Source organism: Haloferax sp. AB510 (genome assembly GCF_024136985.1).
In the GTDB taxonomy this organism is placed as follows: Archaea; Halobacteriota; Halobacteria; order Halobacteriales; family Haloferacaceae; genus Haloferax.
In genome coordinates this window covers 1-52,990 of record NZ_JAMYJY010000012.1, presented here as the reverse complement: position 1 = coordinate 52,990, position 52,990 = coordinate 1, and the positions used below count along the sequence as shown (strand labels likewise).

General features: G+C 67.4%; 38 protein-coding genes, 1 tRNA gene and 3 pseudogenes. 25 read left to right on the top strand and 17 right to left on the bottom strand.

The window, feature by feature from the left end; genetic code table 11:
- The 3 genes from NKF06_RS04115 to NKF06_RS04105 form a co-directional block, all read left to right on the top strand.
- Positions 1–593: class I SAM-dependent methyltransferase (locus NKF06_RS04115; RefSeq protein ID WP_253244603.1), on the top strand; the 593-nt coding region annotated here is incomplete at its 5' end.
- An 87-nt stretch (positions 594–680) separates the two neighbouring features.
- Complete coding sequence (locus NKF06_RS04110; RefSeq protein WP_058568011.1) at positions 681–1,562, top strand: DMT family transporter; 882 nt, start codon at positions 681–683, stop codon at positions 1,560–1,562.
- A 139-nt stretch (positions 1,563–1,701) separates the two neighbouring features.
- Positions 1,702–3,801, top strand: coding sequence for a response regulator (locus tag NKF06_RS04105; protein ID WP_253244602.1), 2,100 nt, complete (start codon positions 1,702–1,704; stop codon positions 3,799–3,801).
- Positions 3,802–3,830: 29 nt separating this feature from the next.
- Here the strand turns inward: NKF06_RS04105 and NKF06_RS04100 are convergent, their stop codons facing one another.
- Together NKF06_RS04100 and NKF06_RS04095 are read right to left on the bottom strand one after the other, a co-directional pair.
- A complete protein-coding gene (locus NKF06_RS04100; protein ID WP_253244601.1) occupies positions 3,831–4,316 on the bottom strand; it encodes an SRPBCC family protein in 486 nt (161 codons plus the stop codon).
- A 117-nt stretch (positions 4,317–4,433) separates the two neighbouring features.
- Positions 4,434–8,969 carry a glycoside hydrolase family 15 protein gene (locus NKF06_RS04095; protein ID WP_253244600.1) on the bottom strand — a complete coding sequence of 1,512 codons (4,536 nt, stop codon included), beginning with the start codon at positions 8,967–8,969 and terminating at the stop codon, positions 4,434–4,436.
- 201 nt (positions 8,970–9,170) lie between these two features.
- Between NKF06_RS04095 and malA the strand changes: the two are divergent.
- Together malA and NKF06_RS04085 are read left to right on the top strand one after the other, a co-directional pair.
- Positions 9,171–11,176: pseudogene (gene malA / locus NKF06_RS04090) on the top strand (alpha-amylase MalA).
- A gap of 562 nt (positions 11,177–11,738) precedes the next feature.
- Entirely contained in the window at positions 11,739–13,037 is a 1,299-nt protein-coding gene (locus NKF06_RS04085) for an MFS transporter (protein ID WP_253244604.1), read from the top strand.
- Positions 13,038–13,101: 64 nt separating this feature from the next.
- On the opposite strand, the pseudogene NKF06_RS04080 reads toward NKF06_RS04085, so the two are convergent.
- The 6 genes and pseudogenes from NKF06_RS04080 to NKF06_RS04055 all read right to left on the bottom strand — a co-directional run bounded on the left by NKF06_RS04080 (position 13,102) and on the right by NKF06_RS04055 (position 23,161).
- Positions 13,102–15,451 (bottom strand): annotated as a pseudogene (locus tag NKF06_RS04080) (glycosyltransferase family 39 protein).
- 2 nt (positions 15,452–15,453) lie between these two features.
- Entirely contained in the window at positions 15,454–16,626 is a 1,173-nt protein-coding gene (locus NKF06_RS04075; RefSeq protein WP_058827757.1) for an ABC transporter ATP-binding protein, read from the bottom strand.
- Complete coding sequence (locus NKF06_RS04070; RefSeq protein WP_253244599.1) at positions 16,616–18,211, bottom strand: iron ABC transporter permease; 1,596 nt, start codon at positions 18,209–18,211, stop codon at positions 16,616–16,618. The genes NKF06_RS04075 and NKF06_RS04070 overlap by 11 nt, the downstream gene beginning before the upstream one ends.
- Positions 18,212–18,223: 12 nt before the next feature.
- Entirely contained in the window at positions 18,224–19,387 is a 1,164-nt protein-coding gene (locus tag NKF06_RS04065; protein WP_253244598.1) for an iron ABC transporter substrate-binding protein, read from the bottom strand.
- Positions 19,388–19,524: 137 nt separating this feature from the next.
- Positions 19,525–20,682 (bottom strand): alpha-1 4-glucan-protein synthase, encoded by a 1,158-nt coding sequence (locus NKF06_RS04060; RefSeq protein ID WP_058827760.1) that lies wholly within the window; start codon positions 20,680–20,682, stop codon positions 19,525–19,527.
- A gap of 133 nt (positions 20,683–20,815) precedes the next feature.
- Positions 20,816–23,161 carry a DEAD/DEAH box helicase gene (locus tag NKF06_RS04055; RefSeq protein ID WP_253244597.1) on the bottom strand — a complete coding sequence of 782 codons (2,346 nt, stop codon included), beginning with the start codon at positions 23,159–23,161 and terminating at the stop codon, positions 20,816–20,818.
- A gap of 106 nt (positions 23,162–23,267) precedes the next feature.
- On the opposite strand from NKF06_RS04055, the gene NKF06_RS04050 reads away from it, so the two are divergent.
- The 4 genes from NKF06_RS04050 to NKF06_RS04035 all read left to right on the top strand — a co-directional run bounded on the left by NKF06_RS04050 (position 23,268) and on the right by NKF06_RS04035 (position 26,461).
- Positions 23,268–23,699, top strand: coding sequence for a DUF393 domain-containing protein (locus tag NKF06_RS04050; RefSeq protein ID WP_253244596.1), 432 nt, complete (start codon positions 23,268–23,270; stop codon positions 23,697–23,699).
- Between the two features lie 22 nt (positions 23,700–23,721).
- On the top strand, positions 23,722–24,243 hold the full coding sequence (locus tag NKF06_RS04045) for a GIY-YIG nuclease family protein (RefSeq protein WP_253244595.1): 522 nt from the start codon (positions 23,722–23,724) through the stop codon (positions 24,241–24,243).
- Positions 24,244–24,477: 234 nt separating this feature from the next.
- Complete coding sequence (locus tag NKF06_RS04040) at positions 24,478–25,266, top strand: helix-turn-helix domain-containing protein (protein ID WP_253244594.1); 789 nt, start codon at positions 24,478–24,480, stop codon at positions 25,264–25,266.
- 70 nt (positions 25,267–25,336) lie between these two features.
- Complete coding sequence (locus NKF06_RS04035) at positions 25,337–26,461, top strand: pyridoxal phosphate-dependent aminotransferase (RefSeq protein ID WP_253244593.1); 1,125 nt, start codon at positions 25,337–25,339, stop codon at positions 26,459–26,461.
- 45 nt (positions 26,462–26,506) lie between these two features.
- Here NKF06_RS04035 and NKF06_RS04030 read toward each other — a convergent pair whose 3' ends face one another.
- The 3 genes from NKF06_RS04030 to NKF06_RS04020 all read right to left on the bottom strand — a co-directional run bounded on the left by NKF06_RS04030 (position 26,507) and on the right by NKF06_RS04020 (position 32,448).
- Positions 26,507–27,295 (bottom strand): CBS domain-containing protein, encoded by a 789-nt coding sequence (locus tag NKF06_RS04030; RefSeq protein WP_309142104.1) that lies wholly within the window; start codon positions 27,293–27,295, stop codon positions 26,507–26,509.
- A 159-nt stretch (positions 27,296–27,454) separates the two neighbouring features.
- Positions 27,455–30,535, bottom strand: a complete 3,081-nt coding sequence (locus NKF06_RS04025) for an FAD-binding and (Fe-S)-binding domain-containing protein (RefSeq protein WP_253244591.1) — start codon at positions 30,533–30,535, stop codon at positions 27,455–27,457.
- Positions 30,536–30,735: 200 nt separating this feature from the next.
- Positions 30,736–32,448, bottom strand: coding sequence for an L-lactate permease (locus tag NKF06_RS04020; RefSeq protein WP_253244590.1), 1,713 nt, complete (start codon positions 32,446–32,448; stop codon positions 30,736–30,738).
- Between the two features lie 371 nt (positions 32,449–32,819).
- On the opposite strand from NKF06_RS04020, the gene NKF06_RS04015 reads away from it, so the two are divergent.
- The 5 genes from NKF06_RS04015 to NKF06_RS03995 all read left to right on the top strand — a co-directional run bounded on the left by NKF06_RS04015 (position 32,820) and on the right by NKF06_RS03995 (position 38,642).
- Positions 32,820–33,461 (top strand): HTH domain-containing protein, encoded by a 642-nt coding sequence (locus tag NKF06_RS04015; protein WP_253244589.1) that lies wholly within the window; start codon positions 32,820–32,822, stop codon positions 33,459–33,461.
- A gap of 122 nt (positions 33,462–33,583) precedes the next feature.
- Entirely contained in the window at positions 33,584–35,401 is a 1,818-nt protein-coding gene (locus NKF06_RS04010) for an Nramp family divalent metal transporter (RefSeq protein WP_253244588.1), read from the top strand.
- A 78-nt stretch (positions 35,402–35,479) separates the two neighbouring features.
- Positions 35,480–35,983 (top strand): LUD domain-containing protein, encoded by a 504-nt coding sequence (locus tag NKF06_RS04005; protein ID WP_253244587.1) that lies wholly within the window; start codon positions 35,480–35,482, stop codon positions 35,981–35,983.
- Positions 35,976–38,177: an LUD domain-containing protein gene (locus tag NKF06_RS04000; RefSeq protein WP_253244586.1), complete on the top strand. Its 2,202-nt coding sequence runs from the start codon at positions 35,976–35,978 to the stop codon at positions 38,175–38,177. Before NKF06_RS04005 ends, NKF06_RS04000 begins: the two co-directional genes overlap by 8 nt.
- 171 nt (positions 38,178–38,348) lie before the next feature.
- Positions 38,349–38,642 carry a PRC-barrel domain-containing protein gene (locus NKF06_RS03995; RefSeq protein WP_007274456.1) on the top strand — a complete coding sequence of 98 codons (294 nt, stop codon included), beginning with the start codon at positions 38,349–38,351 and terminating at the stop codon, positions 38,640–38,642.
- 4 nt (positions 38,643–38,646) lie between these two features.
- On the opposite strand, the gene NKF06_RS03990 is transcribed toward NKF06_RS03995, so the two are convergent.
- A complete protein-coding gene (locus NKF06_RS03990) occupies positions 38,647–40,104 on the bottom strand; it encodes a DHH family phosphoesterase (protein ID WP_042664775.1) in 1,458 nt (485 codons plus the stop codon).
- Positions 40,105–40,236: 132 nt separating this feature from the next.
- On the opposite strand from NKF06_RS03990, the gene NKF06_RS03985 reads away from it, so the two are divergent.
- Both NKF06_RS03985 and NKF06_RS03980 read left to right on the top strand, forming a co-directional pair.
- Positions 40,237–40,310, top strand: a tRNA-Lys gene (locus NKF06_RS03985).
- Between the two features lie 118 nt (positions 40,311–40,428).
- Entirely contained in the window at positions 40,429–40,659 is a 231-nt protein-coding gene (locus tag NKF06_RS03980) for a hypothetical protein (RefSeq protein WP_058827773.1), read from the top strand.
- A gap of 2 nt (positions 40,660–40,661) precedes the next feature.
- Here the strand turns inward: NKF06_RS03980 and NKF06_RS03975 are convergent, their stop codons facing one another.
- On the bottom strand, positions 40,662–40,913 hold the full coding sequence (locus tag NKF06_RS03975) for a hypothetical protein (RefSeq protein WP_042664781.1): 252 nt from the start codon (positions 40,911–40,913) through the stop codon (positions 40,662–40,664).
- Between the two features lie 119 nt (positions 40,914–41,032).
- Between NKF06_RS03975 and NKF06_RS03970 the strand changes: the two genes are divergently transcribed.
- The 4 genes from NKF06_RS03970 (at position 41,033) to NKF06_RS03955 (ending at position 44,892) form a co-directional block, all read left to right on the top strand.
- Positions 41,033–42,340, top strand: coding sequence for an MFS transporter (locus NKF06_RS03970; RefSeq protein ID WP_253244585.1), 1,308 nt, complete (start codon positions 41,033–41,035; stop codon positions 42,338–42,340).
- A 38-nt stretch (positions 42,341–42,378) separates the two neighbouring features.
- On the top strand, positions 42,379–42,876 hold the full coding sequence (locus NKF06_RS03965; RefSeq protein ID WP_253244584.1) for a pyridoxamine 5'-phosphate oxidase family protein: 498 nt from the start codon (positions 42,379–42,381) through the stop codon (positions 42,874–42,876).
- Positions 42,877–43,066: 190 nt separating this feature from the next.
- Positions 43,067–43,339 (top strand): hypothetical protein, encoded by a 273-nt coding sequence (locus NKF06_RS03960; RefSeq protein WP_157575465.1) that lies wholly within the window; start codon positions 43,067–43,069, stop codon positions 43,337–43,339.
- Between the two features lie 116 nt (positions 43,340–43,455).
- Positions 43,456–44,892 (top strand): alpha/beta hydrolase family protein, encoded by a 1,437-nt coding sequence (locus NKF06_RS03955; RefSeq protein WP_253244583.1) that lies wholly within the window; start codon positions 43,456–43,458, stop codon positions 44,890–44,892.
- Positions 44,893–44,907: 15 nt separating this feature from the next.
- On the opposite strand, the gene thrS is transcribed toward NKF06_RS03955, so the two are convergent.
- Positions 44,908–46,839, bottom strand: coding sequence for a threonine--tRNA ligase (gene thrS, locus NKF06_RS03950; RefSeq protein ID WP_058827778.1), 1,932 nt, complete (start codon positions 46,837–46,839; stop codon positions 44,908–44,910).
- Positions 46,840–47,044: 205 nt separating this feature from the next.
- Here thrS and malQ point away from each other — a divergent pair, with 205 nt between their 5' ends.
- The 4 genes and pseudogenes from malQ (at position 47,045) to NKF06_RS03930 (ending at position 51,075) form a co-directional block, all read left to right on the top strand.
- Positions 47,045–48,535 carry a 4-alpha-glucanotransferase gene (malQ, locus tag NKF06_RS03945; RefSeq protein WP_253244582.1) on the top strand — a complete coding sequence of 497 codons (1,491 nt, stop codon included), beginning with the start codon at positions 47,045–47,047 and terminating at the stop codon, positions 48,533–48,535.
- Positions 48,536–48,601: 66 nt separating this feature from the next.
- Positions 48,602–49,546 (top strand): mechanosensitive ion channel domain-containing protein, encoded by a 945-nt coding sequence (locus NKF06_RS03940; protein ID WP_058827780.1) that lies wholly within the window; start codon positions 48,602–48,604, stop codon positions 49,544–49,546.
- A 113-nt stretch (positions 49,547–49,659) separates the two neighbouring features.
- Positions 49,660–50,574 (top strand): DNA glycosylase, encoded by a 915-nt coding sequence (locus tag NKF06_RS03935; protein WP_253244581.1) that lies wholly within the window; start codon positions 49,660–49,662, stop codon positions 50,572–50,574.
- Between the two features lie 62 nt (positions 50,575–50,636).
- A pseudogene (locus NKF06_RS03930) lies at positions 50,637–51,075 on the top strand (DUF555 domain-containing protein).
- Between the two features lie 210 nt (positions 51,076–51,285).
- Here the strand turns inward: NKF06_RS03930 and NKF06_RS03925 are convergent.
- On the bottom strand, positions 51,286–51,522 hold the full coding sequence (locus NKF06_RS03925) for a UPF0058 family protein (protein WP_008093660.1): 237 nt from the start codon (positions 51,520–51,522) through the stop codon (positions 51,286–51,288).
- Positions 51,523–51,789: 267 nt separating this feature from the next.
- Here NKF06_RS03925 and NKF06_RS03920 point away from each other — a divergent pair, with 267 nt between their 5' ends.
- Entirely contained in the window at positions 51,790–52,197 is a 408-nt protein-coding gene (locus tag NKF06_RS03920; RefSeq protein ID WP_058827783.1) for a translation initiation factor IF-2 subunit beta, read from the top strand.
- Positions 52,198–52,255: 58 nt separating this feature from the next.
- On the opposite strand, the gene NKF06_RS03915 is transcribed toward NKF06_RS03920, so the two are convergent.
- A complete protein-coding gene (locus tag NKF06_RS03915) occupies positions 52,256–52,435 on the bottom strand; it encodes a hypothetical protein (protein WP_004976607.1) in 180 nt (59 codons plus the stop codon).
- A 98-nt stretch (positions 52,436–52,533) separates the two neighbouring features.
- Positions 52,534–52,990, bottom strand: a 457-nt coding sequence (locus tag NKF06_RS03910; RefSeq protein ID WP_253244580.1) for a transcription initiation factor IIB family protein, incomplete at its 5' end; no start/stop codon positions are given.

The window sequence follows — 52,990 nt, the reverse complement described above, 5'->3', positions numbered from 1 at the left end:
CCGCGGGCGCGATAGCCGATGCCGGCGTCTCCTCGGTCATCGCGGCCGACGCCGCCCCCGAGATGGTCGCCACCGCGGTCCGCGAGTACCCCGTCGCGGGCGTCGTCGCCGACGCGGAGCGCCTTCCCTTCGCTGCCGACTCCTTCGACGCGGCCGCCTGCCGCATCGCCGCGCACCACTTCCCCGACCCCGAGTCGTTCGTCGCGGAAGTCGCCCGCGTCCTCGAACCCGGCGGCGTCTTCGCCTTCGAGGACAACGTCGCGCCCGAGGACGCCAGCCTCGCCGAGTTCCTCAACGGCGTCGAGGTGCTCCGTGACCCGACCCACGTCGAACTCCACCCGGTTTCGCGGTGGCGCGAGTGGTTCGAGGCCGCGGGCCTGTCGGTCGAAGCGGTCGAGACCGCAGCGATACGCCTCGAGTTCGACCCGTGGACCGAGCGGACGAACGTCTCACCGGAGGACCGTGCTGAACTCGAACGTCGCTTCCGCGAGGCGCCCGACGAGGCGAAATCCCTGTTCGACGTGGTGTTCGACGGCGACTCGGTCGTCTCGTTCGCCAACCCGAAGGCGCTGATTCGAGCACGGAAAGAGTAGCCCGACCGGGAGAAGTCCCGTTCCCGGCGAAGACCGTGACCCGCCGAGACCCACAAACGGTAAGCGGACCCCCCACGACGTGGGGGTGTGTCAACGCCCGACTCCGACGCCCCAATCTCGCCGCTCGCGGGCCTCGGCATCGCAGTCCTCGCGGTCAGCACGAGCGCCATCCTCGTCCGCTGGAGCGCCGCGCCGAGCCTCGTGAAGGCCTTCTACCGCGTCCTGTTCACCGTGGCCCTCCTCGCGCCGGTCGCGCTCGTCCGCCACCGCGACGCGCTGGCGACTATCTCGGGGCGCGACCTCCTCGCGGCCGGTGGTGCGGGCGTCGCGCTCGCGGCCCACTTCGCGTCGTGGTTCGAGAGCCTCAACCACACGACGGTCGCCGCGAGCGTCACGCTCGTGCAGTCTCAACCGCTGTTCGTCGCCGTCGGCGCGTGGGCCGTCCTCGACGAGCGCGTGAGTCGCCGCACCGCAATCGGCATCGGCGTCGCGCTCGCGGGAATGGTGCTCATGTCCGTCTCCGACTTCCTCACCGCCAGCGGCGCGCCGCGCCCGCTTCTCGGAAACGGGCTGGCGGTCGTCGGAGCCGTGACGGCGGCCGCCTACGTCCTCACGGGCCGGAGCGTCCGTAGTAGGGTTTCGCTCGTCCCCTACGTGGTCGTCGTCTACTCGGTCTGCGCCGCCGCGCTCCTCGTCGTTGCGGTCGGTCGCGGCGACCCGCTCACGGGCTATCCGCCCCGCGAGTGGCTCCTGTTTCTCGGGATGGCGGTCGGCCCGGGCGTCTTCGGTCACACCGTCATCAACTGGGCGCTCGCCCACCTCGAATCGAGCGTCGTCTCCGTCTCCCTTCTCGGCGAACCCGTCGGGAGCACGATTCTCGCCCTCTTTCTCCTCGGTGAGATTCCCACGCTCCCGACTGTCCTCGGCGGGGCCGTCGTCCTCGGCGGTATCTACGTCAGCGCGTCCTGACCTCTCCCGCCTCGAGAGGGCGGCACTGCCTTCGAATGACCGCCCGCAGACGCGGCTGTTCGTCTCCTGTCCCCGAGTTCGTTATCGGATCTGATAACCGCGTCACAACGCTCATTACGGTGAGCGGTCGCTACTCCGTATGGACGACGGGTCGGGGGCAGACGTACGTGTCCTCCACGTCGACGACGAACCCAGTCTGACGGACCTCGTGTCGATTTACCTCGAACGCGAGGCCGGCGACGTCGACCTCTCGGTCTCGACGTCGAACTCGGGGGCCGACGCCCTCGAACGACTCCGGCAGGAACAGGTCGATTGCGTCGTGTCGGACTACGACATGCCCGATATCGACGGACTGGAGTTCCTCCGCGCGGTCCGTTCCGAACACCCCGACCTCCCTTTCATCCTCTTTACCGGCAAAGGCTCCGAGGAGGTCGCCCGCGACGCCTTCCGCGTCGGCGCGACCGACTACATGCAGAAAGACACTGGCACGGACCAGTACACGGTCCTCGCCAACCGCGTCGTCAACGCCGTCTCGCAGTACCGCGCGAAGGCGGCCTCCGAGCGGTACGGCACCGCCATCGAGGTGCTCGACAGCGGCGTCTACTCGCTCGATTCGTCCGGTCGCTTTACCTCCGCCGACGGCGTCTTCTGCGAGCTCACCGGCTACGACCGGGAAGCAATTATCGGCCGTGAGTTCGCCGACCTCGCCGCCGAATCCGACGACGAGATTCGCGCCGCCTTCGAGCGAGTCGTCGCCCCTGACGCCCCCGACACGGAACGATTCGAGACGGTGCTTTCGCCCGGTCCCGCGTATCCGCACGACGACGACCTCCTGTGCGAGGGTCATCTCGCGCTCCGTCCCACCGAGGACGACGAACCCGCCGTCATCGGAACGCTACAGGACGTGACCGAGCGCCGCCGCCGCCGGAACCGTCTGCGCTACGAGACGCGCCTGAAAGACGCCGTCTTGGACACATCCACGTCGTTGATGAGCGCCGAGACCGACGAAATCGGCACGAAAATCGAGTGGACGCTCCAGTCCGTCGGTGAGGTGGCCGACCTCGACCGCTGTTCGGTCTACCTCTACGACGACGAGACGAACGTCGCCGCGCGGATGCACGACTGGCGCGGCGGCGACCCGCGTGAGCATCCCGCACGCGTCGCCCTCGAAGACGCTCGCTGGCTGGTCGAACGACTCCATCGCTTCGAAAACGTCCGCCTCCACCGAGTCTCGGACCTCCCGCCCGAGGCGTCGGACACGAAGCACGTACTCACCGACGCTGAGACCGGTGGGTTCGTCGCCGTCCCGATGGTCTCGAAGTGGGCGCTCGTCGGCTTCGTCGTCTTCGACGTGGTCGAGACGAGTCGCTCGTGGACCGACACCGAGGTGGACCTCCTGCGCTCGGTCGCGAACAACGTCACGCACACGCTGGCCCGCCAGCGACGCGAGCGCGAACTCCAGCGGCAGAACGACCGTCTCGAGGAGTTCGCGTCGGTCGTCTCCCACGACCTCAGGAACCCCCTCAACGTCGCCAAGGGGTTCGTCGAACTCGCTCGCGAGGAAGAGGATGTGACCTACCTTGACCGCGCGCTCGACGGCGTCACCCGGATGGACACGCTCCTCAACGACGTGCTCAAACTGGCCAGACAGGGCCGAAAGGTCGGCGAGACGCACTCGGTCGCCATCGAGAACGTCGCCGAGCGGGCGTGGAAGGCGGTCGATACCGGCGACGACGCGGTCCTCGTCGTCGAGGACGGCCTCGGGTCCACGCAGGCCGACCAAGGCCGACTCCAGCAGGCGTTCGAGAACCTGTTTCGGAACGCTGTGGAACACGGTGGTCCCTGCCGCGACGGCGGCGACGACGCCTCCGCAGACGGCGCGTCGAGAAAAGCTGTGGACACACCCGCCGGCGACACCGCGTCGTCCGGGTCGTCCACGACGAGCGCGGGCGACGAACTGACCGTTCGCGTCGGTCCCACCGAGACCGGCTTCTACGTCGCCGACGACGGTCCCGGCATCCCGGCCGACGAGCGCGACACCGTCTTCGAACACGGCCACTCCACGTCCGAGTCCGGCACGGGCTTCGGGCTCTCTATCGTCGAGAGCATCGTCGAGGCGCACGGGTGGGACATCGTGGCCACCACGCCCGAACCCGACCTCGGCGGCGCGCGGTTCGAGTTCGACATTGGCGGCGTCCGCTCCGAGGTCGAACCGCGGTTCTCGCTCAGCGATGACTGAACCGTCGGCGCTCTGATCCGACTGCTGTTCTACTGTTCTTCCAACAGTCGCTTCGTCTCGGCGTGGCGCGCGCGGAACATCCCCTCGAAGCCGACGCCGCCGAAGACGCCCGCGAGGTCGCCGAGCGGGCCGAACGGCAACTCGTACTCCACGCGGTCTTCGAGAATCGTCTCGTCACCGTCGGCGACGAAGCGGTGGGTGTGGACCCACCGCGAGAAGGGGCCGCCGACCATGTCGTCTCGGAACCACGCCGTCCCTTCGCCCGACTCGCGGTCGAGGATGCGTGAGGTCCACCGCTGGCGCGGGCCGACGCCGAACGGTCGCATCGACATCTCGATTTCCGCTCCGGCGACGAGTTCGTCGGGGTCTTCTTCGTCGTCGGGGCCGCGGACCGACTCGATTTCGAGGTGCATCCACGCCGGGGTGAGCGCCTCCAGTCCGGACACCTCGGAGTGGAACTCCCAGACGCGCTCGAGCGGGGCGGCGATTCGGGTTCGACGCTGGTAGACCGGCATACCCGACCGTTAGGCCGGAGACGGAAAAGCGATGCTGGCGGATGGGTCGAACGAAGGGACGAAGAAATCAATCGCCGACCGCGAGTCGAGGTCGGCGGCCGGTCGCCTCGCGCCGCCTCAGAGCGTGAAGCGCGAGACGGTCGTGCCGGCTTTCGTCAGGTCCTCGTGGGTCGCCGCGGCGACGGTCACCTGGTTCTCGCCGTACTCGATGGCGACTTCGACCTCGAACGCCTCGTCGTCGGGCTCGACGAGTCGGGTCTCGCCGGGCGTCTTGACCGCGACGACGGCGGCGTCTGTCTGCCCGGAGACGACGAGTTTGTCGCCTTTGAAGCGCGTGCTCACGCGGAGCGACGGCCCGCTCGGGCGCTCGGACTCGACGTATCGCTCGCGGAGGAACGCGGGCGTCTCGACGGGTTCGCCGGCCTCGACGCCGTGGGCGAGGCGAATGAACTGGGCCATCGACCACGCCAGCGGCGTCGCGCTGCCGGTGCCCTCGCCGAACTCCCAGTTGAAGTCGGTCGCGTGTTCGCGGTCCCAGACCTGCTCTGCGAGCATGCGGCCGGAGTTGGCGAAGGCGGCCATCGTCCGCAGCAGGTTGTCCGGCGCGAGGTCGCCCTCTTCGGTTCCCGCGAGCAGTTCGTACTCACCGCGCTCGCCGGTGAAGATGGGCCAGAGTCGGCCCTTCCCCTTGGCGTCGACAGACCACGGCGCGCCCTCTTCGTCGCGCTCGCGCTCGCCGTAGCCGTCGCCGTTGTACCGGTAGAACGCCGGTCCGTGGGGCGTGTCGACGCGGATGGTCTCGTCGACTTCCTTCACGGAGTTCCGGATTATCTCGTCGTCGGCGGGCTTGATGCCGAGGCGGGTGAGTTCGAGGAACCCGGCGTCGATTATCTCGCGCTCGTCGAGCGTCGGCCCGTTGTTCGCGAGCGTCCGCAGGTGGCCGGCGTCGGGCTCGCCGTCGCGGGTGATGCGGACGTAGTACGGCGTGTGCGTGTTGCGGTCGGTGCCGGTTCGGGTCGCGGTCCAGTCGTCGACGCGCTCGGTCCAGTCGTCGGCCAGCGCCAGCCAGACGAGCGCGTCTTCGGTGTGGCCCTCGTCGAGCGCGATTGACGCCGCACAGCCGAGTCCGGCGATTTCGGCCGCGATGGACGACGGCGAGTAACCGGCTTCCTCCTCCCAGCGCTCCTGTGCGGTCGGCGGCCCGTTCCGCGCGACGTAGTCCGCGGAGTACTTGACGTTCTCGTAGTCGTAGGCCACGTCGTCGAAGGTGACGCCGCGTTCTTTGAGCATGTACGCCATCACCTGCGGGAACGAGATGTTGTCCATCTGCTCGCCGCCCCAGCGGGTCCGCCCGTTGAGGTAGGTGTTCTGCGGGATGAAGCCGCGGTCGTCCTGCTGGTAGGTGTAGATGTACTCCAGCGCGTCGATGGCCGTCTCGACGTCGCCGACGGCCTCGAAGACGGTGAAGACCTGATAGAGGTCACGCGACCAGACGAAGTTGTAGCCGTACCCCTTCGCCTCCTCGGCGGGGACGGCCTCGCCCCACGGCACCGACGGCGAGGCGAGCCCCGCGCCGAGGTAGGTCTTGTCTTCGACCGCCCGCAGGCTCATGAGCGCGGTCTTGTACTGCGCGGCGAGTTCGCCGTCGTCGGCGACCGAGCCGGGGAGCTCCTTGTCGGCGAGGAAGTCGGCCCACGAATCGGTGTAGGCCGCCCGAGCCGTCTCGTAGCCGTGGGTGAGCGCGCCGGCCGCCTCGCCCAGCGCGGCGGCGGTGTCGGCGTGTTCGGCGAAGCCGAGCGCCAGCGTCTCCGCGAGTTTGTCGCCCGTGCCGATGCGTCCGACGAGTACGAGCGTCTCGTCGTCGATGCGCTCTTGGGCGCTCGGGAGCTCGCCCTTCGAGAAGAAGTCCGCGAGATACCGCGAGCCCGCGACGCCGACGGTGGCCCACTCGAACCGGCCGGCGGCGGCGAGCGCGATGGCGACGCTGTACTCCCTGCCGTCCTGGTCGATGAGGAGTGGCTCGTGGCCCTCGCCGGCGTCGAACGCGCCCGCGTCGCGGGCGACGAGGTGGTAGCTCCCGAGTTGGCCGAGGCGGATACCGCGGTCTTTCGTCCCGGTGTTCGCGAGCGCCGTGTCGGCGATGGTGTACAGTTCGTACTCGTCGCCGTCGATGGACTCGAACTGCACGTCCGCGAGCATCGCGTCGTGTTCGGGGTCGATGATGTACTCGACGGTGAGTTCCCACTCGTGGCCGCGGCCGTCGCCCGTCTCGGTGACGACGTGGCGGAAGACGAGCGCGTCGTCCTCGACGATTTCGGCCCGGCGTTCGACCGTGTCGGCGTGGTCGTCCCGCCGTGTCTCGTTGTGGGTGCGCGCCGTGTACTCGTCGTCGGGGTCGGCGTCGACGACGAGGAAGTCGAGCGTCCGGAGGTTCATCAGGTCGACCCGCGGGAAGCGGACCTCGGTCAGCGCGCCCTCGGTCAAGGTGAACCAGACGCGCGAGGGGTCCTCGGTGTAGTGGTCGGCAACGGTTCCGATGCCGTACTTCTCGCCGGTCGTCCACCGCGGTCGGTTCTCCGGGCCGGTCGGTGCGGGCTTCGGCGCGGGGAGCGCGTCGATGTCGGCGAGGATGGCCGTCGTCTCCATCCGAATGGCGTGGGGCCATCCGAGCGGCGTCGCGCTGTCGAAGCGCCCGTCGTCGAACACCTGCTCGGCGAGGTAGCCCGCCTCAGTCGTGAGGGGGCCGTCGGGTTGGAGCAGTTCGTAGAGGTTCGTCGCGCGCTCGACGAACCGGCGGCCGTCCTTGCCGATGCGGTCACAGAGGACGCCGAACTTCGCGGCGGCGTTCGCGCCCCACGCGGTCGAGACGGACCAGACCTTCTCGCCGTCCTGTCCGTCGGCGCGCCAGTAGTCGTCCTCGAACCGGACCAACCCAGCCACGTCGCCGCGGGGGTTCCGGTAGAGCCCCTTCAGCGTCGCGGCCATGTGCTTGACGAGCCGGTTGCCGGTCTTCGAATCGATCTCCTCGATGTCGGCGTAGGCGTCGACGGCGTCGACGAGGGCGAACGTGGCCGAATCGAGGCGGTCGTCGAGGTCGCCGCTTCTGTCGATGCGGAGGGCGTAGATTTCACGCTCTTCGGACCACAGTTCGTCGAGTCCCTCGTACACCGCGGTCGCCTGCTCGGCGGCGTGCTCCCGGAGGTCGTCGTTCACGGGCGCGGTGGCGACCGTGGCGTACGCTTGGAGGAACGTCGCGGCCGTGTGCGTGAATCGACCGCTCATGTTCTCCCACGCGTTCTGACAGGGTTTCGGTAGGCCGTCGGCTTCGAGGCTGCTGTCGAGCCCCGAGACGCCGGCGGCGATGGTCGAGCGGATGCGACCGACGAGTTCGTCGTCGAGGTCGTCGCGGCGCTCGGTGAGGAGCGACGCGAGCGCGGCGACGACGCTCGCCGTCTGGTCGGCCTGATACTCCTCGTCGCCGGAGCCTTCGACGCGGCCGTGGGCCCAGCCGGGGGCGACGGTCCCATCGACGGCCCAGACGCGGTGGGGCCACGTGCCGTCTGCGAGCTGCGTCTTGCAGTAGAACTCGGCGCTCGTGGCGAGGCGGTCGCCGAGGTCGAGGCCGAAGGCGCCGTCGGCGTGTGCGAGCGCCTGCGTAACCTCGGCGTCGTCGCGGAACCAGGTGTAGCCGTAGCCGCCGGAGTGGGCGTAGAACGGGTCGAACTCGGGGCCGGCGATGCGCGCGCCGCTGGGCGCGGTCAGAAGCGACAGCGCCCGGAGGTCGGCGCGGACGATTCGCTCGCGCGGCGTCCCGTCGGGGACGAACACCTCGGCCTGTTCGCGGGCGGCCTCCCGGAGCGCGTCGGCGGTCGCGTGCTGGACCGAACAGTGTCGGAGGTCGGCAAGGGCGTCGGTCCGCGCCATCTCGTTGTGGTCCGAAAGCTGGGTGACGAGGGTGGTCCGCGCGGCGCGGCCCTCCTGTTCGAGCGGGGCGCTGACGACTACGTCGCCCGAGAGGTGGGTGTCCTCGTAGCGGTCGAGGACGGCCTCCCGCGGGAAGTCGAAGCTGTCGTCGGAGAGAATCTCGTCGAAGCGTTCGGGAATCTGTCCGCGAACGTCGGTGAGCCCGGTCGACGCGGTGACGTAGTCGTGTTCGTTTCGGTGGAACACCTCGACCGCCTGGGTGTCGTTCGGCCCGCCGGCCTCGTGGATGAGGCGGCCGACCCGCGTCTCTCGGCCCTCGGGGGCGAAGGTGAGAAAGGCGGTCAGGTGGGCGTCGGTGGGAATCGCGCCGCGAAGCTCGACGTGCGTCACGTGAGCGCGACCGAGCGTCAGGTCGTACTGGTGGACGGTGTACTCCCCGGCGTCGTACTCGGTCTCGACGAGGCTCGTCTCCCGGTAGTAGTGTTGTCGCACGGACTCCAACTCGTCGAACCAGTGCGTCTCACCGTCCGCCTCGATGCCGAACCGAGAACGGTCGATACCGTAGAGGCCCGAAAGCGAAGCAGAGTAGTCCCGGAGAGACCCATCGAGGCCGACGTAGACGAGTCGGTCTCCGTGACCGGAGAACGCGCCGTCCGAGGTCCGACACTCCTCTGGGAAGCGTCCGCCCCGGTCGCGTTTGTATTCGTTTAAGGCGGTCCGAAGTCGCATAGAGGTAGACGAGGGTCTCGAACCATAAGTATTGGCCGCCCATCTCCCATCATTTATGCCTGCAAACCGACGAATTCGACCGACGCCGAGGCGAATCGGTAGAACCCGTCTCCCACCGGTATGTCGGTCACTCCAGGGGTAAACTCAAAGTCACCCGGCACGTTGGTTGTGAGTATGCAACACCCAGGACCGCCGCAGTTCATGGCTGTCGGCGAGTCAGTACAACTCGCGCCTCGAGACCCCGACCCCGACGCCGACTACTCGTGGCGGGTTCGGAGCGCGCCGGTCGCCAGTAGCCTCGAATTCGACGAAGACACCGCAATCGTGCAGTTCACGCCCGATGCGGCCGGACGCTACGTCGTCGAACTCGACACGCCCGACGCGACGCACACGCTCACGGTCCGCGTCTTCCCCGGCTCCTACCTGCCCGCCGGCTCCGTCAGGAGCGGCGCGAGCGGGATGAGCGGAATGAGCGGTTACAGCGGACAGAGCGGCTCCGCGCGCCCGGCGGGGTTCAGTGGCGGCGCGTCCGGCTCCGGAAGCGGTGCCGGCGACGCCCAGCGGGGACAGGGAGGGCGTCCTCGAATCAGGCTCGACGCGACCGTCGAAGACGGCGTCGTCGTCGTCCGCGCCGACCCGCAACCGAACCCCGACAGCGACACCGACCGCGACGACCTCGTGGTCGAATTCGTCGTCGACGACCGCGACGAGGTCGACGACGCGGCCGTCGAGACCGACGGCTGGGAGCTTCGCGTTCCGCTTTCGGCGGTCGGCGACCGGCTCCGCGTCCACGCGGTCGCGCTTGACGAGACGTACAGCGTGCCCGACACTGTGACCGTCGAACGCGAGGCCGTCGCCGACGGCGGGTTCGCCGAGGCGGAGACGGACGCGGTACAGACCGACGTGACGGGCCACGCCGACGGCTCGGGCGCGCGGGGGGCGTCCATCTCCCGGCCAAACGACCCGCCGAAGTGGGCACAGGAGGTGACGCTCTACGAGATTTACGTCCGCGGCTACGCCTCGGACGACGAGGACGCCGACAACACCTTCGAGGCGCTCGAAAAGCGTCTCGACTACCTCGAATCGCTCGGCGTCGACTGCCTGTGGCTCACGCCCGTCCTCCAGAACGACCACGCGCCCCACGGCTACAACATCGTGGACTTCTACGACATCGCGGAGGACTCGGCACCCGCGAGGACTACGAGCAGTTCGTCGAGGCCGCCCACGACCACGGCATGAAGGTGCTTTTCGACCTCGTGCTCAATCACTCCGCCCGCGCCCACCCGTTCTTCGAGGACGCCTACAAGAACCCCGACTCCGAGTACTACGACTGGTACGAATGGCAGGAAAGCGGCGAGCCGGGCACCTACTTCGACTGGGAGTACATCGCTAACTTCGACTACCGGAACCTCGAAGTCCGTCGCTACCTGCTCGATGCGGTGGACATGTGGGCCGAGGTGGTCGACGGCTTTCGCTGCGACATGGCGTGGGCCGTCCCCGACACGTTCTGGCAGGAGATTCGCGACCGCGTGAAGGCGAAAGACCCCGAGTTCCTGCTGCTGGACGAGACCATCCCGTACATCGCCGACTTCCACGAGGGCATGTTCGACATGCACTTCGACACGACGCTGTACTTCACGCTCCGGCAGGTCGGCCGCGGCGACGAGCCCGCCGAACGAATCCTCGACGCCATCGAACAGCGCACGCAGGTCGGCTTCCCCGACCACGCGGCGTTCATGCTCTACCTCGAAAACCACGACGAGACGCGCTACATCGTCGAGTGCGGCGAGGACGAGGCGCTGGCCGCTGCGGGCGCGCTGTTTACGCTCCCCGGCGTGCCGATGGTCTACGGCGGGCAGGAAATCGGCCAGCGCGGCCGGCGCGACGCCCTCGCGTGGGACCACGCCCGCGACGACATCCGCGAGCACTACGAGCGCCTCATCGAGGTCCGCGACGAAACGCCCGCGCTCCGGTACGACGGGACGTTCCGCCGCATCGACTACGAGACGGACTCCGACAGCGCGGTCGCGTTCGTTCGCGACCACGACGACGGTTCGTACCTCTGTGCGCTCAACTTCGCCCCCGGCGCGACCACGGTCGACGTTGGCGACCTCGCGGTCGACGCGACCGATATCGTCTCCGGTGACTCCGTCGCCGCCGAGGGCGGCATCCGCGTCGACGACGTGGTCGTCTGCCCGCTCGCGTAACGTCTCGCGCGTCCCGTTTCACGTTCGCGCGGTCTCCGATTTCGCTTCCACCTTCGATTTCGCCTCCACCTCTGATTTCGCCGCCGTTCGACCCGACCAGCCCGATACACCATGAGCACGAACTCCCCATCCCGACCCTGCACGCCGACCGTACCGACGGCTGGGAACCGGCGTTAGTCGCTCCCGGCGTCGAGGAGCTCGACGACTCGACCCCCTCGACCGACACGCTCGCGGTCGCACTCACCAACGGGGCGGCCGTCATCTGGCGACGCGACCTGTAACGGTCGCCGAGAACTCACCACCAGATTCATATTCTCAGAGTGTTTTTGGACATATGTCCACAGTACAACTCGGTATATTATCGAATAATATTGGTAATATTGTCCCTATTTGGTCTATTTCTCTAAACATTCGATAAGTGTTTATGGGGCATTGTGGGCAGAGCTTTTCAATGAGAACTCTGTGCTATCCGCTACATGATGTCCAAACCAATGCAAGAAAATGGCAGAATTGTACACGATTGTGCTACTGTAGCGGGGGTCGGCGTATGGGTCTCGTAAAGATGACCAAGTGGCGGACGTTGCTGCTCGCCACTATCGGGTTCAACTTCTCCTTCCTCATCTGGTTCTCGTTCGCGCCCTTCACGGGGCCGATGGCGGAGGAGTTCGGGCTCTCGCTGGCCGAAATCGGTATCTTGGCGAGCGCGGCCATCTGGCTCGCGCCGTTCGGCCGCATCCTCACCGGCTGGCTCTCCGATAAGTTCGGCGCGCCGGTGGTGTTCGCCATCGTCCTCGGCTACGTCGGGGTGTTCTCGATGGCGAGCGCCTTCGCCGAGAGCTACACCGTGTTCTTCATCGAGCGCCTCATCGTCGCCACGGCGGGCATCACGTTCGTCATCGGCATCCAGCACGTCTCGGAGTGGTTCGAAGAGGAGAACCTCGGCATGGCAGAGGGAATCTACGCCGGCGTCGGGAACGCCGGTGCCGCCGGCGGCGCGCTCATCCTGCCCCGCGTGTTCGGGGCGGATTGGAGCGGGCCGCTCTTCCAGAGCAACTGGCGCGCGGCGTTCTTCTACACCGGCATCGTCTCGATTCTGCTCGCGGTCGCCTACTACGTCCTCGGCGAGGCCGCGGCGACCGACGAGCGTCGGCAGGCGACCGCCGACAACGCGACGCTCAAGCAGTGGGTCCACACGGCCACCCGGTACGGGACCGTCGCGCTCGCGCTCGCCTACGTCATGAGCTTCGGCCTCGAACTCTCGATGAACGGCTGGCTCGCCACCTACTACCGCGAGGCGTTCAACACGAACAACCTCGTGCTCGCGAGCACGTTCGCGGCCACGTTCTCCATCGCGGCCGGCCTACTCCGGCCCATCGGCGGCTACGTCAGCGACGTGCTGGCGCGCAAGGAGATGGACATCCTGCCCGTGTTCAAGGGTCGCTACCGCGAGCAGTGGACGTTCGTGTCGCTCTCGTTCATTGTCATATCCATGCTCGCCATGACGCTCGCCGGTCTCTCCGGGGCCGTCCTCATCGCGGTGGCCGCCGGCTTCATGGTCGGTATGGCCTGCGCGTTCGCGGAAGGCGCCATCTTCGCGCAGGTCCCGGCGATGTTCCCCAACAGCTCCGGGGCCGTCGCGGGCGTCGTCGGCGGCGTCGGTACCATCGGCGGCATCGCCTACCCGCTCGTCTACTCGTCGGTGCTCATGCCGAACCTGCACGTCGGCTACGCGCTCGTCGCGGCGACGATGGTTCCCATCGTCCTCCTGAACGCGTGGGTCTACCGCCCGCACATCGCGAAGCGCGCGACTATCGACGGTTTCCTCGGCTCGTCGGGCACGAGCGGCCCGGCCGACGACTGAGCCGCCGACCGCGACGCGACGTTTCATTTTTTCCGACCTACTGCCCGAGAGCGCCGGCTCTCGCTCAGACGACGCGCGCGTCCGTCTCGACCGAGACGCCGTCGAGATAGTCGCCGTCGGGACCGACCCACTCGCCGTCGGTCCCGCAGTCGGTGGTCAGCCGGCAGACGCGGGTCTCCGGCGGCCAGATGACGCGCACCTCGTCGCCGGAGCGCTCGACCGTCACGGTCTGTCGGTACGTGACCGTCTCACCGAAATCACCGACGTAGGTCACCGCGAGGTCGACCTCGCTCGCGCCCGGCGGAATCGACAGCCGTTCTGGGCCGGCGGCGAGCTGGCGGTTCGTCACGGCCACGCCGGCCGGCGTCAGCGACCACTCGAGGGTCAGGTTTTCGGCCATCGCCGCGTCGTAGCGGGCGTAACCCTCGTCGGTCTCGATGCGGACCGACACCGTCTTCGTCCCCTCGGGCGCGCCGAGCGTCGTCGTCGCATCGACCCGCTCGCCAGCGAGCACGTCGAGCCGGGTCAGTTCCGGTTCGACGGGCGCTTCGGCCCCGCTCCACGTCCCCCGATAGGTGAACCGGTACGGGGTCCGGTTCGTCGCGTCGAGGACCGCGAAGTCCTGCTCGGCCCCGTCGTCGATGGCGTACACCACCGGGCCGTCGAAGCCGGGGTCGTTGCGGAGCGTCTGGAAGGGATGGGCCGACCAGTCGCCGTAGGGGTCGGGGTGGAAGACGAGCGCCTTCGTCTCGTTGTCCGCCGCGGCCGAGTCGCCACCGACTCCAATTCCGCTGCCACCGTTCCCGAGACCGGTGGCATCGACGCCCGGGACCGACGGGGTCAGCGGCGGGTGTTCGAAGCCGGCGTCGAGGAGCGGTTCGTAGGTCGCCGCGAGGTTCTCGGTTCGGAGTCGGTTCTCGTCGTAGGGTTCCTCGACGGCCTCGACCGTCACGCCGCCGGCGACGAGCGCCGAGACGAGGAGCACCGAGAAGACGACACCGCGGGCCTCCGAGGCCGAAAAGCGGCGGTGGGCCAGCCGGCGGAGGAGGCGAGCGCCGGCGACGACTCCGGCCGCGCCGAACACCGCGAGCGGGACGAGCGCGTCGAAGTGGTAGAAGGGTCCGAGGAGGTCGATGAGGCCGTTTCGGAGGCCGTTGTGCGTCCCCCAGAAGGCGGCGTTGCCGACGAACACCGAGGCGAACACGGCCGCGACGACACAGGCGAGGGCGTCGTCGGAGAGTTCGGCGAAGGCGCGGTCGCGGCCGCCGAGGCCGTGGTGGCGGCGTCTCGCGCTCCCGCGGAGGTTCCGTCCGGTCTTGTGACCCCACCAGCGACGGGCGGTGACGCCGAGGCCGAACACCGCGGCGACGGTGCCGAGCCAGCCCATCGGCCCCCAGCGCGTCCGCGAGCAGGTCGAGCGCTTCGACGGCGGTCTCGACGCCCATCGCGGGCGTGTAGACGACTTCGTAGCCGAGGATGGCCCGCTCGCCGAAGCCGATGCCGTCCTGCGGGGCGAAGGCGATGTAGGGGAACGTGAGCGGGTCACCCGTCACGACGGCGTTGTAGGCCAGTGTCAGGCCGACGAACGCGAGGCCGGGGAGCGCGACGGCGACGTACCGGCGGAGGACGACCCAGCCGGTCCCCGCGCGGAGATGGGCGGTCGCGAGCGCCCACAGCGAGTGGGCGATGAAGGGCAGGGCGAACAGCACGGCGGTGTAGGGGCGGGCGAAGAACGCCGCGCCGACGAGCGCGCCGGCGACGACGGCGTAGCCCGAGGAGTCGCGGCGGGCGGCCCGGACGTAGCAGACGGCGAAGCCGAGGTTGAGCATCGTCGTCGGCGCGTACGCGAGGAACGTCGCCGACGTGAGCAGAAACAACGGCGAGAGGCCGAGCAGGCCCGCCGCGACGACGCCGGTCGTCCGGTCGAACGCGTCGGCGGCGAGCGTGTAGACAAGCGCGGCGGACACCGCGGCGATGGCTCCCAACACGAGATTCGGAAGCCCGAACGCGAGGCCGACCGCGAACAGCGCCGGCACGGCCGGCGAGTACTTCGAGTAGAGCTGGACGCCGCCGGGGGCGCTCGGCGTCTCCTGCACCACGAAGAACCACGGTCTGACGGCCTCCGTCAGCTGGCCGGGGTAGAGAAACAGCTTGCCTTCGAGGAGCATCGCGGCCTGTGTGAGGTAGACGCCCTCGTCGTCGTTGACGGTGTGGTACGGAAAGAGGTCGACCGCGAACCACGTCACGACGAGCCCGACGAGGAGCGAGACGCAGAGCGCGGCGAGTCGTCTTCGCGTTCGAGTCCGGTCGATGTCGATGGTAACGTCAAAATCGAACGCGAGCCTGCGGACTGCGGCTCGCACGCGTCCGCCGAGCGGGAGAGAGCCGCCCGTGTTCGAGTCTCGCCGACCCATTCTCAGTCCGAGTAAGGGCCGGTCTCGGGACGCTGTTCGCGCGGGAACCACGCGAGTTCGTGGCCGGCGTCGAGCGTCACCTCGACGCAGCCGTCGGTCGGGACGGTCTCGTCGTGGTTGTGCATACACAGCAGGTTGTCGCCGCCGTGGAGTTCGACCTCGTAGAGGATGGTCGGCCCGAGGTAGCGCTTCCCGACGACTTTGCCGTGGCCCTCGCCGCCGTCGCCGCAAGGGTGCGCCGACACGTCGTCGGGGCGGACGAGGATGTCGATGTCGGTGTCGTCGTACTCGGGCGCGAGACCGTGTATCTGCTCGCGGCCGACCGTCCCGAGTTCGGTCTCGACTACGTCGCCCGCGATGCGTCCCGGCAGGAACCCGGCGTAGCCGAGGAAGCCGGCGACGAAGCGCGATTCGGGGTGTTGGAACACCTGTTCGGGCTCGCCGATCTGTTCGAGGTCGCCGTCGTTCATCACGGCCACGCGGTCGGAGATGGACATCGCCTCCTCCTGGTCGTGGGTGACGGAGACGGCCGTCACGCCGGCTTCCTTGAGGATGCGGCGGACCTCCTCGCGCATCTGGACGCGGAGGTCAACGTCGAGGTTCGAGAAGGGCTCGTCGAGAAGCAAAATGGCCGGCTCCGGCGCGAGTGAGCGGGCGAGGGCGACCCGCTGTTGCTGGCCGCCGGAGAGTTCGTCGGGGTAGCTGTCACCTTGGCTCTCCAGCCCGACGAGGTCGAGGAGGTCGCGAACGCGCTCGTCGCGCTCGGCTTCGTTGAGGTCCTTCAGGCCGAAGGCGATGTTCTCGGCCGCGGTGAGGTGCGGGAACAGCGCGAACTCCTGGAAGACGACGCCGACGCCGCGCTCTTCGGGCGCGCGGAAGGTGCCGCCGCCGGAGACGACGTTCCCGTTCAGTCGGACCTCGCCGCCGTCGGGGCGGTCGAGCCCGGCGATGAGCCGGAGCGTCGTCGTCTTCCCACAGCCCGAGGGGCCGAGGAGCGTGAGGATTTCACCCTCCTCGACGCTGAGCGAGAGGTCGGCGATGACCGACTCGGTGCCGTAGGACTTCGAGACGCCGTCGAGTTCGAGGACGCCGCCGGCGTCCGCGTCGTCGGCCTCGGAGCCGGTGGATTCAGTGCGGTTCGAGTGGTCGGTGGTCGAAAGTGTGCTATTTGACATCGTATCCCTCTTGGGTGATGATGACGAGCATCGAGAGCCCGGAGACGAAAAGCAGGATGAACGCGGGCACGACGGCCTGGCCGAAGTAGCCCTGCTCGTAGGCCGTCCAGATGTGCGTCACGAGCGTGCTGAACCCCGAGGGGCGCAGCAGGAGCGTCGCGGGTAGTTCTTTCATCGTGGTCAGGAAGACGAGCGCCGCGCCGCCGAACAGGCCGGGCGCGACGAGCGGAAGCGTCACGTGACGGAACGCCCCCGACGGGGTCTCGCCGAGCGTCCGCGCCGCCTCCGGGAGCGCGGGGTCGACCCGGAGGAACGACGCCCGAAGCGACCCGATTGCCTGCGGGAGAAAGCGGATGACGTACGCGAACACGAGGAGGTAGAGCGTCTGGTAGATGGGCGTCGCGTACGAGCTCCCGAAGTAGACGAGCGCCAGCCCGAGGACGACGCCCGGCACCGCGTAGCCGACGTAGGTCGCGCGCTCGAAGACGGAACTGAGCCGCGAGGGGTGCCGGGCGGCGAGGTAGGCGACGGGCAGGCCGGCGAGCGTCGCCGCGCCTGCCGTCGCGGCCGCGACGAGGACCGAATTGAGCGCGTACTCGGGCTGGAACGCAAGCGACTGACTCGTCGCGGCGACGCCCTGCGCGAGCCACGTAAAGAGGATGCCGAGCGGGACGAGAAGGGCGACGGTGGCGACGAGCGCCGCGAAGCCGAGCGCCGGGTACTTCCACCGGCCGAGCGGCATTGGGCTTCCCGAGCGCCCGCCGGTCGTCGTGCGCTCGTCGCCGCGAATCTGCGATTCGAGCGTCAAGATGAGGAGCGTCACGGCGATGAGTTGGAGCGACAGGAGCGTCGCGGTGTCGCGGCCGAACGTCCCGAACTCCACGTAGATGACGCGGGTGAACGCGTCGAACTTCATGATGGCCGGCGTGCCGAAGTCCGAGAGGACGTACAGCGCCGTCAGAAGCGACCCGGCGGCGACCGCGGGGCGTATCTGCGGGACCGTTACCCGCTTGAACGACTCCCAGCGGGTGTGGTTCAGGGTCCGCGCGGCGTCGATGAGCGTGGTGTCCATCGACTTCAGCGCGGCCCGGGTGGTGATGAACACGTACGGGTACGTGTAGAGCGTCAGCACCAAAACGGCACCGGGTAACCCGTAGATTTCTGGGAGCGACTCGACCCCGAGCGGGGCCAACAGCCGCTGGAACGCGCCCCGCGGGCCGAACGCCGAGACGAACGCGAACGCGCCGATGTAGCTTGGGATGACGAGCGGGAGCGAGACGACGACGGTCCAAAAACGCCTGAACGGCAGGTCGGTCCGGACGGTCAGATACGCCAGCGGGACGCCGAGCCCGATGCACGCGGCGGTGACGAGCGTGACGAGAACGGCGCTGTTCAGAAACACTTCGACGGTCGTCGGTCGGGTGACGAGCGACAGCGCCTCGGCGAATCCGACTTCGAGCGCGGTCTTGACGAGCCACAACAGCGGGACGACGACGGCGGCGGCGACGGCCCCGCTGGCGACGGTCAGGCCGAGCGGTTGCTCGTCGTCCCCCCCACCGGTCCCCGTCTGCTGTTCGGTCGCCATGAGTGAGCTACCTCAGAGAACACCCACCTCACGCAAGAGTTCCACGGTTCCTTCGAGGTCCGAGAGCTGCGTCAGGTCGAGGCCCTCCGGCGGGCTGAGTTCGTCGATGCTCGGAAGCTCGCCGATTGGGTCGACGCCCGAGACGAGGGGGTACTCGAAGGTCGTCCGCGCGAAGTAGTCCTGCGCTTCGGCCGACAGCAGGTGGCGAACGAAGTTGCTCGCCAGTTCGGAGTCCTCGGCGGTGTCGAGGACGAGCGCGCCCGCGACGTTGAAAATCGACCCGGCGTCGCCCGCGGTGAAAGCGGTCGAAAGCGGCGCGTTCGACCGGCCGGCGAGGATGCGCTGGATGTAGTAGTGGTTGGCGAAGCCCGCGCCGATTTCGCCGTCGGCGACGGCCTGCGAGACGAGGAACTCGTCGTTGTACTCCGTGACGCCGAGGTCCTGCATCCCTTGGAGCCACTCTCTGGTCGCCTCTTCGCCCTCGAGGACGCGCATCGCCGTGATGAACGCCTGGAACGAGGAGTACGTCGGGGCCCAACCGATGTTGTCGCGGAACGCCTCCGTGTCGGGGAAGGCCATGATGTCGTCGGGAATCCCCGACTCGTCGAACTGGTCGGTGTTGAACGGGACGGTCCGGGCGCGGCCGGAGGTCCCGGTCCACTGCCCGTCGGGGTCGTGGAACTCGTCGCGGACGAGGTCGAGCACCTCGCTCGGGAGGTCCTGCGTGCGACCGGCGTCCTTCAGCGCGCCGAGCGACCCGGCGTTGACTGAGAAGAACACGTCCGCGGGACTGTTCTGTCCCTCGGTCTGGATCTGGTTGACCAGTTCAGTCGCAGAGTTGTACCGCGGACGGATGGTGAAGTCGTCGTAGTACTCCTCGAAAAAGGAGATGAGTTCACCGACGAGCGCTTTGCCACGGCCCGAGTAGAGCGTGAGTTCGCCCGAGAGGTCCGGCATCTCCGAGACGGACACACCGCCGGTTATGTCGCGGTCACCAAACGGCGAGCGGCCGGAACCGATCTGTTCGACCTCCCCGCCGGTACCGGACTCGGTCGTCGTCTCCGTCTCCTCGTCGCCGCCGGTACAGCCGGCGAGCGTGCCGACCCCGAGGGCCGCCGTCGTCGCGATGAACCGGCGACGACTGTGGCCGCGAAGCTCTCGGTCGCGTTCTTGCATACATTGATTTAGGTCTCCCTAAATCATTTATACCTACCGATTCGTCGGCCAAAGCGGGCGAACCGCGGGACAAAGAGACGATTGCCGGTCCGCCGGCCCGCGTCGCTCGGCCGACCGATTGGTCAACCGTCGGCCAATCAGTCGTCGGCCGGCGCGGCGGCCCGCGGCGCGGCGAGGGCGTCGAGGCAGTCCAGCCAGTCGCGCATGTGCTCGCCGACGTAGTTGAAGAAGTCGCCGTTGCGGTAGTCGGACCAGTCGCCGTCCGCGAGGGCGTCGGCCATCGCCTCGAAGACGCCGGCGTAGCTGTCGGCGTCGTCGCCGACCGCGTCCACGACCTCCCAGAGGTGTTCGTTGAGTTCGAGCCCCGGGACCTCGTTGTTGAGGTCGTCGAACGTCGGGCGGGCGGCCTTGTTGTGCTCGCAGAGCGGGTAGCCGGTGAGCACGTCCTTTCCGAGCACGTCGGCGGCGCGTTTGAGGAAGACGCCCGACCAGATGTCGTCGAAGCGGCCGACCTCCCACTCGTTGTCGTCCATCGGTAGCTGGTAGAACGCCGGGATGACCTCGCGTTCGAACGCGAGGTTCATCGAGCAGACGGTGAGGTACTGTCCCGGTTCGGCGACGAAGTCGCCGTCGAAGTCGTCGAAGTCGGTCCGGGTCTGGGCCTGCCCTTCGAGGTCGCCGTCCATCAGGATGCGGACTGCGTCGAGGTCGGGGACGTTCGTCCACAGCCCCTGCGAGGCGACCACGTCGCGGAGTTCGTGCGTCCCGGTTTCGACCGTCTCGTCCATCGCCGAGTAGGGGTACCCGCGGGGATACAGCCCGTGTTCGTCGGCGTTCTGGTAGAGGACGTTCACCCAGCGCTCGTCGCTCGACACCGATTCCACCTCGTCGGTGCGGTCGAGGTTCGCCATGTGGCGACCGAAGAAGTCCCACTCGTCGTGCGGAAGGGTGTCGTCGTCGATGAAGACGCCGTAGTCGAACTCGGGGTGCGCCCACATGTACAGCAGGCCGAAGCTCGTCTGGGCGTGACTCGCCGCCGGGACGAGGTGCGAGTACTCCGAGACGTCGTGTTCGTCGTACCACTCCTCGCGGGCGGTTCCGTCGAAGACCGCGCCCGCGACGCCCTCGTCGTCCAACATCGACTTCATCCCCTCGGCGTCGCAGAAGTCCTCCGTGACGAGGAGGACGAACAGTCGGTCGAGGTCGAACCCGTGTTCACGCGCGTTGTCGAAGTACGACCGCATGCACTCGTACTCCCGAATCGTCGGGACGACCACGCAGATGTCCGCGTTCATTGCTCCTATGGATTTAGGCTTCCCAAAAATAGCTGTTGGTTCGGAATAGCGGCCCTGAAATGGTGATTTAGTGATAATTAAGTCGGCGAGTCGGCGAGGGCGGGCGATTCATGCCCGTCTCGTTGCTTCAGGCTCACGTCCCGGTCAGCGACTCCAACAGCAGGACCGCCGTATCCTTCGCCAGCGGGTCGTTCGCGTTCCCGCACTGTGGCGACTGCACGCAGGAAGGACAGCCGTCCTCGCAGTCGCAGTCCGAAATCAGGTCGGCGGTCTGTCGCATCAACCCCTCCACGATGTCGTAGCCGGCGCGCGTGATGCCGACCCCGCCGGGGTGGCCGTCGTAGATGAAGATAGTCGATTGGTCGGTGTGGGCGTGGTACGGCGTCGAGAGCCCGCCGATGTCGCCGCGGTCACAGAGTAGTCGGAGCGGAAACAGCGAAATCATCCCGTGTTCCGCGGCGTGGATGCCGCCGTTGAAGCCGTAGTCGCGCCCCTCCGGGCGGTCGCCCGATAGCTCGCGCATCTCCGATTCCACGTCGCCGGGCACGGTGAAGTACAGCGCCTTCGTCCGCAGACTCGTCTCCGGGAGGTCGAGCAGTTGCTGGCCGATGGTCGTCCCGCGTTTCGGGTCGCGGCGCTCGAACCCCGTTATCTGCTTGCGCATCGTCACCTCCGCGAACCGGACCTCCACGTCGGACCGCGCCGACAGCGGTTTCGACAGGATGTCCCGCTCGACCGTGATGTGCTTGTCGTGGAGGACTCGGGTGTAGTAGTCCGCCCACGTCGGCTGGAGTCGGGCCACGTCGCGGTCCAAATCCAGCTCCGCGACCTCGTACGTCTGGCCCTGATGGTGGTAGACCGAGCCGGGGTGGGCGTCTCGAAGCGCGTCGTCGAACGCGAGCGTGGCGATGGTCTCGTTGTTCCGCGTGTCCATCAGTTGCACCTCGCGGTCGGTGATGGTCCGGAGGCTCATCGCGTGCTGCGGGCTCTCGCTCCCGCTGTGGGTCCACCGGAGGCCGTCGTCCGTCTCCCGGCGCGCCAGCGTCCCGTCGGCTTCGAGGTTGGAGACGACGCCGGGGAACGACCCGCCGAAGTGCGACTCGTCTCCGGTCGAGAGCCAGTTCTCCGCGGCCGCACAGGCGACGTGCGAGGGGAGGAGATGGTCGTTTTCCGGGTCCGAGACGGCGCGTTCGGGGTCACCGTCGAAGAACTCGGCGGGGTGGTTCATCAGGTACTGGTCGAGTTGGTCCTCGCCGCCGACGAGGACGACGAGCGCGGGTCTATCGCCGCGACCCGCCCGCCCGGCCTGTTGCCACGCGGACATCCGCGTGCCGGGGTAGCCGTCGATGAGCACCACGTCGAGACCCCCCACGTCGACGCCGAGTTCGAGCGCGTTGGTGCTCCAGACGCCCGCGATGTCGCCGTCGTGCAGGCCGGCCTCGATTTCCCGCCGCCGGTTGTGGGTCAGCGAGGCCTGATACGCCGCCACCTCGCCGGCGAGTTCGTGCTCGCCGCGACTCCGGAGGTCGCTCGCGCTCTCGGAGGCGTACCGCTCGGCGGCCTGTCGAGCCCGGGTGAACGCCAGCGTCTGGTGACCGCGCGCGACGAGGTCGACGAAGAGGTTCTTGGTCTCGACGTGGCCCGAGCGCCGCCGCCCCGACCTGCCGGCGTCGGGGTTGTCGTACTCCGGCGGGTTCCAGAGGAGCCAGTTGGTCTCGCCGGTCCCGCTCGTGTCCTCGTCCACGAGCGCGAAGGAGTCCTCTCGCTCGCCCGTGATGCGCGCGGCGTGCTCGACGGGGTTGCCGATGGTGGCCGAACAGCAGACGAACTGCGGGTCGGCACCGAACCGCTCGCAGACGCGCTTGAGTCGGCGGATGAGCAGGGCGACATGGCTCCCGAACACGCCGCGATAGCCGTGGACCTCGTCGATGACGACCGTCTCAAGCGAGGAGAAAAACCACTCCCACAGCCGGTGGGCGTGCGGGAGCAGCGCGTAGTGAACCATGTCGGGATTCGAAAGCAGGACCGTCGGCATCCGCTTTCTGACCTCGCGTTTCTCCGACTTCGACAGCCGGCCGGTGTACTGGTCGACCGAGACGCGGCTGCCGAAGCCGAGGGCGCGCGCGAGGTCCGACAGTGTGTCGAGTTGGTCGGCGACGAGCGCGTTCTGCGGGCCGAGATAGAGCGTCCGGCCGCCGTGGTCCATCGCCCGTTCGAACGCCGGCACGGTGTACGCGAGGCTCTTGCCGCTCGCGGTCCGCGTCGCCAAGACGACGTTGTTCCCGTCGCGGACCGCCTCGACCGCCTCGGCCTGATGCCGGTAGAGCCGGTCGATGCCGCGGTCTTCGAGGGCCGACGCCAGTCGCGGTTCGAGATCCACGTCGGCGAAGGTGGGCTCGCGCGCTTCGAACCGGCGGTGGGATCGAATCTGCCCCTCGTAGTACGGTCTGGTCCGGAACCACTCGATGAGGTCGTCCACACGCCTACTGTGGACGTGGCCGCCCTAACGCTGTCGCAGTTCTGTCGTGGTAGCACGAGTCACAGTAGCCACGCCGTTTTTGTTCTTCGCGTCCCGACGGAAGCCTATGAACGAACCCGCGGATGCCGTCCTCATCTACGACGGCGAGTGCGCCTACTGCTCGGTCGCCGCGTCGGCGCTGAAGCGCCTCGACGACGTGGAAGCGATTTCGTGGTACGACGACGCGGCGCAGGCGTTCCTCGACGCCCAGTTCGCGGACGTGCCGTTCGCCATGGTCCTCGTCGACCGGCGGGAGAGTCGCGTCTACGCCGGCCGCGCCGCCGCGAAGGAACTCACCGATCGAGCCGGGATGCCCGGCCTCCTCAGCAGTCTCGTCCGCGACAATTACGACAGAATCGCGAAGGTCGTCGGCACCGCCAGCGGCCGCGGCCGCGACCCCGACGACGTCCACAGCGTCTACGACCTCGACGCCGACGCAGCCGGTCTGTTTTCGGACCTCCTCGACAACGCCGAACCGAGACCCGCCGAACTTTCGTAGTCGGGGCCACGTTCGTCACTCGATGAGCGACCCGAGGAACCCGACCGACGAGAATCCGACAGTCCACTCGCTCGACCCCGCGGTCCTCGGCACCGACGACGACCCGCTGGCCCTCGGTTCTCGGTCGCCCGTCGGAACGTACGCGTTGGTCTTCGACGCGCCCGCGGCGACCATCGACGTCGGCGCGTTGGGTGAGCACCGCGTTTCCGCCGGTGCCTACGTCTACGTCGGCAGCGCGTTCGGAACGGGCGGACTGCGACGCGTCCTCCGCCACCGGCGCGTCGCGGCCGGCGACCACGACGCCCGCCATTGGCACGTCGACTACCTCGGTGGCCATCCGGCCGTCGAACTCGCGCGCGTCGTCTGCGTTACCGACCGCGACGTGGAATGCGCGGTCGCGGTCGAACTGGCGTCGTCGCTCGGCGCGACCGCCGTCGATGGCTTCGGCTCGTCGGACTGTTCGTGCGACGCGCACCTCGCGCGCGGTGACTCGGTCGAGACGGCGACACCGCTCGTCGAAGCAGCATTTCGAAGCAAAATGTGAAGGGGGATGTCTCCCCCCTCTGACGCCCGAACCGGACCGGGCACCCCGGATCGGACGAAAAGCCGGTTGTCAGAGGCACCCCGGCACACTCCCATACTGCTGCTACACGCTTTAGTTCACCCATCGCATCACTCAGTCACACTGTGAGTTAGAGTATATAAATACATTGTTTCTTTATATACTTGTGCTCGATTCTCCTGTTCTTTAAGTAGTACGACGTTCATGTAGTTCGACATGGTTCGGTCCGAGGCTGACGAGGTGTTCGACGTGCTCGCGTCGCGGGCCGACGTGCTCGAGGCCGTCGTTCGCCAGCCTCGGACCACTGCGGAACTCGTGAGCGGGCTCCCGGTGTCGCGCTCGACCGTCGACCGCGGCCTCCGCGAGTTAGAGCGCGCGGGTTTCGTCGAGACGAGCGACCGCGTCAACCGCCCGACGCTCGCCGGGCGAATGGCGCTCGACACGTACTCGAACTTCGTCGAGTGTCTGGAGGACATCGACGCGGCCGCCGCAGTGCTCGACTCGCTCAGTTCGGACGCGCCGCTCGCGCCGGTCTTCCTCGACGGCTGTGAGGTCGTCGCCGCCGATGACGGCCTCGGCCCCGCGCTCTCGAAGCTCACGTCCTTCGTCGAGGGCTCGACGTCGATACGCGGCTTCGTCCGTGGGGCGCTTCCCTCGCAGGTCGACGCCTACTACCGGGCAGTCGTCGAAGACGGTACTCCGGTCGACCTCGTCGCCACCGACGACGTGATCCAACGGCTCATCACCGCCTACCGGCCGCAGCTCGCCGAGGCGTGGTCGGTCAACTCCTTTTCGCTCCGGTCGGTCGAATCGCTTCCCTACAGTCTCGTCGTCTCCGACCTCCCGGACGGTCCCGTCGCGTTCCTGGTCGCGTACTCCGAACACGGGCTCACGGGTATCATCTACAACGAGTCACTGTCGGCGGTGTCGTGGGCCAGAGAGCGAATCGAGGACTGTCAGGCGGACGCCTCGCCGCTCCCCCGACCGCCGGTCGACAAGAGCTGACGACCCCGCACGCTCGGCCGATGTCCGCGCGACCCCAACGACTTACGGGAGCCACCGCGAAGGAGTCCCAATGACGACGACGTTCCCAGAAATCCCCTATCTAGAGTGGATTGTCGACCGGGCGGACGAGGCCGCCCACGACCTCGCGACGAGCGACCTCGGGTCGTCCCGGCGCAGCGACGACCTCGTCCCGCCGGCCCTCGCGGGACGCGCTGACCCCGAGGACGCGACGCTCACCGGACAGCTCGCGGCGCGCTACGACGTCCCCGAGTCGTCGGTCCTCGTCACCGCGGGCGCGACGAACGCGAACTTCCTCGCCGCCTGCGCCCTGCTCGACGTCGCAACCGATGGCGGCGAAGACCACGACGAAGATGCCTCGCGCCCGCAGGTGCTCGTCGAAAAACCCGGCTACCAGCCGCTCGTGGCCACTTCCGAGGCGCTCGGCGCGCGCGTCGACCGCTTCGTCCGCCCGCCCGAGTACGACTACGAGCTCGAACCCCATCGCCTCGACGGGGCCTCAACAGACGACTTCGCCTACGCTATCGTCACCAACCGCCACAACCCATCGGGCAAGCTCACGCCGCGCGCCGAACTCGCCGAGGTCGCAGCGGCCGCGGCCGACGCCGGTGGCTACCTCCTCGTCGACGAGGTGTACGCGCCCTTCGTCGACCCCGCCGCCGACGGTCCCTTCGGCGGTATCACGGCGTCGGGCCTCGACAACACCGTCGTCACCGGATCGCTGACGAAGTTCTACGGCCTCGGTGGGCTCCGCGTCGGCTGGATTATCGGTCCCGAAGAAGTCGTCGAGCGCGCCCGCTCGGCGTCGATGTACCTGCCCGCAGTCGCCGAGCCGAGCACTAAACTCGCTCGGCGCGCACTCCACCACGGCGACGAGATAGAGGCCGCCGCCCGCGAGCACCTCTCGGCGAACCACGACCTCCTCGCCACGTTCGTCGCCGAGCGCGACGAACTCGACGGCCGTATCCACGCCGGCGGGACGTTCGCCTTCCTCGACCACGCCTTGGCCGACGGTGGCGCGGTCGCGGACGCCGCGTGGGACCGCGGCGTGCTCGTCGTCCCCGGTCGCTTCTTCGACGCACCGGAGTCGTTCCGCATCTCCCTCGGCGGCGACCCCGAGGCGATGGAAGCCGGCCTCGCCGCCTTCGGCGACGCGCTCGACGACCTCGCCGAGTAACTCGGCTCGCCGCTCCGACTCGCACCCTCCGGCGTCGCTCCCGCCCTACTGCTCGGTCTTCTCGATGAGCGGGTGCTGGAGGTAGTCGTTGACCTCCACGTCAGCGAGCGATTGGAGGCCGCCGAGGCGAGCCATTCGGCGCAGACCCAACTCGCCGACTTCCTCCGGCGAGACCGTGAGAACGTGCGCGAGCATCCGGTCGATGTCGAGCCGATCTGCGGCCATCGCCCGGTGGTGGCCGTCGACGAGGAGCGTTTCGGGACCGTGGGAGACGACGATGAGCGGCTCCGCGAGACCGTTCTGGAGCTCGTACTTCCGGCCTTCGAGCTCGTCGCCGTACACCTCCCGTTGGGTCGGAATCAGCGAGTCGACTGTGACCTCTCGCTCGGCGACGCCGATGGACGCGTCGTGGGTCCGTTCGAGCATCTCGCGGGTGCTCTGGACCTTCGAAGGCGTCGTCCGTTCGATCTGGCTCCGCACCGCGTCGCCGTTCGAAAAGAGGCCGAGCAGCACCCGGTCGTCGTCGACGACGGGGAGGAACTGGTGGCCGGTGCGGAAGATGACGCGCGCGGCGTTCTTCACCGTCATCTCCGGGCGGACGACCACGAGGTCGCGGCTCATCACCGACTCGACCCGCACGTCGCCGTTGACCTCCAAGAGGTCTATCGCGCCGACGAACCCGAGGAGGTGGTCGTCGCCGTCGACGACCGGGAGCCCGCCGTACTGCGGCCCCGCCTTGAGTCGGTCGACCACGTCGGTGACCCACGCGTCGGGGCCGACGGTCTCCACGTCGGTCGTCATGTACGCGTCGACACGCACGTCGTCGAGTTCCATCGGTGTCATTGGTGGTTCACTCGCATCTCGGTCGTCCCGCGGTTGGCCGCGGAGCGCCCTAAACGTATCTGCGTCGAAAAACGAGGAGAGACGGTGACCGCCGTCGTGTCCGTCTCGCGGCCGCCGCCGAGTCACCGAGACGCGCCGCGGCGTCCGCTTTTACGCGTCGATGGCGCGCGCGAGCACTTCGACCGGGTGCGGCGGGTCGTCGTTCGCGCCGTCCATGTCTTCGAGTTGCGTCCGGCAGGACGCGCCGGGCGCGACGACCACGTCGCCGGGGCTCTCGGCCACTTGGCCTTCGAGGATGTTCCCGATGGCCTTCGACATGGAGTAGTGCTCGGCCTCGTAGCCGAACGACCCGGACATCCCGCAGCACGTCGAGTCCAGCGGGTCCACCTCGAAGCCGGCGCGGCGGAGGACGCCCACCGCGTGGTGGTCCTTCTTCGTGGACTTCTGGTGGCAGTGGCCGTGGTAGGTCAGGTAGTCGTCCTGCGGGTGGAACGACAGCGACTCGTCCAGCCGGAAGGCGTCGACGTACTCCATGACGCCGTAGGCGTTGGCCGCGACGGCCTCCACGTCGTCGCCGGAGAGCAGGTCGAGGTAGTCCGACTGGAACATCACCGCGTCCGAGGGCTCACAGAGGACGATGTCCCAGCCCTCCTCGACGTAGGGCGCGAGCACCTCGACGTTCTGTTCGGCGTCGGCGCGGGCCTTGTCGAGGAAGCCCTTCGAGTGCGGCGGCCGGCCGGAGCCGGCGACGCCCTCCGGAATCCGAACGTGGACGTTCGCGGCCTCCAGCGCCTTCACGGCGGCCTTCCCGACTTCGGGGTGGTTGTAGTTCGTGTACGTGTCGGGGAACAACAGCACCTTGCGGTCGGCCTGCGCCTCGGGGATGTCGGGCGATCCGCGACCCTCGAACCAGTCAACGAAACTCGTCGAATGGAATTTCGGGAGCGAGCGCTCCTTGGCGATGCCGACGGTCTTCTCCATGACCGTCCGCGCGCCCGGCACCTTGGTCGCCGCGTTGGCGAGGGGGGCGAACGCCGACCCGAGTTTGGACAGCGAATCGATGTTGGCAAAGAGCTTGTCGCGGAGGCTGGAGCCGTTGCGCTGGTGGTACTCGTGGACGACCTCGGCTTTCATCTTCGCCATGTCGACCTCGCTCGGGCAGTCTTTCGAACAGCCCTTACAGCCGACACAGAGGTCGAGCACCTCGTCGACGAACTCGTCGGTGAACATCTCGTCTTCCGGAAGACCGCCGCTCATCGCCTGCCGGAGCATGTTGGCGCGGCCGCGGGTCGCCTGAATCTCCTCTTCGGCGGCGCGGAACGTCGGACACATCACGCCGCCGACCGTGGACTGCTGGCCGCGACAGCCGGCACAGCCGTGGCAGAGTTCGACCATGCCCTCGAACCCGTTGTCGTTGTCCCAGTTCAGCGCCGGTTCGAAGCCGGCGTCGAACTCGTAGTCGGGGGAAAACCGGAGGTTCTCGGTCATGTCGTAGTCGCCGCAGATGTTCCCCGGGTTCAGGAGCCAGTCGGGGTCGAACGCGGTCTTGAGGTCGCGGAAGACGTTCCAGAGGTGGTCGCCGTACAGTTTGCGGTTCCACTGGGTCCGCGCGCGACCGTCGCCGTGCTCGCCCGAGACGGAGCCGCCGTACTTGACGACGAGGTCCGTCACCTCGTCGGCGATGGCCTCGAACGTCTCGACGCCCTCGGCCGTCTTCGTGTTGACCAGTGGGCGGATGTGCAACACGCCCGGTCCGGCGTGGGCGTAGTACGAGGCGAAGGTGTCGTGTTCGTCGAGGATGTCCTGGAAGTCCGAGACGTACGCCGGGAGGTTCTCGGCCGGGATGGCGGTGTCCTCGATGTACGCGATGTGCTTCTCGTCGGTCGTCCGACCGAGGAGAATCGGGAGCCCCGACTTGCGCATCTTCCAGAACTTCGCGCGGGTGTCTGCGTCGTGGGCCTCCATGAAGTCGGTCGCGCGGCGCTCCGTTTCTGTCACCGAGGCCGAGCCCTCGTCGGGGTCGAACTCGGTCCCGTCGGGGTCGATGACGCGGTCTTCGATGAGGTTCGCCACCTTCTGTTTGCCGGCCTCGTCGGAGTCGGCGTAGAACTCCACGAGGAGCGTCGAGTCCGTGCCTTCGGGGAGCATGCCGACCACGTCGGCGAACTCGGCGGTGTCGCGCGCGAGGTCGAGCAACACGTCGTCCATGACCTCGACGGCCGCGGGCTCGTGTTCAAGGATGGGCGCGACGTCGTGCATCGCGTCGATGACGTCGTCGTAGGTGAGAAGCGCCACCGACGCGGTGTTCGGAATCTCCTCCAGCGAGACGGTCGCCTTCGTCACGATGCCGAGCGTGCCCTCGCTCCCGGCGATGAGCCGACCGAGGTTGACGCGGCCGGCCTCCCAGTCCTCGTCGATGCCCGCGTCGTCGGGCGTGCGTCGCTCGCCGCGCATCTCGTCGACGAGCATGTCGAGGTTGTAGCCCGAGACGTTGCGCTTCAGGTCGGGGAAGCGCTCGGAAATCTCGTCGGCCTCCTCGTCGAGTATCCGCGCGACCTCCGCGTAGATTCGGGCTTCGAGGTCGCCGTCGGGGTCGCCGGACTCGCGGAGTTCGTCGACGCTCACCTCGCCGAACGTCGTCACCGTGCCGTCCGCGAGGACGAGTTCCAGCTCCTCGATGTAGTAGTCGGTCTTGCCGTACTTCAGCGAGTGCGAGCCGGTGGAGTTGTTGCCGATTGCGCCGCCGAGCGCGGAGCGGTCGCCCCACGCCGGGTCGGGCGCGAACTTCAGGCCGTGGGGGGCGAGTTCCTCGTTGAGTTCGCCGAGGCGGACGCCCGCTTCAGCCGTGGCCGTCCGCGCCTCGGGGTCGATTTCCTCGACACCGCCCATGTGGCGGGCGAGGTCGAGGACGACGGCCTCGTTGACGGTCTGGCCGGCGAGGCTCGTGCCGCCGCCGCGGGGGAGGACGGGAATCTCGCGGTCGGCGCAGTACTCCATCACCGCCGCCACGTCGGCCGTCGAGGTCGGCATGACGACGCCGATGGGGACTTGCTCGTAGGCCGACGCGTCGGTCGCGTACAGCGTTCTCGTGTAGGAGTCGAAGCGCACGTCGCCCTCGACGAGGGATTCGAGGTCTTCGACCAGCCCCGGCCGCTCGACGTCGTCGCTGACGTAGTCGTAATCGCCAGCGAGCGCGGGGTCGGTGGCCGGTTCGTGCGTGTTGGATGCCATTGATTAGCTCTGTCGTATGTCGGTTTGCGTGAACGGATAAAGACACCCGGTGACGGGTGTCGCTCCGGGTCGCGCGCGGGTAGTTTGCGAGTCGATTCGCGACCCGAACCGAGTCGGGTCGGGTCAGTCTGAGTCAGTCCGGGCCGGGACGGCGCAACACGGGACGAGTCAGGCCGCTCCGAGTCGGGAGCGCCGACCGGTCAGAACACGCCCGGGAACAGCACGTAACTGAACAGGAGCGTGAGGACGCCGGTCGCGGTCCCGTAGTACAGAAGCGGGATGAGTTCGAGGCGGATGACGCGGCCCTCCTCGCCGACGAGGCCGACGACCGCGAGCGCGGCGACGACGTTGTGGACGGCGATGAGGTTGCCGATGGCCCCGCCGACCGCCTGCGCGCCCAGCATGACGGTCTTCGACGTGCCGATCTGGTCGGCGACGCCGTACTGGAAGGTGCCGAACAGGATGTCGGAGACGGTGTTCGACCCCGCGAGGAACGCGCCGAACGCGCCCACGAAGGCGGCGAAGAACGGGTAGGCACCGCCCGCGATGCCGGCCATCCCCTCCGAGAGGACGATGAGCATGCTGTCGGTGCCCGTCGCGTTACCCGACTGGAGCATTATCTGGACGGTCGCCACGGCGAACAGCAGCGCGATGACCGCCGGCATGACTTTCTCGGCGGTCTCGGCCCACGTCGCTTTGACCTGTTTCGCGTCCATGTCGTGGAGACCGATGGTGACGAGGTGGACCACGAGGAACACCGCGCCGGGCAGGTAGAGCAACTGGAAGTCGCCGGTCAGCCCCGTGCCCCAGATGTCGGCGTACTCGAAGACGAGATTCGACGTGAGGAAACTCGTCAGCGGGTCGAACACGCGGGTGACGACGAGCAGGGCCGCGACGAGGACGTACGGCGTCCACGCCTTCCAGAGCGACATCTGCTGGGCGACGCCCCCGTCAGCAGCGACCGCGCCGCCGCGTTTGCTCGTCTCGCCGGGTTGGATGTCGCCGACCCAGTGGTCGGGCCACTCGGTCTGCGGTGCGAAGTCCCACTCCTCGTCGGGGTGGAAGAAGCCGGCCTTGAGCGCGGAGACGGTGAGCAGCAGTCCGACCATCGCGCCGACGAGGCCGGGGAACACCGGTCCGAGGAAGTAGGCCGTGAGGAAGTACGGCACCGAGAAGGACGCCCACGCGAACAGCGTGAGCGGAAGCACTTCGAGCGCCGGTTTGATAGAGCGTTCCTCGCCGAAGAAGCGCGTCATCATGGCGACGCCGATGAAGGGGAGCACGACGCCGACGACGACGTGGTTCATCGCCGCGAAGACGGCGATTTCGGACACCCACTGTTCGACGCCCATACCCTGCGCGTCGAGCGCGTTCGTGATGACCGGCACGTCGTCGAAGATGTCTATCATCCCGATGATGAGCGGCGTGCCGACCGCGCCGAAGGTGATAGCCATGAGGTTCCCCGTCAGCGCGACCACGACGGCCGCGAGCGGCGGGAAGCCGAGACCCACGAGGAGCGGGCCGACGATTGCCGCGGGCGTGCCGAAGCCGGCGGCCGCCTCGATGAACGAGCCCATGAGGAACACCAGCAGGACGACCTGCACGCGGCGATCCTCGCTGATGGAGGCGAAGCCGTTGTTGATGGCGTCGAACGCGCCCGTCTGCTTGAGCGTGTACAGGAGCAAGATAGCTCCGAAGACGATGTACAGGATGTTCGAGGCGGTGATGAAGCCGTTGATGGTCGACGCGATAATCCACTGCGGTGTCATGCCCCAGCCGAGGACGCCGGCCCCGATTGCGACGAGCCACGCGACGGGCATCGCCCGCGTCGCGGGCCAGTACCGCCCGACCATCAGATAGGCGATGGTGATGAGCGGGAGCAGGGCGATGAGCGCGTCGGTTGCGCTAACCATGCCGCACACTCCCACAGTTCGTTCCAGCCTGTGCCGTTCCAGATTCGTGCCTGATGCGGTGCATCGTGGAATCCGCTACACAACTTTTGTGATATATATCTATCGTTCGTCGCTATTCCTGACAGATCGGTTGGGGCCGTCTTCTCCGGAGTACGGAATCCAGTACACTCGTGGATAACGCGCCAAATACGCGATTAAACGCCGATTTCTTGTCCCTCATGGTCTATCCTGTCTGTTCGGGTTCGGAGCGAAATCGGAAAAACGAGCCCCGAAACGGCCACTTCATACGTGTTTCTCGGCCATAACACACGACTGAATCGGTGGTACACTCGTGTGTAAAGGCTTATGCAGTCGTGTGGAAAGGACATATCATGGAAGATGAGTCTCGCGCGCGCTCCCGAAACGAGCACGGACAGTACGTGGGACGAATCTCGCTGGACGCCGTCTTGGATGTGTTCGAGGAGCGCGACGACGCCGCTCGACCCCTCACCGCCACCGACGTGATGGAGGCGCTCGACTGCTCGCGGCGCACCGCGCACAACAAACTGAACGAACTCGAAGAACGCGGCGACCTCGCCACCCGGAAAGTCGGCGCTCGGAGCCGGGTGTTCTGGATTCCGATGGTCGCCGACGCGGACTCGGCCGCGGGGCGGGCCGCGGCTTCGACGGCCCCGGACTCATCCCCTGAAACCGCGGCCACGGGCGAGGCCGACGACTCTGACGGCCTCGACCACCCGCCCGCCGTCTCGTCCGCCATCGAGCGCGCCGACCTGCCGGGGAGCGGCCCGATGCTCGACGCCCGCCGCGAGGCGCTGTCGGCGGCGTACCAGTACCTCACCGACCATCCGGAGGCGAAAAAGGCGGACTTCCTGCGGGACGTGTACCGCGACTACCCCGCCGGCTTCGAGTCCGCCGAGGGCTGGTGGAACGCTATTCAACCGGCGCTCAAGCAACTGCCCGGCGTCGACCCGCCGGAAGAGCGCGGCCACATCTGGCACTTCCTCGGCGGGTAGTCCGATTTTCGAACGTGGCTCTCACCCTACGAATTTATACACTATCGGGCCACAATTCCGGCAAACGCATCGATGTCAAGCGATTCGTCGTCTGAGAGTTCCGTCTCGGAGTGTGGCCGCTCGTGAGCGACGGTCGCCCCGGTTCAGACGCGGACACATCCGCCGGTTCAGACGACTCCAACGCGGAACCCTCGGAATCCGCGCCCTCGACGGAACCGAGCGTCGCTGGCGGTGACGACGTCTACGCCTCCGAAGTCGAGGGAAAACAGTACCGCGGTACCTGGTATCTCCCACTTTGCTACGAGGAGTTGGAGGAGTCGGACGACTCGGACGACTACCCCGAGTCGGGTGAGGGCGGGTCGTTCCGCCTCGCCGACCTCCCGCGGGTTCCCCGCGTCGGCCACGTCGTCGGTCCCTCGGCCATCATGCTCGGGGCGTCGCTCGGGAGCGGCGAGACGCTCTTTTGGCCCGTGTTGACCGCGCAGTACGGCTGGGGGGTCTTCTGGGCGTTCGTCGTCGGCGTCTTCACGCAGTTCCTCATCAACACGGAGCTTCAGCGCTGGACGCTCGCCACCGGCGAGAGTATTTTCCGCGCGTTCGCACGCGTGGGGTCGTACTGGCCGTGGGCGTTCCTCGTCGGCGGCCTCATCAGCCTCGGGTGGCCGGGGTGGGCCGCCGGCGCGGCGCAGGTCGCCACGACGGCGCTCGGACTCGACGGGTCGGTCGCGCTCTTCGGCGCGTCGCTCGCGACGTGGAAACTCGTCGCCGCCGCCCTCATGGGCGTCATCTGGCTCTCGTACCAGGTGTCGTCGGTCATGTACAACGCCGTCGAGGTGTTCCAAATCGGCCTCCTGTTCGTCGCCATCGGCGCGGCCCTGTTGCTCGTCGCCGTCACCGGCTCGTGGGTCGAGTTCGCGGACCTGCCCGCGGCCGCGGGGTCGGTCGGAACGCTCCCCGAGGGGCTCGACATCGCGGTCTTCCTCGGTGGCCTCGCCTTCGCCGGCGCGGGCGGCTATCTGAACCTCTCGCAGAGCCTCTGGATGCGGGAGAAGGGCTACGGCATGGGCAACTATCAGGGGCGCGTGAAGAACCCGCTGCGCGGTGACGACCCCGAACCCATCGAGCGCGACGGGTTCGCGTTCCGCCCGACGCTGACGAACCTCCGCCGCTGGCGCGGCTGGTGGCGCGTCGTCCAACTCGAACACCTCCTGACGTTCGTGTTCGGTTTGCTCCTCGTCGCCCCCGCGCTGATGAGCGTGGCCATCCGCTACGCGTCGGGGTCGACCGCCAACGCCATCCAGATGTGGCTCGGCGACGTCGTCCCGCTGCTCGGTCCGGTCGGTTCCTTTCTCGTCTTCGCCGTTCTCTTCGTCGCGCTCTTTACCACCGAGTACGCCATTGTCGAGTCGTTCGTCCGTAACAGCGCCGACGCCCTCTACGAGTCCTACGGCCGAGAGGCCGGCTGGGACCTCCCGAAACTGTTCTGGCGGCTCCTCACCGCCTTCTGCGTCTGGGGCGTCGTCATTATCCTCCTGTTTAGTTCACCGTTCGAGGGCCAAGAGCCGTTTTTCTTCCTCGTCGTCGGGGCCGCGATGTCCGGCGTGATGATGTGGCCCTACACCGCGCTCGTCCTCGTGATGAACACGACTCGGCTCCCCGAACACATCCAACCCGGCTGGGCGCGGGTCGTCGGCATGTGGTGGGCGACGGGCTTCTATGGCTACTTCAGCGTCCTCCTCGTCGGGACGTGGCTGACCACCATCGGTCTCGAGACGTTCCGGACGGTCCCGACGGTCCTCGGGAGCGGGACCGGCGGCTACCTCCTCTGGGCGGGCTACTTCGTCGTGCAGGCCTACGCGGTGACGAAGTCCGCCGCCGGCAAGCGCGACGCGGTGGGAACGGTCGCCGACGCCGACGAGGCGGCCGGCCGATTTTCCTGACTCCTATCCTTCATAATTAACCGACAGCGGGGTGTCTGAACCCGAAGAACGATTATGTAGAACGCGCTAGCTCAACGTATGTCAACCGGCACGGTTGCGACGTTCGAGGACTCCCTCGAACGACTCGAAGTAGGCTGGACACACGCGTCTCCCGATGGGCTGGCAGACGTGCTCGAAGGACTCTGTTCGGACCAGACTATCGGCGTTGACCTCCCGTACGACGGCGTCGACCTCCCCGAATGGGTGAACACGGACCCGACCCCCGCGGACCTCTGCGAGGCGAACGCCGGTATCACGGCGGCCGGACTGGGCATCGCGGACTACGGCAGCGTCGTCGTGCAGGGCACGCCCGACGGCATCGAGCCGGTGAGTCTGTTCGGCGACCTCCACGTCGCCGTCCTCCGGCGGTCGGACATCGTCCCCGGCATGCCCGAGGCGTTCGACTGGCTGGGCGAGGAGTTCCGCACGGGGCACTCCTCGGCCATCATCGCCACCGGCCCCAGCGCCACCGCCGACATGGGCGCGCTGGTGAAAGGTGCGCACGGTCCGAAGGAAGTCCACGTGGTGATTCTCGATGAGTAAGGCGCGCGAGACCAAGGCGGCGAAGATCCGACAGCTGATGGAGACCGAGGGCGACGCCGTCGGCACGAGCACCCGCGGATTCAACGAGGGGCGCTACCAGTCGGTCCAGACGCTCGACGACTACGAGGGGCTGAAGTCCGAAGCGCGGGCCATCAAGGAAGACGCCATCGAGCGCCTCCCCGAACTCATCGATCAGTTGCGCGAGACGGTCGAATCGAACGGCGGCACGCTCTACATCGCCGACGACGCGGCCGACGCGAACCAGTACATCCGCGAGGTCTGCGAGGACAAGGAGGCCGAGCGCGTCGTCAAGTCGAAGTCGATGACCTCCGAGGAGATAGAGGTCAACGAGGACCTCGAGGCCGCCGACATCGACGTGGTCGAGACCGACCTCGGCGAGTGGGTCCTGCAGGTCGCAGACGAGTCGCCGTCGCACATCGTCGCGCCCGCCATCCACAAGTCGCGGGAGGCCATCGCCGACCTGTTCAACGAGACGTTCGAGCCCGACGAGCCCCTCGAAACCGCGGAGGAACTCACGATGTTCGCCCGCGAACAGCTCGGCGAACTCATCGAGGGCGCGGACGTGGGGATGACTGGCGCGAACTTCATCACCGCCGACACCGGGACGATGGCGCTCGTCACTTCCGAGGGCAACGCCCGGAAGACGGCCGTCGTGCCCGACACGCACGTCGCGGTCGCCGGCGTCGAGAAGGTCATTCCGACCGTCGAGGACCTCCGTCCCTTCGTCGAACTCATCGGCAAGTCGGGGACGGGACAGGACATCACCTCCTACATCTCGCTTCTGACCCCGCCGGTCGAGTCGCCGACCGTCGACTTCGACGCCCCGGACACGCCGCTTTCGGCGACCGAGACGGACCGCGACTTCCACCTCGTCCTCATCGACAACGGGCGGTTCGACATGCGCGAGGACGACCAACTGCGCGAGACGCTCTACTGCATCCGGTGTTCGGCGTGTTCCAACGTCTGCGCCAACTTCCAGCACGTCGGCGGCCACGCCTTCGGCGGCGAGACCTACTCCGGCGGCATCGGCACCGGCTGGGAAGCCGGTGTCGAGGGTCTCGACAGCGCCGCGGAGTTCAACGACCTCTGTACCGGCTGTAGCCGGTGTACCACCGCCTGCCCGGTCGAAATCGACATCCCGTGGATAAACACGGTCGTCCGCGACCGAGTCAACCGCGGCGAGGTGTCCGAACTCGACTGGCTCGTCGAGGGGCTCACCCCCGACGAGGAACCCGGCGGCGTCAGCCTCCAGAAGCGCTTCTTCGGCAACTTCGAGACGGCCGCGAAGGTCGGGAGCTTCTTCGCGCCCGTCTCCAACTGGGCCGCCGGCCTCGGCGTCTCCCGCGACATCATGGAACGGTTCCTCGGTATCGACGCCCGCCGCGAGCTCCCCGCCTTCCAGCGCGAGACGCTGAAAGACTGGTTCGAGAACCGAACTTCGCGGGTCGACGACCCGGTCCGGACCGCCGTGCTCTACCCCGACGTGTACACGAACCACGTGCAGGTCGAACGCGGGAAGGCCGCCGTCCGCACCCTCGAAGCCCTCGGTGTCGACGTAATCGTCCCCGACGTTCGCTCGTCGGGCCGCGCCCCACTCTCGCAGGGCATGATTGCGACCGCGGAGGACCACGCTCACGACGTGTACGCCGGCCTCGCGGAGCACATCGACGACGGCCGCGACATCGTCGTCATCGAGCCCTCGGACCTCGCGATGTTCCGAACCGAGTACGAGAAGTTCCTCCCCGAGAAGTCCTTCGAGCGCATCTCCGAGGCCAGCTACGAGGTCATGGAGTACGTCTTCGGCCTGCTCGAACACGGTGCGGACGCCGACGCGCTCTCGACGAGCGAGGGCGAGGGCGTCGCTTACCACAGCCACTGCCAACAGCGCACCCTCGGCCTCGAGGGCCACACCGAGGCGGTCCTGTCGGACCTCGGCTACGACGTTGCCACCTCTGACGTGGAGTGCTGCGGCATGGCCGGTTCGTTCGGCTACAAGTCGGAGTACTACGAACTCAGCGTCGACGTTGGCTCCGAGCTACAGGGGCAGTTCCAGACCGACGAGAACAGAGACCGCACCGTCGTCGCCAGCGGGACCTCCTGTCTCGAACAGCTCGATTCGCTGCTCAGCCGGCCGACGCAACACCCGATTCAACTGGTCGCGCCGCGGCTGTAACGCCCTCGAGAACGAGCCGTCGCGGCCGACGGCTCGAACGCCTCCTTTCAACGGAATATCACGACACTATCCGGCGATTTCCCGCCGGCGTCGGACGCCCGTCTGCCGCGTGTCTGCGGCCCGAGTCGCGGGCTACGAACAATTAAGACCCGGCATCCCATGTTGGCGGATATGGACGGGACGCCCGAAGAGATTACGACGCTCGTAGGCCGGGAGGTCTACTCGAACAACGGTGTGTTCGTCGGCGAAGTCGAAGACGTCCGCCTCGACCTGGACCACGAGACGGTCACCGGTCTCGCGTTGACGGCGCTGAACGACGAACTGTTCCGCAATCAAATCGAACCCGGGAAGGGCGTTCTCATCCCGTATCGGTGGGTCCGCGCCGTCGGTGACGTCATTCTCATCAACGATGTCATCGAGCGCCTGAAGAATCCCGAAGAAGACGAAGAGTCGCTCGTCGTCTGACGTTTTAGCTTCCGTTTCCGCTCTCGCCGCCCTCCACGCCCATCGCACGGAAGAGCTTGCGCTTTACCGCTTCCTCGGTGAGTTGGAGGAGCGTGTCGCGGTTGTCGTCGTTGGACTCGATGCCCGTGAAGATGCCGAGCGGAATCTCGACGGACCCCTGCGTGGAGTGGCCGCCGGCCTCGCCGATGCCGGTGAAGGCGTCGCTCAGAATCTTCCCGATGTTCATGCGGATGTCCTTCGACCGCGCCGCGAGGTAGATGGTATCGTCAGCGATGCCGAAGACGGCCGTCGTGGTGATTCCCTCCAGATTCAGGAGGTGCTGGGCCGCCTGCGTCAGCGCGTCGCGGTCGCGGATGAACCCCGCGTTCGAGACGAGGTGCGAGCCCTGCACGTCGCGGTTCTGGATGGCCTCGGCGAGCACGTCCAGCGTCTCCGGCGACATCGACGGCGACTCGACCTTTTCGAGCGTGTCGTGGTCGGCGAAGGGGTAGAGATACGCCGCGGCCGTCAGGTCCGCGGGCGTCGTGTCGCGCTTGAAGTCGAGTGTCTCGGCGCGGATGCCGTAGAGAAGCGCCGTTGCCACCGCCTGTGATGGGCTGAGGTCGAACTCTTGGATGTACTTCGTGAGAATCGTCGAGGTCGAAGAGACGTTCGGCCGCACGTCGGTAAAGCGGGCGTCGATACCCTCGTCGGGCTCGAAGTGGTCGATGAACACCGTGATGTCGGCGTCGCCGAGGTCGGGCATCCCCGACTTCATGTGGTCGACGAGCGCGACCGCGCCGTACTCTTCGAGCGGTTTCGAGTCGCTCCGTGGGGTGAGCTCGATGCCGAGGATGTTCACGAACGCCCGGTTCTCCTGGTGGCCCATGTCGCCCGAGTAGAGGATGTCGGCTTCGACGTCGTACTCGCGGGCGATAGCTTGGAGGGCGACCGCCGACGCGAGCGAGTCGGGGTCGGGGTTGTCGTGGGTGAGGATGGCCATCCCGTGGTCAGTGTCGCGCAGGAGGTCGGCCAGTTGGCGGGCCTTGTATTCGAGCTCGCCGGACTCGACGCTCCGAAGCGCGGAGTCGGCGATGACCTCGGAGGGGTTGATGACCACGTCGGCTCCCAGTTTCGTCAGTTCGTCCTCGGAGACGGGGTCCGACGCGCGGACGACGATGAACTGATCTTCGCCGCGGTCGCGGATGGTCGAGACGGCGGCCTTGTTGGCCTCGACGTCCGACGAGAGGATGAGAATCACGTCGCGGCCGGTGACGGCGTCGGCGAGTTCCGGGTCGGTGATATCCGTCGTCTGCGCGTTCAAGTCTTGGTCGCGCAGGGCTTCGACGCGGCTTTCGTCCTTGTCGAGGATGAGGACGTCTTTTCCCTCGTCTGTCAGTTCCTCGGCGACCGCGTGCCCGACGCTCCCGCAGCCGAGTATCGCGTACGTAGACATCGAGGAAATGCTGACCCCTGCACTCATCGTTGCCCGCTACTCCGGTCGGCCGCCACTTAACACCCACCGTTTGTTCGTTGTTTCGTGCGTGTGCGTCCCTGCCGTCGTCGTACAGAAAGGAAAGTCATTTTACCTACCGGCAGTTACGAGAGATTGCAAGGGCCGGTAGCTCAGTTAGGCAGAGCGTCTGACTCTTAATCAGACGGTCGCGTGTTCAAATCGCGTCCGGCCCATTTCCTTCATCGCAGACTTACTCCGGCAGTCGGGACTCCGTCTCGGCGGTTCGTGTCGGACTGCCGACTCGCTCGTCACCTCCGGGTGTTTTATACCCTGCTCCGAACGCTACCGAGTATGAACCAGAGTGACAGGACCGAACTGGTCCTCGTCTTCATTACGCTTCTCGTCGCCGTCGTCTTCGGGTTGGCCACGGGCGTCGGGGAGCACTTCGACCCCGACCGGTTCATCGCCGCGTTCACCCCGGATTTCGGAGTGCTGTTCGGGGCCGATGTCGTCGCGGGCGCGGTGCTCGTGGCGCTCTTCGGCGCCCTCGCGGTCGGCGCGAAGCTCCTGTTCGACTCCTGATTTCACCGACCGAGCGCGACCCACGAGTTCCCGCGGCCGGGTGACGCCGCGAGTCGAAGGGGGAACTCCGACCCGCTCGTCGCCGAGGCGAGTCGCTCCCGCAGGTCAGAAGTCGCACACGCCACCACGGTGCGCAACTCTCCGGTCTCGACCACGCGGACGGTCATCGCCCCGTGGTCGTTCATCTCCCGCTCGACTCTGATGAGGCGCGTCTCAACACCTCTCGCCGCCATCGCTCCACCCACCAGTTCCATAGTAGATGTCACTCACCGTGAAAGATAAAGCTAACCGCCGTTATCGAATGGGGCTTTAGGTCGCTCGCGGCGACGGCCGGTTCCGGAACTTCTTTTCGCCGGTTGGCCGCACACAGCCCATGGACCGCACCCGTCTCAGATTCTGGACGCTGTATCTCACTCGGTTCGCCGGCGGTTTCGGGTTCATCACGCTCGTCACGCTCCTCCCGAAGTACATCAACGAACTCGACCCGGGTGCGGTCGTCGTCCCCGAACTCGCGCTCGGCGGACTCGCGCTCGGCGGCTTCTCCCTCTCTCGCGGCTTCGTCATCGGGATGTTCACCACCGGCTTCACGCTCGCTCAGACCGTCGCCGTCGTGCCCTTGTCGTGGGCCGGCGACCGCTACGACAAACGTCTCGTGCTCGCGGGGACGGTCGGTCTCGGCGCGGTCGTCTACGCCGCGTTCCCGCTCGTCGACTCCAGTCTCTCGTTTATCCTCGTGCGGGCCGCACAAGGCGTCGCCGTCACCGGCGCGGGGCTGATGTCGCTCGCGCTCGTCGGCGAGCTCGCCCGCGAGGGGACGCGTGCGAACCACATCGGAAAGGCGAACGCCGCCCGCTTCGCGGCCTCAATCCTCGGGAGCATCAGCGCCGGTATCCTCTACGACCTGTTCGGCTTCACGCCCATCTTCATCGTTATCACGATTCTCCTCACCATCGCCGTCGTCGCCATCTGGGTGTTTCTCCCCCCGGACGAGACCCGCGTCCACGGCTTTCCGTTCACGGACCTCGCGCTCAACGAGCGCATCCTGACGATGGCGACGTTCCGCGTCCAGTACGCCGTCGCCGTCACCCTCGTCCGGACGTGGGTGCCTATCTACGCCGGGGTTTCCGCGGCCTCGGGTGGCCTCGAATACGGCGGCATCGCCGTCGCCGCGACCGTCGTCGCCGAGAAGTTCACCAACATGCTCTGCCAGCCGTACACCGGGCGCATCTCGGATTCCTACGGTCGGGCGCGGTTCGTCTTCGTCGGCGGCGGGCTGTACGGCCTCATCGCGCTCGCCGTCCCCTTCTCGCCCGCGGTCGGCGAGGCGCTCGCACTCCCCGCGGTGTTCCCCTTCCTCGGCCCGCTTTCGCCCGCCTTCCTCCCGCTTGTCGGCCTCGCAGGTCTGCTCGGCGTCGCCGACAGTCTCCGCGAACCAGCCAGTATGGCGCTGTTCGCCGACGAGGGCTCCGGTGGCGCGGGCGTCGCCAGTAGCTTCGGCATCCGCGAACTCCTCTGGCGGCCCGGCAGCGTCGTCGCGCCTCTCCTCGGCGGCTACCTCATGGCCGAAGTCGGCATGGAGTGGGTGTTCTTCGTTGGCGGCGCGGCGGCCATCACCGGCGTCCTCGCCTTCCTCGCGGCCCTGACGTGGTCCCACGGAACCGACGCGCTCACGACGTGGTAGGGCTTCGCGCTTAATCTCTCGCGGCCCCTCTTTCTCCCATGCCCGACGACGTGCCGCCCGCGACGACCCGCGACCGCCCGGAGACCGAAGCGAGTTACGGCATTCCCGAGTCGGACGACGGACTTCTGGAGTGGCGCGTCGTCGAAACCGCGTTCGCCGACGACGAGGTGTTCTGGGTCACGACGACCCGCCCCGACGGCCGACCGCACGCCCGCCCGGTCTGGGGCGTCTGGGTCGACGGCGCGTTCTACTGCGGCGGCGGCGAGCGAACCAGATGGGTCAGGAACCTCGCGAGCGACCCGCGCCTCGCGGTCCACACCGAAAGCGGGACCGACGTGGTCATCCTCGAAGGCGTCGCCGAGCGACTGGACGAGGGAACCGCCGACGAGGCCACCCTCGCTCGCATCGACGACGCCTACGAGGCGAAGTACGGGATTCGACACGGGACGCCGGTGTTTCGGATTCGACCCGAGCGCGTGCTGGCGTGGTCCGGCTTTCCGGCCGACGCGACGCGGTGGCGGTTCGGTTCGGCCTGAGCGCCGCCCCGTTTCTGTTTCGCCCCTCCCAGTGACTCACTCGACTGTCTTCCTTTTCGAATCGCACGACTCGGTCCTCGCGGAACGGCATTTCGTATCGCAGTATCTGATTTACGACGACGAGTGGCTGGTTCTGCTCTCCGAACCGGTAGCCACAAATTATTGGCCTTCGGCGGCCGAACGACGCTTCATGTCGCTTCGGAGCACCGTCGCTGACAACCTCGGCTACGCGCTCGTCGGCGGTCCTTCGATCGCGTTTCTCGCGTTCGCCGTTTCGGGGTACGCGTACGGCCTCGGCGTCGGTCTCGTGGTCGCCGCAGTCGTCTACACCGCTGGGTGGGCGTTGGCCCTTCGGCAGTCGAACGGGGAGCGCGAACCGGACGCGTCTCCCGGCGCAGACGAGGACGACGCGCGCACGTTGCGAGAGGAGGCGCGGAAGGCAGAATATCACGGGGACCTCTGATAGCCCCGTTTCCGGTCTCCCGAGTCGTCGTGCCAGCGGCGGCGTCACCTCCCGACCGTTCTCATTCTCCGACACGCGGGCCTAGGGTCATTATCCTGTCACTCGTATCACACGGCATGGACCACCTCGAAACCCCGGCGGTACACCGGTTGCTCACCTCGCCCGCCGGCCGATTGTTGACCTCGCGCCCGTTCGAGGCGTTCAAAACCCGCTCGCTTCCCCGCGAGTTCGGTGTCGTCCGCGCTCGCGCCGCGGCCGACGTGGCGCTCTCAGAGGGTCCGGAAGCGTACCTCCGAGAGGTCGGCGCGCCGCCTGCGCCACACCTCCACGACCGAATTGAACGCGCCCTCGCGCAGTACGCCCGCCTCCGCGGCGCGTACGACGAAACGATGGAGCGCTGGGACAGCGTCTTCTGGGGCGACGACGACGAGCGCGACGAGCGCGTCGCCGTCGAGCGCGAGCGCCGCGAGGTGTCGGAACGGCGGGCCAAACCGACCGACATCTTCGGCTTCCTCCCGAAGGAACACCTCGTGCCGCCGGTGAAGTTCGAGATTCCTTCGCCCGAGGACGCGCGGACCCGCTGGCACCACGAACTCGCCGAACCGGAGCGACTGTACGGCTTCGCCGAGTCCAGCGCGGCCGAGGAGTTCCCCCGGGTCGAGCGCTCCGCGACCGTCCGCGGGCCGGGAACCGTCGAGTATCTGCTTCGCTTCCGCTCACCGTCGCCGCACCTCAGCGACCGGGCGACCGCGCGGGTGTACGAACCCGTCGACGCTGCCGACGACCTGCCGACGCTCGTCTTCCACTCCGGGTGGGGGATGTTCGACGACCAACTCACCTACTGGCCCGAAGAGGAGTACGTCGCCCGCGCGCTCGCCCCCGAGGGCTATCGGGTCATCCTCCCCGACGCGCCGTGGCACGGCCGTCGCGAGCTACTCGGTCGGTACAGCGGTGAACCCTACATCGCCCGCGCGCCCGTCGGCCTGTTCACGCTCTACTCGGCGGCCGCGCTGGAGACCGCCGTCCTCATCGACTGGGCGCGGACCGAGGGCGCGCCTGTCGTCGGGGTCGGCGGCGTCAGCCTCGGGGGCGCCATCGCGCTCCACGTCGGCGGGCGGTGCGGCGACTGGCCGGAATCCATGCGCCCCGACCTGCTGTTCCCCGTGGGGATGCCCGGCGCAATCGACCAGACGCTCCTCTCGGGGGGACTCACGAGACTGCTCGACATCGACGACGCGCTCGACGCGGCCGGCTGGACCGGCGAGGCGCTCCACGAGTTCGCACCGCTGTTGAACCCGCCGAAAGACCCGTGTCTCGCGCCCGAACGCGTCTTCCCGTTCGTCGGGACTCGCGACGAGATGGCTCCCGCGTCCACGGCCCGCGCGCTCCTCGACGAGTGGGGCGTCCCGAGGCCGAACCGCCGCGAGTGGGACTGCGGACATTTCGGCGTGCTCGCGAACCTCATCAGAGACGAGTCGTTCCGAACGACGGTCCGGCGAGAGTTGGACGCGGCGGCGCGGAACCGCCGGAACAGAAAATCAGTTACCGCCTGAGTCGGCCGGGGGCTCTCACTCCTCGTCGGCGAGGAAGTCGGGCTCCGGGCGCTTTTCGTCGTATTCGCTCTGGAGGTGGTCGCGGAACGCCTCGACGCTCACGTCCTTCGCCTCGCGTTCCTTGCGGTCGCGGACGGAGATGGTTCCGTCTTCTTCCTCGTCGCCGCCGACGATGACCATGTACGGGACGCGGTCGGTCTGAGCCTCGCGAATCTTCCGGCCGAGCGTCCACGAGCGGTCCTCGATGTCGACGCGGAAGTCGCCGAGTTCGTACTGGAGCTTCTTCGCGTACCCCATCTGGTCGTCCGAGATGGGCAGGATGCGGACCTGCTCGGGCGCGAGCCAGAACGGGAACTTGCCGTTGAAGTGCTCGATGAGGACCATGAAGAAGCGCTCGTAGCTGCCGTAGAGCGCGCGGTGAATCATCACCGGCTGGTGGTCCTCGTTGTCCTCGCCCGTGTAGGTGAGGTCGAAGCGGTCGGGCATGTTGAAGTCGAGTTGGACCGTCGGGCCGTCCCACTTGCGACCGAGGGCGTCCTTGAACGCGAAGTCGATTTTCGGCCCGTAGAACGCGCCGTCGCCGGCCTCGATGCCGTAGTCGATGCCGCTGTCGTCGAGCACCGCGCGGAGTTGCGTCTCCGCCTGCTCCCAGATTTCGTCGCTGCCGACGGACTTCTCGGGGCGCGTCGCGAGCGCGACTTCGGCGTCCAGCCCGAACGTGTCGAACACCGTCAGGATGTTGTCGATGATGAGGTTGATCTCGTCTTCGATCTGGTCGGGGCGGACGAACAGGTGGCCGTCGTCGATGGTAAAGGACCAGACACGCGAGAGGCCCGACAGCTCGCCGCGCTGTTCCTTCCGGTAGACCTTCCCGTCCTCGAAGTAGCGCACCGGCAGGTCGCGGTAGGACCACGACTGCTGGTCGAAGATGGTCGCGTGACCGGGGCAGTTCATCGGCTTCAGGCCGTACTCCTCGTCGTTCACGTCGAGGAGGAACATGTCGTCCACGTAGTTCTCGTAGTGGCCCGACTTCTTCCACAGTTCCGTCCGGAACAGGTGGGGCGTCTCGACGGGGTCGTAGCCCGCGTCGAGGTTGAGCTGTTTCGCGTAGTCCGCGAGCTCGTCGAGGATGCGCTTGCCGTTGGGCTGGTACAGCGGCAGGCCCGGCCCCGTCGTCTCGTCGATGGCGAACAGGTTCAGCTCCTGTCCGAGCTTCCGGTGGTCGCGCTCCTTGGCCTCCTCGCGCATGTCGAGGAACTCTTCGAGGTCGGACTCGGACTCGAACGCCGTGCCGTACACCCGCGTCAGCGTGTCGTTCTCCTCGTCGCCGCGCCAGTAGGCCGCGGAGATGTTCAGGAGCTTGACCGCGCCGATTTCGCCCGTCGATTCGACGTGCGGGCCCTTACAGAGGTCCTCGAACTCGCCCTGCTGGTAGAACGAGAGCTCGTCGTCGCCGGCGGCCTCGTCTTCGAGGATGTCGCGCTTGTAGGGGTTGTCGGCGTACTTCTCCAAGGCCTCTTCGCGGTCGACGAGGACGCGCTCGATGTCGAGGTCCTCCTCGATGATGTCGCGCATCTCGTCTTCGATGGCTTCGAGGTCCTCCTGTTCGAGGTCGACGCTCGTCACGTCGTAGTAGAAGCCGTCGTCCGTCCACGGGCCGATGGTTAGCTTGGCCTCGGGGTGGAGCCGCTGGAGGGCCTGCGCGAAGACGTGGGCCGCCGAGTGGCGGAGCACGTCCAGATACTCGTCGGACTGGTCGGTGACGATGACGAGGTCCGCGCCGTCGTGGAGCGGCGTCTCCTTGTCCACGAGCTCGCCATCGACGACGCCGGCGACGGTGTCCTTGCCGAGGCCGGGGCCAATTGCGAACGCGGCGTCTCGCACCGTCGCACCCTCCTCGACGGAGAGTTCCGTCCCGTCGGGGAGGATGACAGCGATATCACTCATACGCGCACGGAACGGACGGGGGAGAATAAGTGTTGTTGAGACGGGCGCGAGCAACGCCCGCTCGCGGCCGGTTTCGTGCGATTTGCTAGCACAACTGCGGCGGCGGGCGGCGTGAGTCGAACCCCGTCCCCACGCTCGCGGTCTCCTCGTCGGCCCGCTGTTTCGACCCAAAGTACCAATTGGGTCGCCCGCGGACCCTGTGGGTATGCGACTTTCTCGACAGAGCGGGGTGTTCATGCACGTCACCTCGGTCCCGGGGCCCCACGGCATCGGCGACCTCGGCGACGGCGCGCGCGCCTTCGTGGACTTCCTCGCCGACGCCGAACAGTCGATGTGGCAGTTCTGCCCCCTCGGGCCGACCGAACCCGCCATGGCGAACTCGCCGTACCAATCGACCTCCTCGTTCGCGGGCAATCCGCTTCTCATCGACCTCACCGACCTCGTACAGCGCGGGTGGCTCATCGACGCCGACCTCGAACCTGTCCCCGACTTCGACCCCCACGCGGTCGACTACGAGCGCGTCGGCGAGTACAAGCGCTCGCGGCTTCGCACCGCCTTCGACCGCTTCGAGGCCGAGGCCACCGAGGACGACCGTGCCGCCTTCGACGCTTTCCGCGAGCGCGAGGCCGGGTGGCTCGACGACTACGCGCTGTTCGCCACCCTGAAAGACGAGTTCCAGCGGGCGTGGATTGACTGGCCGACCGAGTTGAAGACCCGCGACCCCGACGCGCTCGCCGACGCCCGCGAGTCGCGCGCCGACGAGATTCGCTACCGCGAGTTCGTCCAGTTCTGCTTCGACGAGCAGTGGCGCGCCCTCGCCGACTACGCCGACGAGAAGGGCGTCACCCTCGTCGGCGACCTCCCCATCTACGTCGCGCTCGACAGCGCCGACGTGTGGGCGGCCCCCGAGGCGTTCGACCTCACCGAATCGAACGAACCCGCCGTCGTCGCCGGCGTCCCGCCGAACCCGGACGACTCCGGCCAGCGCTGGGGCAACCCGCTGTACGACTGGGAGACGCTCCGCGAGGACGACTACGGCTGGTGGCTCGACCGCCTCCGCCGCCTGTTCGACCTCGTGGACGTGACCCGCATCGACCACTTCAAGGGCTTCGACGAGTTCTGGGCCATCGACGCCGACTCCGACGATCCCGGCGACGGCGAGTGGCGCGACGCGCCCGGCCACGACTTCTTCGAGACGGTCGAGCGCGAACTGGGCGATCTCCCCTTCATCGTCGAGGACCTCGGCTTCCTCGACGCGTCGCTCGTCGACCTCCGCGACCGGTTCGCCTTCCCCGGCATGCGCGTTCCGCAGTACGCCGACTGGTGCCGCGAGGGCGACATGTACCAGCCGATGCACTACCCGGAGAACTCCGTCGCCTACACCTCGACCCACGACACCGACACGTTCGTCGGCTACTACCGCGACCTCGACGACCGCACCCGCGACTGCCTCCACTACAACATCGGCGCGGACGGCTCGGAGATTCACTGGTCTATCATCGACGCCGTCTGGAACTCCGCGTCCGTCATCGCGTTCACGACGACGCAGGACCTCCTCGGCCTCGGCTCCGACGCCCGCTTCAACACCCCCGGCACGCAGACCGGTAACTGGGAGTGGCGCGTCACCCGCGAGGGCCTCGACGACGGCGTCGCCGACCGCCTCGCGAACCTCACCGACCTCCACATCCGCAACTGAGGCCGCCGCCGACCCTCGCCTCGGTTCGACTACACCTTTTTCAGTCGCCCACCCGACGGCAACGGTATGTCTCGCCGCCTCGGTCTCGGCGCGTTCGCCGCCGGGCTCATCGCCGCGGTTCTCTCGGCACTCGTCCGCGCGACGACCCCTCTCTCCGATTTCGACGTGCCCAACGCCGACCTGCTCCTCTCGAAGGGGCTGTCCGCCGCCGCGGTCGCGCTCGTCGCCTACGGCGTCTACCGGTTTCTCGCCGCGTTCTTCGTCAAGCGTATCGCCGACCGCCGCCGGGCACATGACGTTCGGAACGTCCTCCGACTCACGCTCGGCGGGGTCGCGCTCGTCGGCGTCCTCGGGGCGTTCACGGAGCAGTGGCTCGGCCTGTTGGTCTCGTTCGGCGTCATCGGCTTCGCCGTCACCTTCGCGCTCCAACAGCCGATTCTCTCCTTTATCGGCTGGTTCTACATCCTCGTGAAACGACCGTACGCGGTCGGCGACCGCGTCAACATCGGCTCGGTCTCCGGCGACGTGGCCGAGGTCGACTTCCTCGTCACGACGCTCTGGGAGACCGGCGGCACCCTCGCGTCGAACCAGCCGTCCGGTCGGACCGTCACCGTCCCGAACTCGCTCGTCCTCTCCTCTGAGGTCGTCAACTACGGCGCGCTGTTCGACCGCGTCTGGACGGAGGTGCCGGTGCAGGTGTCCTACGAGACGGACCTCCCGTTCGTCCGCCAACTCCTCTTGGACGTGGCCGACGAGGAACTCGGCGACGACATGGACGCCGCGATGAAACGCTACCGGGCCAGGCTCGCCGAGTCGCCGCTGGACCTCGACGTGGCCGGCGGCCCGACCGTCAACGTCGCACAGGAGGAGTCGTGGGTCGTCTTCCGACTCCGCGTGCTCGTCCCTCCGACCCGCGCCCAGCGCGTCAAAAACCGGCTGTACGAGCGCATTCTCGACCGACTGGGCGACCACCCCGACCGCGTCAGCTTCCCGGTGAGCCGCAACCGCTGAGCGCGACGCGGGCCGACGTTGCGCGCCTCGTTCGTCGCCGTCCCGCTCGTCACCGCCTCGTCTCGTCCGCCGGCATCGAAACCCGCAAATCCCCCGCGCCCAACGTCGAAGCGATGGAGACGGGTGTCATCGACCTCGCGAGCCTCGACGGAGCGTTCGACCTCCAATCGACGCTGGAGAGCGGCCAGTCGTACCTCTGGGATCGCCCCGACGGCCGGATGTACGAGCGCGATGCGGCCTACGGCGGCGACGCGTGGTACCAGACGGTCGTCCCGCCGCTCGACGGCGTCTCCGACGAATCGGCCGTCGTCAGGGTCCGCCAGACCGACGGCGCGCTGGAGTGGGAGTCCAACCTCGACGCCGTCCCGCTTCTCACCCACCTGCTCCGCCTCGACGACGACCTCGGCGCCATCGTCTCGGAGATGCCCGACGAACCGCTCGTCCGGCGGGCCTACGAGGCGTACCCGGGGATGCGGCTCGTCCGTGACCCGCCGTTCGGCTGTCTCGTCTCGTTCATCTGCTCGGCGCAGATGCGCGTCTCGCGCATCTTCGGGATGCAGTCGCGGCTCAGAGAGACCTTCGGCGAGCGCGTCGAGTTCGACGGCGAGACGTTCTTCGCGTACCCGACGCCCGAGCGACTGGCCGAGGCCACCGAAGACGAACTGCGCGACCTCAGCCTCGGCTACCGCGCGCCCTACGTCCAGCGGACGGCCGAGATGGTCGCCACGGGCGAGGCGACGCCCGACGAGGCCCGCGGCCGCGACTACGAGGACGCCCGCGACTTCCTGACGACGTTCGTCGGCGTCGGCGACAAGGTCGCGGACTGCGTCCTCTTGTTCTCGCTCGACTACCTCGAAGCCGTCCCGCTCGATACGTGGATTCGGTCGGCCATCGAGGAACACTACCCCGACTGCGACCGGGGGAACTACGCCGACACCTCGCGGGCCATCCGCGAGCGCCTCGGGGGTCGCTACGCCGGCTACACCCAGACGTACGTCTTTCACTACCTCCGTTCCGGCGGGGAATGAGCGGGCACGAGACGGCGTGGCAAGAAGGTTGATACCCTTCGGCACACAACCTCATCGTAACCATGGACTGCAGAGTCGTCGTCGAGGCCGCGGTCCCGGTGTACGACGTGGAAACCGTAGACGAGGCGATTCGCATCGCTATCTCGAAGACCGGAGAGATGCTCAATCCCGACCTGAAGTACGTCGAGATTAGCATGGGTACCCGCGCCTCGCCCGAGGGCGAGGAACTCCCCCCCCGCGTTCATCGCCGCGGACGAAGCGCTCGTCGCCCTCGAACTGGAGATGACCGTCTTCAACGTCGAACAGGAGGAACACGCCTCGCGCATCGCCCGCAAGGAGATCGGTCAACGCCTCGAAAACATCCCGCTGAAGGTGCTGTCGGTCGAACGGGTCGACGACGACTCGGTCGAGACGGACGGCGAGGGCGACACCCGTACCGAGACCGGCGCTTCCGACGACGACACGCTCGTCGACTTCGACGACCTCGTCGACGACCGCTGAGGCCGTCGTCGCGCCTTGCGTCGTCGCATCTCGTTGTCGCGTCGCCTGGTCCCGCCCGACCGCTGTTGTTGCTTCTACTCGCGCGTGGAACTCATCCAATTCCAAGTAGCTCGGCACAGCGGTCACTCGGGAGTGTCGTCGCGCGAGAGAACGGCGCGGTCGCTCTCGGGTGTAGGGTCGTGTAGAGGAGAACGCGTTTCTTTTCTCGGTTCAGTCGGCTTGCGGTGCGAGCGGCTCTGGTTCGGCCTCGTGCATCGCTCCGGTGATACCTTTCGCCAGTTTAAACACGGCTGCTTTGTGGTCCGTCTTGGACTTGTGGATGGATGTCGGTCGTACGCCGAGTTCGTTGTACTCGACAAGACTGATTTCCTCGTCCTCCCAGGCCTCAATCTGGGTGTGGACTTCTGCGAGCAGACCGTGCAGGTGGATGAGTTCCTGCTTCTTCATGAGCAACCACGGCTTGAGACCGGAGGGATATAGTATTATCTTGAGTCACGTTAGCATCCGACTCCCTTAAACCGCCGATTATGGGGGTCTCAGGGGAAATTTCGTGTCCGACTGTTTTCAATTCGTTTGTTGTTTCGCCCCCTCGATAGCGAGCATCGGCGGAATCTCACGAGTGGTTTATATAGCTATGTAGGGCGCGCGCCGAGCGCCGGTCGCGCGCGCCGGGGGTCGTGAGAATTTTACCCCGGCGTGCGCGTACTGTCGCGCATGGACTACGACGACCAACTGGACCGCGCGCTCTCGGAGTCACCGGACGTCGCGGAAGGCGACGACCGCTTCAGCGTCCCGGAACCAACGGTCCGCCAGGAGGGGAACGTCACGGTCTACGAGAACTTCGCGGCGACCCACGACCGCCTCGCACGCGAGGCGGCGCACGTTCTGAAGTTCTTCCAGACGGAGTTGGGGACGAGCGCCCAAATCGACGACAGAAGTCGCGCGCGCTTCACCGGCGAGTTCCGCCAGCGCCGCATCGCCGACGCGCTCGACGAGTACGTCGAGTCGTTCGTGCTGTGTAGCGAGTGCGGGTCCCCGGACACGAAACTCGTCACCGAACAGGGTGCCGAGGTGTTGAAGTGCGACGCGTGCGGCGCGCTCTCGGCGATTCCCGACATCTAAAAAGCAAACGTCCCGCGAGGCCGCTCCGTACCGGAGGCGGTTCCTCTCTCACTCCTCGCTACTCGAACTGTTTGAGCGTCTGGAGGTCGCGCTCCGTCCGCATGAACTCGGCCGTGCGCCGCGTCGCACCGCATCCCTGACACGAGTAGTTGTCGCGGTGAGCGGGGAGGTCGGTCGGATTCGTCTCCCAGTCCTTTCCACATTCGGGGCACAAGAGCCGGACGAACGCTTCAACCATACCCCGTATATGCTCCGGGGATGCGGATAAATGTTGTTACGGTCTGGCACGGCCGAGAAAAAGTGCGGGCCACCGGGGCCACCGAGCCCACCGAGCGCTTACGCGAACAGGGTACCGTCTTGGACTTCGAGCAGCTCCTTGTAGCGGTTGCGGATGGTGACCTCGGAGATATCCGCGACCGTCGAGACCTCGCTTTGGGTCACCTTCTCGTTGGTGAGGAGGGCGGCGGCGTAGACGGCGGCGGCGGCGAGGCCGACCGGCGACTTGCCGGAGTGGACGCCCTTCTCCTTGGCGTTCTTCAGGAGCTGGCGCGCGCGCATCTTCGACTCGTCGGAGAGGCCGAGTTCGCTGGCGAACCGCGGGACGTACTGCTCGGGGTCGGCGGGCTTGATTTCGAGCTTCAGCTCGCGAACGACATAGCGGTACGTCCGGGTGAGCTCCATCTTATCGACGCGCGAGACCTTCTCCAGTTCGTCGAGCGAACGGGGAGTGCCCGCCATCCGGGCCGACGCGTACAGCGCCGCCGTGGCGACGCCCTCGATGGAACGGCCGGGG

Excerpts from the sequence above, each read along its gene's own strand:
- NKF06_RS04105 (WP_253244602.1), top strand. The coding sequence starts at position 1,702 with ATGGACGACGGGTCGGGGGCAGACGTACGTGTCCTCCACGTCGACGAC.
- NKF06_RS04100 (WP_253244601.1), bottom strand. The coding sequence starts at position 4,316 with ATGCCGGTCTACCAGCGTCGAACCCGAATCGCCGCCCCGCTCGAGCGC.
- NKF06_RS04095 (WP_253244600.1), bottom strand. The coding sequence starts at position 8,969 with ATGCGACTTCGGACCGCCTTAAACGAATACAAACGCGACCGGGGCGGA.
- NKF06_RS04085 (WP_253244604.1), top strand. The coding sequence starts at position 11,739 with ATGACCAAGTGGCGGACGTTGCTGCTCGCCACTATCGGGTTCAACTTC.
- NKF06_RS04075 (WP_058827757.1), bottom strand. The coding sequence starts at position 16,626 with ATGTCAAATAGCACACTTTCGACCACCGACCACTCGAACCGCACTGAA.
- NKF06_RS04070 (WP_253244599.1), bottom strand. The coding sequence starts at position 18,211 with ATGGCGACCGAACAGCAGACGGGGACCGGTGGGGGGGACGACGAGCAA.
- NKF06_RS04065 (WP_253244598.1), bottom strand. The coding sequence starts at position 19,387 with ATGCAAGAACGCGACCGAGAGCTTCGCGGCCACAGTCGTCGCCGGTTC.
- NKF06_RS04060 (WP_058827760.1), bottom strand. The coding sequence starts at position 20,682 with ATGAACGCGGACATCTGCGTGGTCGTCCCGACGATTCGGGAGTACGAG.
- NKF06_RS04050 (WP_253244596.1), top strand. The coding sequence starts at position 23,268 with ATGAACGAACCCGCGGATGCCGTCCTCATCTACGACGGCGAGTGCGCC.
- NKF06_RS04045 (WP_253244595.1), top strand. The coding sequence starts at position 23,722 with ATGAGCGACCCGAGGAACCCGACCGACGAGAATCCGACAGTCCACTCG.
- NKF06_RS04040 (WP_253244594.1), top strand. The coding sequence starts at position 24,478 with ATGGTTCGGTCCGAGGCTGACGAGGTGTTCGACGTGCTCGCGTCGCGG.
- NKF06_RS04035 (WP_253244593.1), top strand. The coding sequence starts at position 25,337 with ATGACGACGACGTTCCCAGAAATCCCCTATCTAGAGTGGATTGTCGAC.
- NKF06_RS04030 (WP_309142104.1), bottom strand. The coding sequence starts at position 27,295 with ATGGAACTCGACGACGTGCGTGTCGACGCGTACATGACGACCGACGTG.
- NKF06_RS04025 (WP_253244591.1), bottom strand. The coding sequence starts at position 30,535 with ATGGCATCCAACACGCACGAACCGGCCACCGACCCCGCGCTCGCTGGC.
- NKF06_RS04020 (WP_253244590.1), bottom strand. The coding sequence starts at position 32,448 with ATGGTTAGCGCAACCGACGCGCTCATCGCCCTGCTCCCGCTCATCACC.
- NKF06_RS04015 (WP_253244589.1), top strand. The coding sequence starts at position 32,820 with ATGGAAGATGAGTCTCGCGCGCGCTCCCGAAACGAGCACGGACAGTAC.
- NKF06_RS04005 (WP_253244587.1), top strand. The coding sequence starts at position 35,480 with ATGTCAACCGGCACGGTTGCGACGTTCGAGGACTCCCTCGAACGACTC.
- NKF06_RS04000 (WP_253244586.1), top strand. The coding sequence starts at position 35,976 with ATGAGTAAGGCGCGCGAGACCAAGGCGGCGAAGATCCGACAGCTGATG.
- NKF06_RS03995 (WP_007274456.1), top strand. The coding sequence starts at position 38,349 with ATGGACGGGACGCCCGAAGAGATTACGACGCTCGTAGGCCGGGAGGTC.
- NKF06_RS03990 (WP_042664775.1), bottom strand. The coding sequence starts at position 40,104 with ATGAGTGCAGGGGTCAGCATTTCCTCGATGTCTACGTACGCGATACTC.
- NKF06_RS03980 (WP_058827773.1), top strand. The coding sequence starts at position 40,429 with ATGAACCAGAGTGACAGGACCGAACTGGTCCTCGTCTTCATTACGCTT.
- NKF06_RS03975 (WP_042664781.1), bottom strand. The coding sequence starts at position 40,913 with ATGGAACTGGTGGGTGGAGCGATGGCGGCGAGAGGTGTTGAGACGCGC.
- NKF06_RS03970 (WP_253244585.1), top strand. The coding sequence starts at position 41,033 with ATGGACCGCACCCGTCTCAGATTCTGGACGCTGTATCTCACTCGGTTC.
- NKF06_RS03965 (WP_253244584.1), top strand. The coding sequence starts at position 42,379 with ATGCCCGACGACGTGCCGCCCGCGACGACCCGCGACCGCCCGGAGACC.
- NKF06_RS03960 (WP_157575465.1), top strand. The coding sequence starts at position 43,067 with ATGTCGCTTCGGAGCACCGTCGCTGACAACCTCGGCTACGCGCTCGTC.
- NKF06_RS03955 (WP_253244583.1), top strand. The coding sequence starts at position 43,456 with ATGGACCACCTCGAAACCCCGGCGGTACACCGGTTGCTCACCTCGCCC.
- thrS (WP_058827778.1), bottom strand. The coding sequence starts at position 46,839 with ATGAGTGATATCGCTGTCATCCTCCCCGACGGGACGGAACTCTCCGTC.
- malQ (WP_253244582.1), top strand. The coding sequence starts at position 47,045 with ATGCGACTTTCTCGACAGAGCGGGGTGTTCATGCACGTCACCTCGGTC.
- NKF06_RS03940 (WP_058827780.1), top strand. The coding sequence starts at position 48,602 with ATGTCTCGCCGCCTCGGTCTCGGCGCGTTCGCCGCCGGGCTCATCGCC.
- NKF06_RS03935 (WP_253244581.1), top strand. The coding sequence starts at position 49,660 with ATGGAGACGGGTGTCATCGACCTCGCGAGCCTCGACGGAGCGTTCGAC.
- NKF06_RS03925 (WP_008093660.1), bottom strand. The coding sequence starts at position 51,522 with ATGAAGAAGCAGGAACTCATCCACCTGCACGGTCTGCTCGCAGAAGTC.
- NKF06_RS03920 (WP_058827783.1), top strand. The coding sequence starts at position 51,790 with ATGGACTACGACGACCAACTGGACCGCGCGCTCTCGGAGTCACCGGAC.
- NKF06_RS03915 (WP_004976607.1), bottom strand. The coding sequence starts at position 52,435 with ATGGTTGAAGCGTTCGTCCGGCTCTTGTGCCCCGAATGTGGAAAGGAC.